Source organism: Marinitoga sp. 1138 (genome assembly GCF_013363265.1).
Classification (GTDB): Bacteria; Thermotogota; Thermotogae; order Petrotogales; family Petrotogaceae; genus Marinitoga; species Marinitoga piezophila.
This window is the reverse complement of sequence record NZ_LBFA01000017.1, coordinates 1-50162: the sequence shown is the minus strand read 5'-3', so window position 1 is coordinate 50162 and position 50162 is coordinate 1. Positions and strand designations below refer to the sequence as shown.

Annotated in this window: 40 protein-coding genes; 15 read left to right on the top strand and 25 right to left on the bottom strand. The window is 29.5% G+C overall.

Annotated features, from left to right (window positions below; genetic code table 11):
- The 13 genes from XO11_RS06345 to XO11_RS06285 form a co-directional block, all read right to left on the bottom strand.
- The coding region (locus XO11_RS06345; RefSeq protein ID WP_175418379.1) for an AAA-like domain-containing protein at positions 1-231 on the bottom strand (231 nt) is incomplete at its 3' end.
- Between the two features lie 549 nt (positions 232-780).
- Entirely contained in the window at positions 781-2331 is a 1551-nt protein-coding gene (locus XO11_RS06340) for a 5'-nucleotidase C-terminal domain-containing protein (RefSeq protein ID WP_014296780.1), read from the bottom strand.
- Positions 2332-2363: 32 nt separating this feature from the next.
- Positions 2364-3257 (bottom strand): DUF89 domain-containing protein, encoded by an 894-nt coding sequence (locus XO11_RS06335; protein WP_014296779.1) that lies wholly within the window; start codon positions 3255-3257, stop codon positions 2364-2366.
- Between the two features lie 96 nt (positions 3258-3353).
- On the bottom strand, positions 3354-4733 hold the full coding sequence (locus XO11_RS06330) for an RtcB family protein (protein WP_075780616.1): 1380 nt from the start codon (positions 4731-4733) through the stop codon (positions 3354-3356).
- A 78-nt stretch (positions 4734-4811) separates the two neighbouring features.
- Positions 4812-5240: a Fe-S cluster assembly sulfur transfer protein SufU gene (sufU, locus tag XO11_RS06325; RefSeq protein ID WP_075780615.1), complete on the bottom strand. Its 429-nt coding sequence runs from the start codon at positions 5238-5240 to the stop codon at positions 4812-4814.
- Positions 5237-6448: an aminotransferase class V-fold PLP-dependent enzyme gene (locus XO11_RS06320; RefSeq protein ID WP_175418378.1), complete on the bottom strand. Its 1212-nt coding sequence runs from the start codon at positions 6446-6448 to the stop codon at positions 5237-5239. Before XO11_RS06320 ends, sufU begins: the two co-directional genes overlap by 4 nt.
- Positions 6405-7628, bottom strand: a complete 1224-nt coding sequence (locus XO11_RS06315; protein WP_175418377.1) for a SufD family Fe-S cluster assembly protein — start codon at positions 7626-7628, stop codon at positions 6405-6407. The genes XO11_RS06320 and XO11_RS06315 overlap by 44 nt, the downstream gene beginning before the upstream one ends.
- 24 nt (positions 7629-7652) lie before the next feature.
- Complete coding sequence (gene sufB / locus XO11_RS06310) at positions 7653-9068, bottom strand: Fe-S cluster assembly protein SufB (protein WP_014296774.1); 1416 nt, start codon at positions 9066-9068, stop codon at positions 7653-7655.
- A 1-nt stretch (position 9069) separates the two neighbouring features.
- Positions 9070-9840: a Fe-S cluster assembly ATPase SufC gene (gene sufC / locus XO11_RS06305; RefSeq protein ID WP_075780612.1), complete on the bottom strand. Its 771-nt coding sequence runs from the start codon at positions 9838-9840 to the stop codon at positions 9070-9072.
- Positions 9841-9999: 159 nt separating this feature from the next.
- Positions 10000-10821 carry a carboxylating nicotinate-nucleotide diphosphorylase gene (gene nadC, locus XO11_RS06300; RefSeq protein ID WP_175418376.1) on the bottom strand — a complete coding sequence of 274 codons (822 nt, stop codon included), beginning with the start codon at positions 10819-10821 and terminating at the stop codon, positions 10000-10002.
- A gap of 4 nt (positions 10822-10825) precedes the next feature.
- On the bottom strand, positions 10826-11761 hold the full coding sequence (nadA, locus tag XO11_RS06295; RefSeq protein WP_014296771.1) for a quinolinate synthase NadA: 936 nt from the start codon (positions 11759-11761) through the stop codon (positions 10826-10828).
- Between the two features lie 2 nt (positions 11762-11763).
- Positions 11764-12519, bottom strand: a complete 756-nt coding sequence (nadX, locus tag XO11_RS06290) for an aspartate dehydrogenase (RefSeq protein WP_014296770.1) — start codon at positions 12517-12519, stop codon at positions 11764-11766.
- 99 nt (positions 12520-12618) lie between these two features.
- A complete protein-coding gene (locus XO11_RS06285; protein ID WP_175418375.1) occupies positions 12619-15138 on the bottom strand; it encodes a DNA polymerase domain-containing protein in 2520 nt (839 codons plus the stop codon).
- Positions 15139-15312: 174 nt separating this feature from the next.
- Here XO11_RS06285 and XO11_RS06280 point away from each other — a divergent pair, with 174 nt between their 5' ends.
- Together XO11_RS06280 and XO11_RS06275 are read left to right on the top strand one after the other, a co-directional pair.
- Entirely contained in the window at positions 15313-17346 is a 2034-nt protein-coding gene (locus XO11_RS06280; RefSeq protein ID WP_175418374.1) for a methyl-accepting chemotaxis protein, read from the top strand.
- Between the two features lie 141 nt (positions 17347-17487).
- The gene (locus tag XO11_RS06275; protein ID WP_175418373.1) at positions 17488-19518 is read left to right on the top strand and encodes a methyl-accepting chemotaxis protein; all 2031 of its coding nucleotides are present in this window, start codon (positions 17488-17490) and stop codon (positions 19516-19518) included.
- A 37-nt stretch (positions 19519-19555) separates the two neighbouring features.
- Here XO11_RS06275 and trmB read toward each other — a convergent pair whose 3' ends face one another.
- The 3 genes from trmB to XO11_RS06260 form a co-directional block, all read right to left on the bottom strand.
- Positions 19556-20503 (bottom strand): tRNA (guanosine(46)-N7)-methyltransferase TrmB, encoded by a 948-nt coding sequence (trmB, locus tag XO11_RS06270; RefSeq protein WP_175418372.1) that lies wholly within the window; start codon positions 20501-20503, stop codon positions 19556-19558.
- A 140-nt stretch (positions 20504-20643) separates the two neighbouring features.
- Positions 20644-22806 carry a metallophosphoesterase gene (locus XO11_RS06265; protein ID WP_014296765.1) on the bottom strand — a complete coding sequence of 721 codons (2163 nt, stop codon included), beginning with the start codon at positions 22804-22806 and terminating at the stop codon, positions 20644-20646.
- Positions 22807-23052: 246 nt separating this feature from the next.
- Positions 23053-24177 (bottom strand): MFS transporter, encoded by a 1125-nt coding sequence (locus tag XO11_RS06260; RefSeq protein WP_014296764.1) that lies wholly within the window; start codon positions 24175-24177, stop codon positions 23053-23055.
- 1306 nt (positions 24178-25483) lie between these two features.
- On the opposite strand from XO11_RS06260, the gene XO11_RS06255 reads away from it, so the two are divergent.
- From XO11_RS06255 to XO11_RS06225, 7 genes are all read left to right on the top strand, one after another.
- Positions 25484-26716 carry a hypothetical protein gene (locus XO11_RS06255; protein ID WP_014296763.1) on the top strand — a complete coding sequence of 411 codons (1233 nt, stop codon included), beginning with the start codon at positions 25484-25486 and terminating at the stop codon, positions 26714-26716.
- 70 nt (positions 26717-26786) lie between these two features.
- Positions 26787-28550, top strand: coding sequence for an HD-GYP domain-containing protein (locus XO11_RS10410; RefSeq protein WP_075780607.1), 1764 nt, complete (start codon positions 26787-26789; stop codon positions 28548-28550).
- Positions 28551-29145: 595 nt separating this feature from the next.
- Positions 29146-30225, top strand: a complete 1080-nt coding sequence (gene nagA / locus XO11_RS06245; RefSeq protein WP_175418371.1) for an N-acetylglucosamine-6-phosphate deacetylase — start codon at positions 29146-29148, stop codon at positions 30223-30225.
- Positions 30226-30341: 116 nt separating this feature from the next.
- The gene (locus tag XO11_RS06240) at positions 30342-30701 is read left to right on the top strand and encodes a GntR family transcriptional regulator (protein ID WP_014296760.1); all 360 of its coding nucleotides are present in this window, start codon (positions 30342-30344) and stop codon (positions 30699-30701) included.
- 20 nt (positions 30702-30721) lie between these two features.
- On the top strand, positions 30722-31492 hold the full coding sequence (locus XO11_RS06235) for an ABC transporter ATP-binding protein (RefSeq protein ID WP_075780604.1): 771 nt from the start codon (positions 30722-30724) through the stop codon (positions 31490-31492).
- Complete coding sequence (locus XO11_RS06230; protein WP_014296758.1) at positions 31492-32247, top strand: ABC transporter permease; 756 nt, start codon at positions 31492-31494, stop codon at positions 32245-32247. Before XO11_RS06235 ends, XO11_RS06230 begins: the two co-directional genes overlap by 1 nt.
- Before the next feature lie 16 nt (positions 32248-32263).
- Complete coding sequence (locus XO11_RS06225; RefSeq protein WP_014296757.1) at positions 32264-32578, top strand: heavy metal-binding domain-containing protein; 315 nt, start codon at positions 32264-32266, stop codon at positions 32576-32578.
- 23 nt (positions 32579-32601) lie between these two features.
- On the opposite strand, the gene XO11_RS06220 is transcribed toward XO11_RS06225, so the two are convergent.
- The 9 genes from XO11_RS06220 to ispD all read right to left on the bottom strand — a co-directional run bounded on the left by XO11_RS06220 (position 32602) and on the right by ispD (position 42702).
- Positions 32602-34185, bottom strand: coding sequence for a 4Fe-4S binding protein (locus XO11_RS06220; RefSeq protein ID WP_175418370.1), 1584 nt, complete (start codon positions 34183-34185; stop codon positions 32602-32604).
- Positions 34186-34346: 161 nt separating this feature from the next.
- Positions 34347-35516 (bottom strand): ATP-binding protein, encoded by a 1170-nt coding sequence (locus XO11_RS06215; protein ID WP_075780602.1) that lies wholly within the window; start codon positions 35514-35516, stop codon positions 34347-34349.
- 700 nt (positions 35517-36216) lie between these two features.
- Complete coding sequence (gene tmk, locus XO11_RS06210; protein ID WP_075780601.1) at positions 36217-36819, bottom strand: dTMP kinase; 603 nt, start codon at positions 36817-36819, stop codon at positions 36217-36219.
- A 25-nt stretch (positions 36820-36844) separates the two neighbouring features.
- Entirely contained in the window at positions 36845-37492 is a 648-nt protein-coding gene (locus XO11_RS06205) for a tRNA1(Val) (adenine(37)-N6)-methyltransferase (RefSeq protein ID WP_217671869.1), read from the bottom strand.
- A gap of 35 nt (positions 37493-37527) precedes the next feature.
- Positions 37528-39297, bottom strand: coding sequence for a hypothetical protein (locus XO11_RS06200; protein ID WP_175418369.1), 1770 nt, complete (start codon positions 39295-39297; stop codon positions 37528-37530).
- A gap of 5 nt (positions 39298-39302) precedes the next feature.
- Positions 39303-40163: a protease modulator HflC gene (hflC, locus tag XO11_RS06195; RefSeq protein WP_014296751.1), complete on the bottom strand. Its 861-nt coding sequence runs from the start codon at positions 40161-40163 to the stop codon at positions 39303-39305.
- Complete coding sequence (hflK, locus tag XO11_RS06190; protein WP_014296750.1) at positions 40160-41143, bottom strand: FtsH protease activity modulator HflK; 984 nt, start codon at positions 41141-41143, stop codon at positions 40160-40162. Before hflK ends, hflC begins: the two co-directional genes overlap by 4 nt.
- A gap of 16 nt (positions 41144-41159) precedes the next feature.
- Positions 41160-42014 carry a deoxyribonuclease IV gene (locus tag XO11_RS06185; protein ID WP_014296749.1) on the bottom strand — a complete coding sequence of 285 codons (855 nt, stop codon included), beginning with the start codon at positions 42012-42014 and terminating at the stop codon, positions 41160-41162.
- Positions 42007-42702, bottom strand: coding sequence for a 2-C-methyl-D-erythritol 4-phosphate cytidylyltransferase (ispD, locus tag XO11_RS06180; RefSeq protein ID WP_014296748.1), 696 nt, complete (start codon positions 42700-42702; stop codon positions 42007-42009). The genes XO11_RS06185 and ispD overlap by 8 nt, the downstream gene beginning before the upstream one ends.
- 119 nt (positions 42703-42821) lie before the next feature.
- Here ispD and XO11_RS06175 point away from each other — a divergent pair, with 119 nt between their 5' ends.
- The 6 genes from XO11_RS06175 to gatB are packed head-to-tail and all read left to right on the top strand — an operon-like array spanning position 42822 to position 49900.
- Positions 42822-43766 (top strand): ROK family protein, encoded by a 945-nt coding sequence (locus XO11_RS06175; RefSeq protein WP_014296747.1) that lies wholly within the window; start codon positions 42822-42824, stop codon positions 43764-43766.
- Positions 43767-43779: 13 nt separating this feature from the next.
- Complete coding sequence (locus XO11_RS06170; RefSeq protein ID WP_075780597.1) at positions 43780-44487, top strand: rhomboid family intramembrane serine protease; 708 nt, start codon at positions 43780-43782, stop codon at positions 44485-44487.
- A 6-nt stretch (positions 44488-44493) separates the two neighbouring features.
- Positions 44494-46011: an HD domain-containing protein gene (locus XO11_RS06165; RefSeq protein ID WP_075780596.1), complete on the top strand. Its 1518-nt coding sequence runs from the start codon at positions 44494-44496 to the stop codon at positions 46009-46011.
- A 29-nt stretch (positions 46012-46040) separates the two neighbouring features.
- Positions 46041-47096 carry an Rpn family recombination-promoting nuclease/putative transposase gene (locus XO11_RS06160; RefSeq protein ID WP_175418368.1) on the top strand — a complete coding sequence of 352 codons (1056 nt, stop codon included), beginning with the start codon at positions 46041-46043 and terminating at the stop codon, positions 47094-47096.
- 24 nt (positions 47097-47120) lie between these two features.
- Positions 47121-48467: an Asp-tRNA(Asn)/Glu-tRNA(Gln) amidotransferase subunit GatA gene (gene gatA / locus XO11_RS06155; protein WP_075780594.1), complete on the top strand. Its 1347-nt coding sequence runs from the start codon at positions 47121-47123 to the stop codon at positions 48465-48467.
- Positions 48464-49900, top strand: coding sequence for an Asp-tRNA(Asn)/Glu-tRNA(Gln) amidotransferase subunit GatB (gene gatB / locus XO11_RS06150; RefSeq protein WP_014296742.1), 1437 nt, complete (start codon positions 48464-48466; stop codon positions 49898-49900). The genes gatA and gatB overlap by 4 nt, the downstream gene beginning before the upstream one ends.
- Positions 49901-50162 lie beyond the last annotated feature (262 nt).

Here is a 50162-nt window from a genome sequence, read left to right as displayed (position 1 = left end):
CGTTTTCATATTTTTATAATCTTCAAAGGATAAAAAAATGGTTATATATTTATCCTTTATTTTCTCAACTATATCATTTAATAACGTGGTTTTTCCACTCTGTCTTGGTGCAGATACTGTAAAGTATCTCCAGTTTTCTATATGATTAAGCGCTTCTTCCGTTATATCCGGTCTTTCCACATAATAACATGTTTTCTTATCAACTGGTCCTGATGTACAAAACATCCTCATCACTTCCACCTCCTACTCTTCAATTATACCATATCAAAACAAAATGATGCTTTCGCCTTATTTTGTAAATAGTAAAATAGGGGCGAAGACTAAGATTTTCCCGAAGCGGTGATGACAGGATAGTTGAAAAAAATAAAAGCGAGTGAAGGCTCGCAGAGTGCCTGAGAAAATTGTGAGTGGAAGGGGGCAAAATCACACGGATGTGATTTTGAGTGAAGACGAACACGGACGTGAGTCTGCAACGACCCCTGAGAACGAACAATTTTCGAAGATCAGCACTCAAGTTGCCTGAAAGAGCTTTTATTTTTTCCAACACAAAAAATTTTCAAATGGAGCAAGGATCAGAAATTCTTGCCGTCTGAGTGAATATTATTTTTCTATTTTCAAAGATAAATTTCGAGGATTAGCAACCAAGTCGTTTGAGGAAGTTTTTATTTTTCTCAATCAACAACACAAAAGGACAAACACGGACGTGAGTCTGCAACGACCGTATATACTACTAAAAAAAATCCCTCTGGCATAAAACCAGAGGGATACAATTAAAACTTATTATTTTTCAACAACTACTCTTGGTGCATTATCATAATTTTCTATTGTTCCTAAGTGCTGAATGTATTCTTTTACAACATCAGCAAGAACAAATCCTGTATCGAATCCTTTTAATCCTTTTAACATCTTATAACCGTCTCCACCACCAGCAATGTAGTTATTAGCTGCTACTTTATATGTAGCTTTTAAGTCTATTGGTTTTCCATTTACCATAACATCAACAGGTTTCTTATCCTTAATCTTGTATGTCATACCACCAACGTGCAACCATGCACCTTTACCAGCTGGTATTGTTGCTGCGTATTCTAATACTTTCATTAAATCTGCACCTGTCATTTCAAATACATATGTTGTATTTCCAAATGGTAATACAGTTAAAATATCTCTATATGTAATTGGTCCTGGTTGAATTGAAGCTCTAATTCCTCCACCATTCTGCAATGCAACATCTGCACCTGTTTTCCAGATTAATGCATCTGTAATTAAGTGGCCAAGATTTGTATCTCCACTTCTTACATGTGCCCTTTCACCATCTAATAATATCTTTGTTTCTCCAACAACTTTATTTAATTCTTCTGCACCTAATGAATAATAGTAATCAGCAATCATTTTGATAAATGGATCTTCTGGAATTGGTTCTGTTACGTATTCATATTTTGAATGTCCATTTTCGTCTTTTCCTAAATATTTCTTTAAGTTAATAGGAATTGCTGCCCATTCGTAATCAACGATTTTTCCATTTTCTACCCATAAATCCAATCTTCCAAGATATTTACCCCATTCACCAGCCTGAACAACAATTGTTTTGTTGATATATGCTGCTTTATTCATTAATGTGTGTGAATGTCCGTCAATAATTATATCAATACCCTTAACATCTTTTGCTAATTGATCTGATGTTGTGTATTTTACACCAAGTGGTTGATCATCTTTACCATAACCAAGATGTCCTAATACAACAACAATATCAGCTTTTTTCTTTAATTCTGGTAAGTATTTCTTAACTGTTTCTTCTACATTTAAGAATTTTCCGCCATTTAAGTGAAGTGGTTCCAATACCTGTGTCTGTTCTGTTGTAACCCCTAATATAGCAACCTTAACTCCACCAACATTTTTAATGATATATGGTTTGAATAACTGTCTTCCGTCTTTTGTAACAAAGTTAGCTGAAAGGAATGGGAATCCAGCATATCTCTGTTGCATAAATGTTGTGCTTAAAGGATTATCAAATTCGTGATTACCTAAAGCCATTGCATCTACACCCATATAATGTAATGCAACAAAGTCCGGAATTGCATCTAATTGATCTGATTCTGGAACACCTGTGTTTACGTCACCAGCATGTAAGAATAATACATTATCATTAACTGCTCTTTCCTGATTTACCAATGTTGCAATTCTTGCAAAACCACCAATGTCAGGATTGTGATACTCACCATATGGCCATACATGTCCATGTGTGTCGTTAATGTGGAAAATAACAAGATGTGTTGGTGCTGCAAAGATAGCAATAGACAACAATGCAACCAACAATACTAAAAGCTTCTTCATCATAATACCCCCTTAATATAAGATTTTAGGATTTATTTTACAAAAAGATTCTTTCTTGAAAAGATTATATCCCCAACATCTACCTTTAATTCTCGAGCAACAACAGGACATTTTGCCATTAATGCAAAGTATATCTTTTCAGATTCTCCATTAAGACCTTCAAAATTCCCCTGACCCTTTGAGATAATAATATCAGCCTGTTTATACGCAATTAAAAATTCCTGATTAACATCGCTTAATAATGTACCTGGAATCTTGCTTCCACTTTCAATTACCTCTGATGCCACTTCTTCTAATCCAACTTCCTTTGCATCTTCTAAAGTAACGTCATTTATTACAGGAGCACTTCTTACAGCAGAAATAATATGTACTTCAGGAAATTCTTCCTTTATCATTTTTATAAACAACTTATCAAGAACAATTTCTCCTGCATTATCATGAATATATAATAATATTTTTGCCTCCTGAAGCGTTTCATAAAAAGAATCAAAATCATCCAGAGAAAAATTCTTTAGTTTTAAACTATTTTCAAGTTCCCATTCTAACTCTCCAAAGGAATTTTTTATTCCATAATCTATAACATTTCCAAGAACAGATAACTTTGCTGCATTTTTCAACGGCTCATCAGAATCCTTTAAAAACTTATACAATTCATCATAAGCCTCTAAAAATAATGCATTTGACGCCTGTTTTTCTTCTCTATAAAAGTCATGTGTCTTAGTTTCAGACTTTTCTCCAAGCTTCTCATAAATAACCCTTGCCAATTCTATAGGTCTTTTTCCATATTCTGAATATTTTAAAAGATCCGTAGAAACAGACTTCATCAAATCAAATTTTTCCTTTTCATCGAGATAATCAAAGTTCTTTCCTATAATTGTTTTTATCTGAGAAACTATACAATCTATACACTCAAACTTCGCATACATATTATTACCCCCGTTTCTTTTATTTCTTTATTTAAATTATAGAAATAAAAGTTTACAGTTTTAAAGATTTAAATTGAATATACCTTTTAAATTTGATTAACCCTTTACAACTCCAACGGGGGTTAACTTTGCAATCTTTCTGGATATTCCAATTTTTTCTATAATATCAACAACAGAATCTACATCTTTATACACTTCTGGTGCTTCCTCAACAATGGTATTTTTTGATTTTGAAATTATCTTTATCTTTTTTTCTTTCATTGAATTTAAAACATTTTTATAATTTAATCTTCTTTTAGCCTGTCTTCTACCTAAAACTCTCCCTGCTCCATGAGCAGATGAGCCAAATGCAATACTCATAGATTTCTCTGTACCCAGCAAAATATATGAAGAACTTCCCATGCTTCCAGGAATCAACACTATTTGGTCCGGAAACGCTCTTGTAGCACCCTTTCTGTGAACAATTAACTCTTTCTCTTCACCATCAACATTATGCTTTTCCAATTTTGCTATATTATGCGTAATATCATATAACAATTTAGATTCAACATCAAATAAATCCTTAAAAATATTTCTTATTTTATGTCCCATTATCTGTCTATTAACAAAAGCAAAATTGGCAGCAGCATTCATTGCAGAAAAATATTCCTGACCATATTTGCTTTTAAAAGGAGCATTTATTAACTGTTTATCTGGAATTTTTTTATTCCAATCTTTTAAATTATCTCTGAAAATTTTTATATAATCTGTTGCAACCTGATGTCCAAGACCTCTTGAACCTGAATGAATCATATATACAATTTGACCTTCAAAAAGACCGTATCTTTCAGCGTTTTCTTTCTCGAAAACCTTTTCAACAATCTGGATTTCAATAAAATGATTTCCAGATCCAAGAGTCCCTAATTCATCTGCTCCTCTTTTTATCGCTTCATCACTAACAAAATCCGCATCTGCGTACTTAATTTTACCGCTATCTTCAATATTATACAAATCTTCTGCCAAACCGTAATTATTATTTATTGCCCAATATACACCATTGTTCAGGATTTTCTTCATTTCCTTTACAGACAATTTAAAATTCGTTCTGGAGCCGACGCCAACAGGAATTTCATTATAAACTCTGGTTAGTATCTCATCTATATAATCTTTTATCTCTGAAAATTCGAGAGAGGTAGTCATTATTCTAACACCACAATTAATATCAAATCCAACTCCGCCAGGAGAAATAATACCACTATCAGCATCAAATGCTGCGACACCACCTATTGGAAAACCATAACCCCAATGTATATCTGGCATACCAAAAGAACCTTTCACAATCCCTGGTAATGTAGCAACATTAACCAATTGCATAATAGCTTCATGATATTCCTGGCTACGAATAGTTTGGGAATCGGTTAAAACATAAACAGGAACTTTCATATTTTTAAATTTTTCAACTTTCCACATATATTTATTTTCTCTTATAATATCCATTATTTTCCCTCCATGATAATTATAACATAGCATTTTATTTTTATAAACATTTTTAGAAAAAAATGGAGGAAGGTTATTTTAACCTTCCTCTATTTCTTCCAGCGCATTTTCAAGTGTATGCCAGGCAAGAGTAAAGCACTTAACCCTTACCGGAAATTTTGATATCTCAGAATAAACCACAAGATTACCAACCAATTCTTCATCAAAATCCTCCCCCTGTGCCATTTTTTCAACCTCTTCAAGGATTTTTTCAGCTTCATCTAAGCTTTTTCCGGTAATTGCTTCACACATTAAAGCAGCTGAAGATTGACTGACAATGCAACCATGTCCCTTAAATCTTGCCTCTTCTATTTTGCCATTTTTTACTTTTAAAAATAGCGTTATTTCATCACCACAGGATAAATTTTTTCCATCTTCAGAAATTGTTGCGTCATCAATTTCACCCTGAAATTGTGGATTTCTTGCATAATCAAGAATAATATCAGAATATAAATCCTCTAAACTCATCTCAACCACTCCCTGATATATTTTAATCCTTCTATTAACCTATCAACCTCTTCTTCTGTATTGTAAAAATAAAAGCTGGCTCTACACACAGATTTTGTTCCAAGCTGTTTTAATAAAGGCTGAGCACACAAATGACCACTTCTTACAGCTATACCAAACTTATCGCTTAAAATCTGTGCAACATCGTGTGGATGAATGTTATCCACGTTAAATGTAATAATTGATGTTTTATCTTCTGGACCATAAACAGTGACAAAATCCAATTCTTTAAATCGTTTATTAGCATACTCAGTTAATCTTTTATCATGTTCAATAATATTATCTATTCCAATTTTGTTTATATAATCAATAGCAGCCTTTAATCCAACAGCACCACCAACATTTGGTGTTCCAGCCTGAAACTTTTCTGGCAATTCAGCAAAATCTGTATTTTCAATACTAACCCAATTAATCATTTCTCCACCATAATGAAAAGGTGGTAATTTCTTTAAAAGTTTTTTCTTGCCATAGAATATTCCAATTCCCATAGGTCCAAGCATCTTATGCCCTGAAAATGAAAGAAAATCAACATCGAGTTTCTTTACATCAATTCCAAAATGTGGAACCAATTGAGCACCGTCAACATGAACTAAGATTTCTTTCTCATGAGCAAATTTTATAATTTCCTCAATAGGAATTACCTGACCTGTGACATTTGATAATCCCGTTATTGAAATTAGTTTTGTGTTTTCATTCACATTTCTTAAAAATTCATCAAGGTTAAAGATTCCATTTTCTGGATTATAATATTGAACAGTAAAATCAAATGTATATGCTAACTGTTGCCATGGAACAAAATTAGAATGATGTTCTATGGTAGTAATAAGCACCTCTTTATCTTTTAACCAACCGCTTTTACCTATGGAATATGCAAAAAGGTTTATAGACTCTGTTGTTCCCCTTGTGAAAATCACTTCGCTTGTTTTAGCATTAATAAACTTTGCTACAGCTTTTCTTGAACTTTCATACATATCTGTGGCTTCATTTGAAAGCAAATGCGCACCACGGTGCACATTTGCGTTATGATAATCATAAAAATCCTTTATGGCATTAGTAACTTCAACAGGTGTCAAAGTTGTTGCACCATTATCAAAATATACCAATTTTTTTCCATTAATCTCTCTCTCAAGAATTGGAAAACTCCTTATCAAATCTTCTCTCGATAACATCTCTTAACGCCCCCGCATATTTAGAATTTATTTCTTCAATAACCTCTATTGCCGGTTCAAAATTCCCAAAAGCAATTTCCTTTTTAGCAGCATTTTTGGAATATCCTCTTGTCATCATATAATAAAGCTTATCCTCTTCTATTGTTCCAACGCTTGCAGCATGTCCAGCATTAACTTCGTTTTCATCAACATATAATGAAGGAAAAGCCATTACTTTAGCCTTTTCAGATAAAACAAGATTAAAATCTTGCTCTTCAGCTTCAGCATTCTTTGCACCTTTTTTAATGTCAAGATTCCCTCTAAATATAACCCTTGAAGAATCCATCAAAACGCCACGTCCTACAATATGTCCAATAGTCTCTGGTGCATAATATCTTAAAAGATAAAACATATCTATTACTTCATCATCCTGCGTAAGATAATATGGATAAATATTAACCTTTCCATTTTCACTTGCTAATCGAGTTACAATATGTGGTGCAGTAACCTTTCCGCCGATGTTAATATCATAAACAGTTAATTGTGCATTTTTTCCTACATCAAAAAATATATTATCTGTTGAAATGTCGTTATCAAAAAGATTTATATTTATTACAGTTAATTTTGAATTTTCTTCCAGCTTTCCTCTTAACGTTTTAATCTTTGTACCCTTTCCCTTTGATTCTATAAATCTAATTAAAGTAGCTTCACTATTTTCATCAATATATATTACCTCAAGACCATATAATGGAGATTTATCAATAACCTCTTTTATCCAATAAACCTCATTATTCTGGTTTTTGTTAGTTTTTAAATAGAAGCCTGTGTTAAAAAACACGTCGCTCATTAACAAAAATTTTCTGTGTGAACCATCAAAATCCATATTATTTAAGATTTCAATACCTTTATTATCTATATCATTAATTGATTTAAGATTATCTGACATTAAAGAATTAAACTTTGCAACATATGGCAAAGGATTAAAACCTTCCAATTTACTCCTTTTCCACTTTGGAAATCCTAAAGTTTTATATTCTTCAAATCTTTTTCTTCTAAAACTTTTTAATTCATTACTTGTGTAAAATTTCTCAGCTTCTTCTATTTCAATTATACCATAATCATTATCTGATTTTATCTCAGGAACCTTCCATTCTGTAGCCAAAAAATCATTATGATTTAAAATAAGCGCTTTTTCGTACATTTAAAAATTCACCTCCACTGAAGCTTATCCTATAGAGGATTCAACTTCAAGATTAATTAATTTATTTAATTCCAATGCGTATTCAAGTGGCAATTCCTTTACTAACGGTTCAATAAACCCTCTTACAATCATGCTCTTTGCGTCCGCTTCGCTAAGACCTCTTGACATTAAATAATATATCTGTTCTTCACTGATTCTTCCAATTTTAGCTTCATGTCCAACATCAGCATCATCTGTAAACACCTCAATTAAAGGTACAGTATCACTCTTTGATTTATTGTCAAGCATTAAAGCATTACATTCAACAGAAGATTTAGCTCCTTTTGCACTTTCGGCAATCTTCACCCAACCTCTGTAAAATGCCCAACCGCCACCAATACTAATACTTCTTGCATTAACAACAGAACTTGTATATGGTGCAAGGTGAAATACCTTTGAACCAGTATCAAGATGTTGATTTGGTCCGGCATATGTTAATGTAATACTGCTATTCTTTGCGCCTTTACCTTTTAAGATAGTCATAGGATAAAGCATAGTTTTAAAACTTCCAAGAGAACCGGAAACCCATTCCATAGAACCATCTTCGTCAACAATAGCCCTCTTGGTGTTGAGATTATATGTATTCTTACTCCAATTTTGAATGGTGGAATATTTCATCTTTGCGCCTTTTTTTACGTATATTTCAACCATACCAGCATGTAAATTGGTTACACTATAAAATGGTGCAGAACAACCTTCAATAAATTCAACTTCTGACCCTTCATCTGCAATAATCAAAGTATGTTCAAGCTGACTCATTCCAGGATTATTCATTCTAAAATATGCCTGTAATGGCAAAGGAACCTTTACGCCTTTTGGAACGTATAAAAATGATCCACCACTCCATAATGCTCCATGTAAAGCTGCATATCTATGATTATATGAAGGCACGAGTTTCATAAAATATTCTTTTATTAAATCAGGATATTCCTTTACAGCAGTTTCCATATCAAGGAAGATAACCCCAAGTTCGTCTAATTCCTTTTGAATATGCTGATAAACAACCTCTGAATCATATTGTGCCCCAACTCCAGCTAAAGCCTTTCTTTCTGCTTCAGGAATTCCTAATTTTTCAAAAGTATCCTTAATTTCCTCAGGAACCTCTTCCCATGTTGCAGCCTTTTTGGCATCAGGTTTCATATATGCAACTATTTTACTTAAATCAAGATTTTTAATATCTACACCAAAATTCGGTTCATGGTAAGATTCGAAAATCTTAAAAGCTTCCAATCTATGTTCTAACATCCATTTAGGTTCATTCTTTGCTTCTGAAATCTCTCTAATAACCTTTTCATTTAACCCAGGAGGTGTTTTAAAAGCGTATTTAGCTTCATTTCTAAAATCGAACATCGATTGATTAACCATTATTTCATCATAGTTTATATCATTAATATCCTTCATATTACCACCCCTTTACAGTGTCAGCATCAACAAACTCATTTAAGATACTATAACCCTTTTCCTCAATTTCTTCAGCAAGTGATGCATCGCCTGTATGAACAATTCTTCCATTAACATATACATGAACAAAATCAGGATGCAAATATTTCAAAATTCTCTGATAATGTGTAATCATTAAAATACTCATATCCTCAGTCTTTAATTTATTAATAGCTTCAGCAACATCTCTTAATGCATCAACGTCTAATCCTGAATCTATTTCGTCAATAATTACGAGCTTAGGCTTTAAGAAAAACAATTGCAAAATTTCACTCTTTTTCTTTTCTCCACCGGAAAATCCAGAATTAACGTATCTTTCTAAAAATGATGGTGAAAGATTTATCTCTTCGCATAACTTATTCAATCTCTTGTTTAATTCAATAGGCGAAACCTTTTCATCAGGATGCATATGTCTGTATGCATTAATTAAAAATTGTCTCATTTTAACCCCCTCAATTTCCTGAGGGTGTTGAAAAGTCAGAAATATTCCTAACTTAGCCCTTTCATTTGTATCGAGGTTTAAAATATCCTTTCCTTCAAATAAAACTTCACCATCAGTTACTTCAAACTTTGGTGATCCCATAATAACATTTGAAAGTGTTGATTTACCAGAACCGTTTGGTCCCATTAATACATGTATTTCGCCAGGATTTATAGTTAAATTCACGCCTTTTAATATTTCTTTGTCATCTTCAATAACCTTAGCCTTTAAATTTCTGATAGATAATAACATTTTAATTCCTCCTTTTTTTGTCGTATTTTATTCTATTATCATTATACAAAATTAGACAAAAAAAGTCAAATTTAAAAATATAAATCATGTAAATAACTATTTAAAAAATTTTTTCTTTTACAATATATAAAAAAATAAAACGCCTGAAAATCAGGCGTTTTATTTCATTTCAAGAGAAAAATCTATATATTTTATTTCTGTGGTCAATTTTCCCATTGATATTATATCTATATTATCATCAACGTATTCCAGATAATTATCTTCACTTATTCCACCGGAAACTTCTATTATTATATGGGGATAATTTTCTTTTAATTTTCTTGCAGTTTCTTTGGCTTTTTCAGCAGAAAAATTATCAAGCATAATAATATCAACACCATTTTTTGCAGCAATAATAGCATCTTTTTCATTTTCAACTTCAATTTCCAATTTTTTTGTAAATGATTTATATTTCCTGGCTGTATTTATTGCATTTTCTACACCGCCATACATTTTTATATGATTATCCTTAAGCATTATACTTTCTGAAAGATTCCAGCGATGTGTATCGCCTCCACCATGTAATACAGCTAATTTTTCAAGATTTCCAAGACATGGAAAAACCTTTCTCGTTGCTGCTAATCTGGTTTTACCATCTATTTTACTTACAAGATTATGAGTCTTAGTTGCAATTGCGCTCATCATAGAAAGAATATTCAACATTGTTCTTTCAACAATAAGAACATTATATGCATTTCCTTTAATTTCACCAATAATTCCTTTATCAACCTTTTCACCATCATTAAACTTAAAATTATAATCGATATTATATTCTTCAAATAATCTTTTTATAATCTCAATTCCAGACAACACAACTTCTGAATTTTTTAAAATTATTATCCCTGAAGCTTCTTTATCTCTCAATTCATACGAAGCTATATCAAAAAAAGAATTATCCCTTTCAATCCAATCCTTTAACAACTCAATCTCATATTTAAACATATTATCACTCCATAATTTTAAACATATTTAAAATAGGAATCTTTGCTTTTTCCATTATTTCTTCAGGAAGTTCTATTTCGTGTTCTTCATTTAATAAAGAGAGATATACATTCTTCAAATTATTCTTTTTCATATTATTACATATAGCAAGTTCTTTTAATGGATAAAACTTTTTATCTTTAAATGTATTTTCTAATTTATGAATCATTCCAACTTCAGTACCAATGATAAATTCTTTAGCATCATCTGTTTCAGGAAATTTCATCATCTGTCCTGTGCTTCCAATATAATCACATAAATCTCTTGCTTCCTTTGGTGATTCTGGATGTATTATAATCTTTGCATCTGGATGTTCTTCTCTTACTTTTTTAACATCCTCTGCTGAAAATCTATTGTGAACATAACAGTATCCGGTATCTCCTGGAATTGGAATAACCTTTTTACCTGTTTTTTCTGCAACATATGATCCCAAATTCTTATCTGGTCCAAATAATACTATATCTGAATCTATTTTGCTAACTACATCAACAGCATTTGCTGAAGTACATGTATAATCTGCATATACCTTACATGCTGCAGTACTGTTTACATACAATACAACAGGAGCTTCTGGATATTTTTCTTTAAATTCCTTTATTATTTCCGGAGTTAATGAGTTTGCCATTGGACATGTAGAACCCTTTGTTGGTACTATTATTTTCTTTGAAGGATTTAAAATCTTTAATGTTTCTGCCATAAAATCTACACCAAGAAAGAGTATCTTATCGTTTTCAATTTCCGTTGCCAATCTGGCAAGCTGTAATGAATCACCTGTAATATCTGCTATATCCTGTAATTCTCCAATTTGATAATTATGAGCAAGAATTGTATAACCTTTCTCTTTCTTTAATTCTATAATCTTTTCAATAAAATCTCTTTCAATAGCTGTTTGATTTATCATCTTCATCCTCCTATTTTGATTTTTGAATTTATATTTTTTAATAATCCTGCTACAGATAACGGTGCTAAATAACTTGTTTTAGGATTTTCAGAAGGGAAATTTTCAAATGTAAACTCGTAATTTCCCGCTATTGAATTAATTTTTATATTATGAATATTTCTTTCTACTTTAGGATCAGCAATAATTCTAACCTTTACCTTATCAAAATCCCTTGCTGCAAGCGATAATGTCACAGCTACATTTACATTTTTAGGGAATCTCTTTATTGCTTCCGTTGAACTTCCTTCAAATATAACCTTTTCCTCATCAATTTCAAGTCCAAGGCTTTTTGGAGGTTTTCTTGTTGTTAATGTAATTGATTTTATCTTATCGTTTATTGCATTAATAAGGTCAATTCCCCCAATAGCTCCAGAAACAACGTAAACTCTACTATTTGATTTTTTCAACGCTTCCTGAAAATCATTCAAAAAATCTCTATCAGCAAAAGCACCTGTGCTTAAAATAATAAAATTCTTATTATTTTCAATAACAAACTTTCCATATTCCACAACAGCCTTTGTTGATGCAACTTCTATAACATAATCTATATCTAAATTCGCAATATCCTTTATATCTGCATAAGAAATATTATAAAATTCCTTTAATTTTTCAATTTGGGATTTATCAACATCATACACATAAACCTTATCCAATTCTTCTTTTAATTCTTCCAAAATAATCTTTGCCGAATTCCCGGCACCAATCAAGAAAATTTTCATTACAATCCCTCCATTTTGAAAATAAAATCACAATATATTTTAAGACTTTTATGTTTAGAAATTTTGTCGATTTTATATAAAAGTAATTATAAAAGTGTTTTAAAATAATTTTAATTGCTCGCTTTTATTATTAATCCCTTCCAATTTTTCAATTTCACTCTTTACTTCTTTTATAATTTCACGATATTCAGAAAACTGTTTCAACGTAGATAAAACCTGCTTATCAAAAAACGTATAATAATCTATCTCAAATTCATTTGCCTTTATGAGCTTAACAAATTGCGGCAAATGTTCCCTCTCTATACACGCAGAAACAAGTGCAACATCCTTAAACTTCTTATTAAAAATCCTTTCAACAATTCTATAATTTCTCCTATTATTATATTTTATGTGAAAATATAACAACTTATCGTTTAATGTATATTTGAACTTATATATCTCTTTCATTAATTGAATTGCACGAACATGATTTGGAATTGTCTTATACTTATCAAAATCTATCTTTGTAACAGTCTTTGAAATGGCAATTTCTTCAAGAGAAGTTTGTTTTATAACATTATAATATCGAATTAAATCCTCTTTTTTCAACACACCATCTAAAGCCCTAATAAACAAATCCTTTAATATATCCTTTATTTTTCTTGGGGTATCAACCCTTACAATTTCAACTCCATGTGTAATAATATTTTTATCAAAATCATATCCAAAATAACGTTTCTTAACTCCAAAAAATCTGACAACCTTAAATATTTTATCAACTTCCACCTTTAAAGAATTTCTATTTATTATCTCTTCAGTATTGGAATATTTAACAACAAACTCTTTAGCAATATTATCATTTATATATGTTGCTATATATTTTCCAATTTGAACAACATCTTTCTTTGATAATTCTTCATCACAATGTATCACATTAAATGAACTATCGGTATCAGAATATATAACCTCTGTTCTAAAAGATATCTTCTTTCCATTTATATCAACATCTTTAAACTCATGATTATTGAGTTTATTATTCATATATCTTAATGCACCACGAGCACCACCAGTTATAGAAGCGGCCACACGTTTATCATGCAAAGGAAACCTTTCAGTACCTATTACACCATACATGGAATTTAGCAGAATCTTATAATTACTCTGTTTAATATCATATTTTATATATTCAGGATTATCTGGAGGAGTAGATTTTTTTAATTGCTTAAATTTCAAACGTTCTTTTAAAAGATACCTAATTAAAGAAGGCAATACGCCTTCAATTTCAAGAGTATATTTTAACGGAATATAATCCTTTCCTTCATCCTGAATCATCAATCCAATATCAACATGTTTTCCGTTATAGTTAAAATCATATCTAAGAGTTTCTGGAGAAAGATTAAAAGTTTGAATTGCATTTGGATAAAGAGATGCATAATCAAGTACAATTACATTTTCATATTTTTTATCTGGTGGCTGTAAAACAATAGCTCCTTCAAAATCAACATTTTTTGAACTATATATATTATAATTTTCCTTAAATGATTTTTTCTCTGGCAATAAAAATTGTTGTAAGTAATGTTCTATTGATATAGAAGGTGCCAATAACATATTTATAGGTATTCTAATTACAGATTGTAACCCGCAAATCAAATTTAAAAGATTTAATTTATCTTCCAATTCAACCAATATCTCAACATCTCTAAAAATATATTCTACAAACTTTTCAAAATTTTTCTTATAATTCAAAAATCCCATGTATTCACTTTTTCCTTCAATATTATGAATTCTGGCAATCTCATCAAGCTTATATGATGGTGGTTTCTCAAAAATATACTTCTTGTATAACTCCATATAATCAAGCAAATTTACACCAGGAATAGAATTATTAAACCTATATCCAGAAGGTTGTTTCTTATATGAAGAATACGGCTTTAATCCATCAATAGCTGAAATGATTATGTGATATTTCTTTCCTCTATTTATAATATATGGAATATCATATCCATTTGAATACCATCCTGTAATAATATCAGGAACCTTTCTCTTCAAAAGATTATTAAACGTTTTTAATAACTCCTCTTCACTATCAACAAATCTTATTTTCTTATTAAACGTATCAACTTTTTCTCTACTAACAATAATGGAATAATATTCTTTTTCATATGAATCATAATATGTAATAGAAATTATCATTCCTTTAGCTAAAATAGATGATGGAACTGTATCTTCAGTAATATCCTCATCGCCTTCAACCTCTATATCCAGAAACCAGATACGTTTATCCTCTATTCTTTCAGAAATATCATAAGGAAAAATATTTATAATATCCCTTCCATATATACCTATTCCTTTTTCTTTTAATTTTTTCAAAAAATTATTATATCTATAATACGAAATATTATTCTCAAAATTTACCTTTACTAAAGGTTTATTGAAAATATCCTTCCAATCTTCCTCAACATTTTTTATATCTGAATTTTTAAAATTATTCTCCCTTAACAACTGCACAATTTCTTTCTTCAAATGTCTTTCAAACAAAAAGGTTAGCGATTTATTTAATTTAATCCATTTTGAAAATGGCCTTTCTTTATAGTAAAATTGTTTATTATTCGGATTTTGCCATATAGCGGAAACATTCATAATATCAACTCCAATACTATTTTCATCAACTCCTATAATATTTATTATACTTTATTAAGAACTTTTTATCAACTTTTATTAACCAAATGAAAAAATAGATGAAAAGAAAATATTATATAAATAATTCTTGATTTTACAAATGATTAAAATAAATCTTTAAAAGGGGGGTAATTTGTGAAAATAAAAACAAAAATGTTATTATTAATGGTTGTTGGTGGGGTGATAGTTGGCATTGTTGGAGCACTTGTATTTTATGAAATATGCGTTTTACAATGTAAATGGAATGATTATATTGAATCAGTAACCATACGGCAAAAATTGGTCTCTGATATAAAAGAGGAATTTGGATATGGTGGAGCTATACATTCATTTAAAAATTATATCTTAAGAGGTGAAGAAAAATATCTTTCATTATTTGAAAAAAAGAAGAATGAAATTATGGAAAATATTGAAAAATATGAAAAACTACCTGATATATCTTCAGATGAATTAAAATCTTTAAATGTGATAAAAAACACTTTACTAAAATACTATGAAAACATAAATCTTGTTAATTCTCTCAAAAGCAGAGGAAAATCAATAAATGAAATTGATACAATTATAAAAATAGACGATGAACCTGCTTTAAAAGCTTTTGACATACTTGATAAAATTATGGATAATTTAACAGAGGAAAAAACTAAAAAGTTTGAAGAAAATATTAAAAAACTAAAATACCTTGTAACTGCTGTTTCAATACTGGTAATTGCAATGATGGTTATAATTCAACTTTATCTGGTTAAAAGCATTAAACCGCTACATTTCGTAAAAGATAAATTAAAAGAACTCTCAAAAAGTGGTGGTGATCTGGTAACAAAATTAGAAGTAAAAACATATGATGAAGTTGGAGAAATATCGCGATTTTTTAATGATTTTACAGAAACATTTAGAAATTCATTATGTGGATTCTTTAACAGGTTTAGAAACAGTATCTCTAAATTCAATATAATAAACCATGAATTAAAAATATTTAAAGTAAATTTTGACGATATGGATAAATCGCTATTTAATACAAAAGAACTAATGGATAATATTACTTCATATATAGAGGAACAAAATATGAGCACTTTAGAAATCTCAAATAATATCCAAAAACTTGCAAACACATCTGTTGAACTCAGCAATATAGCTCACGAAATTAGTGAGGTTGCAGGTACAGGGAGAAAAAGTATTGGAATTGTAAATAAAACAATAAATAATATCTCTGATAATATGATACCAATAGTAGAAAAAGTAAAAAACGTCTCAAATAAAGCACAAATTATAAATGATGTTGTAGAAACAATTACAAGCATTTCAGAACAGACAAACCTTCTTGCATTAAATGCTGCAATTGAAGCTGCAAGAGCTGGAGAAGCTGGTAAAGGTTTCTCAATAGTAGCTGAAGAAATAAGAAAACTTGCTGAAGAAAGCAGAAGTGCTGCAGAAAGTATAAGAGAAAACCTTGGTGAAGTTATGCTTGGAGTTAAAGAAACCTCTGATATGGTTATTAACATGTCAGAAGATATAAAATCCGTAACCAAAATAAACGATAAAACATCTGATCAATTATATGAGCTTATAGATTCTGTAGAAAAAATTTCTATATCAGCTGATAATCTTGCAGCAAGTGTCCAGGAACAGGGTGCAGCTGTTGAAGAATTATCAGCTTCATCTCAAAGAATTACAGAACTAATAAATACCTTAAAAAATTACATGGAAAATATAGTTAAAGAAGAAAAATACATGAATACAAAAAACAAATATCTCTTTGATATAATAGAAAATGAAATTAAACAACTAACTAAAACTGTAGAAATCTTTTCCACCTTTAAAATGTTTAAAAAAGAAAATATTATTGCAGAACTGAAAAATGCAATAAAAAATCACGAAGAGTGGATATCAAAATTCGAAGATGCAATAAATAACAATACATATTTAATTGTAGAAGATGAATCTCAAAAATGTGAATTTGGTTTATTTATAAATGTAATTGGAAATAACATACCTGATGAAATAAACGATATATGGAAAGAAATTATAATCCTACATAACGAACTACACAATTATGCTAAAAAATACGAATATAAAAATCAGAATAAAAACGAAAAACTATTAAAAGAAGCCAGGATAACATTATCAAAAATGAATGAATCTATAAATACTGCTATAAGAAAATTAAAAAATTAATTTATATACTCCAGGAGATTTTATTTTATAAACTCCTGGAGTATTTTTTTTGAAATATTTTATTTATTTTATGATATAATTATTAATAGAAAGAATTTCAATAATAGAATCAATACAAAACATATTCAAAGGGGTGATCCTATGAAGATTAAAACAAAGATGATGTTATTATTAGTTCTGGCAGTAGTTGTATTCACTATTATTGGATCATTTGTTTTTCTTGAAACAAGTAGTCTGGAAGATAAATGGATAGATTATATTGACTCGGTCACAACAAGACAGAAAATATTATCAGATATTAAAGCACAATTTGGATATGGTGGAGGTATCCATATATTCAAAAACTATGTTCTTAGAGGATATGACAAATACATTTCCGCCTTTGAAGAAAAAGAAAAGGCAATATTAAAAGATTTTGCTGAATACGAAAAATTACATGATGTAAGTCAGGAAGAATTAAAAAACCTTGAAATTATAAAAAATACATTTATGCAATATAGTCAAAATCTACAATTAGCAATAAAACTCAAAAAAGAAGGAAAATCAATAAGTGAAATAGATAAAATAATAAAAATAGATGATGGTCCAGCATTAAAAGCTTTTGGAGAACTTGAAAAAATAATGGACAAATTAACCAGAGAAAAAACAGACGAATTTGAAGGAAATATAAGACGTCTTCAATATCTAATAACAGCTGTATCAATAGCCTTAATCATTACTGTACTTGTAACCTTTATGTATATATTATACATGATGGTACCATTATATTCTGTAAGAAACAAACTTGAGGAACTTTCTAAAAGCGGTGGTGATCTGGTAAGCAAACTTGAAGTAAAAACATCAGATGAAATTGGAGAAATATCTAAATTCTTTAATCATTTTATAGATTCATTTAGAACATCTCTTCAGGGATTTTTCAATAGATTTAGAAACAACATCACACAATTTAACACAATTAATCATGAATTAAAAATATTCAAAACCAACTTTGATGATATAGATGATGCATTAACAAGAACAAAAAGTTCTCTGGATAATATTACCTCATATGTAGAAGAACAAAATGCAAGTACATTAGAAATATCTGACAACATTCAAAATCTTGCAAACACAGCTGTAGAATTAAGTAATATAGCTCATGAGATAAGTGATGTGGCAGAAAGTGGAAGAAAAAGTCTTAACAATGTAAACGAAACTATAAACAACATTTCTGAAAGTATGGTTCCAATAGTTGATAAAGTAAAAGCAGTATCCGATAAAGCCCAGATTATAAATGAAGTTGTGGAAACAATTACAAGTATTTCTGAACAAACAAATCTTCTTGCACTAAATGCTGCAATTGAAGCTGCAAGGGCTGGCGAAGCAGGAAAAGGATTTGCTGTAGTTGCTGATGAAATAAGAAAACTTGCAGAAGAAAGTAGAAATGCTGCAGAAAGTATAAGAGAAAATCTTGGTGAAGTTATGACAGGTGTCACCGAAGCATCGGATATGGTAATTGAAATGTCTGAAAATATAAAATCTGTATCTGAAATGAATGACAAAACATCAAATGAACTATATGAATTAATTGATTCAGTGGAAAAAATCTCAAATTATGCTGACAATTTAGCCGCAAGTGCTCAACAGCAAGGAGCAGCCGTTCAGGAATTATCAGCCTCATCTCAAAATATCACCGAACTTGTTAATAATCTAAAAGAAGAAATGGATGAAATTGTTGAAGAAGAAAAATACATGAACGATAGAAATATGGATTTATTAAAAATCGTTGAAGAAGAAGCAAATCAACTTATAAATACTGTGGAAACATTCTCAACATTTAAAATGTTTACACATAAGGATCTTATTAATGAACTAAATGGTGCCAAAGAAGCTCACAGAAGATGGGTAAAAAGATTTGAAGAATCCGTTCATAACAACACATGGCTGGCAGCAGAAGATAATCCTCACAGATGTGGATTTGGTGTATTTGTAAAAGTATTATCTAAAAATGTACCTGAAGAAATAAATGATATATGGTCTGAAATCTTAAAATATCATGAACAATTACACAATTACGCTAAAAACTTTGAATATAAAAATAGAGACAAAAATGAAAAATTATTATCAAATGTAAAAGAAACATCTACAAAACTCGAATCATTAATAGATCAGGCTATAAATAAACTAAGTTAAAAAAAATAACCCCAACCCTTTTTGGTTGGGGTTATTTTTATATTTCCTCAATTAACTCAGCAATTTTATAAACAGAAAACTTAACAGCTGGTGTTCTATACGGGATAGTTACAGAATCCAGTTTAACAAGCCATGAATTGGTCTTTTTATAAATAGCAACATAATACTGTTGAATAAAATCATCATCTGAAGAAACAACCTTTAACAAATATCTATCATTTATCATATCTTCATAAACATTATTTACAACAAACGTTTTATTACCTTCTTGAAACTTTTTATCCTTTAAATCCTTTAATTTATCAATATCTATAGAATTTATATTCTTATGAGGCATTTCACTCACTCCTTCCAGAATTCTCAAAACCTTATAATCTTTCACTTTCTTAGCAATAAATAAATACTTATTTCTTCCTTCTTTATCCCATTTTAACTCATACTTCGTTTTTATTGGTCTATTAAAATTCTCTATTATTTCCTGTGCCTCAAAAAATTCTGATTTACTAAAATTATCATAAACCTCCTGTGCATACCAGTCAACATCTGTAGCAAGTTCAATAGTTCCACCTTTTCTTAATACATCAGCAAGGGTTAAAATAAATGATTCAATAAAAATTCTTCTTTCCTTATGTCTTTTCTTTGGCCATGGACATGGAAAATTCACAATAAGCTTTGAAATAGAACCAGACGGAAACAATTCTCTGATTAACAACCTTGCATCACCTTGAATAACCCTGGCATTATTAATATTATTCTTATAAAAATTAATTTGAGCCTTATATAAAGCTGTTAAAGAAGTTTCAAAGCCAACAAAATTAATATCTGGATTCTCTTTAGCAAGTGCTGCCATATACTCTCCACTTCCAAAACCTATTTCAACATATAATTTCTTCCTATTTCCAAAAATATCCTTCCAATTTACAGGATACTCATCAAAAGTCTGCGGTTTTAAAAAATATTTTAAAACTGCTATTTTATCATGCATATCAATTCCTCCCAATAATTAATCCTTAACGTATAAAACATTATACCATAACTGACTTAACATATATAAATTCTTCAAAATATATTAAATTATTCTTATAATAAAAAACCTCCGGAATAAATCCGGAGGCATTACTAAAATCAATATTTATTTAATACAAAGTGATCCAATATTACATTAACAGGGAAGAAACCGTCTTCTTTTTTCTTATCTGTTTGCTGTGCAACACCTTTTACAAGAACCTTAACCTGATTTCCATCAACAATAACTTCTACAAAATGATGAATTCCTGTTATATCCTTTGTTGTAAATGGATACTTTTCATTGTATGATCTTACTTTACTGTATAATGGAGCTCCTCCTCCACCAGTTACAATATATTCAATCTTATTATTTGTAAATCTTTCATACATATGATAATGACTGTTGAATACAATATCTACACCATATTTTTCAAATACAGGTTTCCAGTAGTCAATAGTTGGACTTACAGGGTCTTTACCATACTCTGTACAATTTGTCCAGAATGGTTCGTGGAAGAATACAAATTTCCATTTTGCATCTTTATGTTTTTCAAGATCGTTAATTAACCATTGTGTTTCTCTTTCCATTCCCTCTTTATCCTTCTGCATTAAAAGAATATCTGCATCAAGAACAACAAAATGTGCATTTCCATAATCAAACGAATAATACTGTTCATTATAATCTCCGCCACCCTGTGGGGTTACAAATGAACTGAAATAATATTTTGAATTATATTCATGGTTTCCAAGAACTGGATAGAATGGAGCTTTTGCAGCCATATTCTTAATTGCCCAGAAAAATCCATCCCAATCACTCATAATTCTTCCATCCATTACAAGGTCACCAACATGAATTACAAAATCTGGATTTTCTTCAGCAATTTTATCTGCAACCATTCTATGTCTCTTATTATATGTTCTTGTATCTGCATATACAACAAATTTGAACTTTTCTGGATGATCAGCAACTGTTCTAAATGTATAAGAATCTGTTGTAACTCCTTTTGCTGCTCCATCTTCTACAACAAGTGAATATGTATATTCTTCACCAGGTTTTAATCCTGTAATCTTGAAATGATGTAAATTAGATACTGTATTATCTTCTAAAATCTTTCCATTAATTAATATCTTTCCTTTTGCTGGAACTAAAGTTTTCCAGTTAATATATACGCTATCCTTTCCTAAATCTGAAAGATATGGTCCCCATAACACCTTATTTTCTTCTGCGTATTTACCAACAACAACATCGGCTTTTATTTCTTCTTCACCTTTAACAACAATTTCTGGTGCCTTTACTGTGTTTACACCCATAACATCAACTTTAGCTGTATATTTTCCAGGATTTGCCGGGAATTTATAATTACCGTTTTCATCTGTATAAGCTACAATATACAATATTCCTTTATCGTCAAAAATATTTACCTTTGAATTTGCTATTGGTTTTCCATTTGCAAATTCTGCTTTACCGCTCACCATTGTATAACCTTTACCTCTAATATCAAGAGATGTTTCCAATACTGAAGATAAATCCTTACCTACAACAAATATTCTCTGGAATGTAACCTTTTCTCCATTTTTAATAGCAACTGTTTTAATTTCTGGATCAGCAAAGATATAAGAAATATGAATATCTCTTAATTTTCCATTTTCATCTCTTTCTGTTGTAGTCACACCATAAGCAATTTTGTCACCCTGAGCACCGATAAAATCTGTATCAATTCTGCTTACCTTATAACCTAAACCAAAAGTAAATGGTCTTGCATAACCAAAGAATGTAGCATCACCAAGAATCATCTTATCAATATCTTTCCCGCTATTATTTACAAGAGTAGTTTTAATAATAAGATAATTTGTTCCCGGGAATAATGTATAAGTTGTTGTAATTGCTATACCTGGAATATCTGAATGATGTCCTGTTAATTTTAATACTGCAGCTCCACCATTAGATCCATTCTTTTCAATATATATATTTTCATAAATAGCCTGTTTTGGCCAACCAAAATATGTGTGCATTTCATCAAACTGATCTTCTCCGCCACAATAAATAGCATCTAATATGTTTCCACCAGACTTCATATAACCATGATAATTATCCAATTGACCTATTAAGAAAGCAACCTTCTCATTCTTTAAAATATAGTCTCCAACCTTACCATCCGCTGCTGGACCTGGTAATAATTGTGATTTGTCAGTTACTTTAAATGCTTTTGCATTTGCAAATGCAAATACAGAAATCAACAATGAAAATGCCAATAACAATACCAGTGATTTCTTAAACATACTCTAACTCCCCCTTTTTTAAAGATAATATATTGCGATAATATATTGCAAACGTTTTCTCGCAAATATTAATGATACTCCTTTTGTTAAAAAAAGTCAAATATTATCACATCCCGTATAAATCCATTTTAGAATATTATCTTGAAATATTGATTAATATTAAAACTACATATAAAAAACATATTAAAAAATAATTACAAAAAAAAGGGCGAAAATGAACAGCCCTTTTTTATGAGAAATTATATATTATATATTTTCAACTTCCTGAAAATTTTTAAAATTAATTAAAAACACACTTGAAGCTAATGCCAAAACTGCAAGAACCATAGTAAACATATTTATTCCACCCATTGAAAAGAAAATAGAAAGATATGGTCCAAAAAAGTTTCCACTTAATCTAAATGCAGAAAAAACTGCCATTCCCTTTTCTTCAAATCCAACAGAAAGAATTGAAGCATATTCGCTGCTCATTGTAATTGATAATCCAAGGAATATACCGGAAACTAAAACAAATATTAAAAATCCTACAAGTGAAAATGAATTTACAAACATTGCTATACTCAATGTTGCAAAAGTTCCAAGGGGAATCCATAGCTTTACACCATGAACCTTATGTTTAAACAAATTACCAAGCATCAATAACAAAGCAAATATAGAAGTATAAATTTTACCGTATAATGGATTATCTACAATGCCCTCAACAAATAAAGGCATAGTTACCTGGAATCCAACAACAATAGCTATAGTAATAATTCCAAAAAATGCTGCAAGGAAAATCCTTGGTGAAAACTTAGCAACCTGTTTCTTTGAATATTCTGAATGTATCTCAATAACAGGTAATTGCTTATAAATAATCAAAGTGAATATAAACAATAAAACACCTAAAGCAGTTAATGTGTGTTTTGGGATATAAATAAATCCAGAACCAATAACCAATGGCCCCATAACAGCACCAAAACTTGCCAAAAATTCTACCATACCAAAATACTTTGCTTTCTCCTGCTTTGAAAAATCACCTTTAGTTATAACTGTTAATGCATTTGCAAACAACGCAGAATCAGCAATTCCCTGAAAACCACGGAAAACGATTGCAAGAATTGGATAACTAAGAGATAATCCTGATAAATATAATGAAACACTCCAAATTACCATTGAAAACAAAAAGGTTTTACTTTCACCATGTTTTTCTAAAATCTTACCCCAAAATGAACCAAAAACTATAGATACAAGCGGTGTAATACCTATAAAAGTACTTGCCAACCATGCAGAACCAAACATCTCTGTTAATTGTGGAAATGATGATGCAATTCCAACCTGAACAAAAACCTGTAAAAATGGTAATGCAAGAATATATTTTAAATATCCTTTCAATCCAATCAACCTCCTTTTTTACCTTTGCCTTCAAGTTTATAATAAAAAATTTAAAATAACATGTGATACATTAAATGTGGATTAAAATAATGAAAATACTTCCAACCGTAAACCAAAAAATACCGATTATTAATTCATATGTAAACAAAAATCACTAATTGCAAAATAAAAAACGAAAAAATAGCTAGAATAATGTTCGCTCAAACAAGTAGAAATTTATAATCCTCAAAAATTCTCGTTCCCGCCGGCCGTTGCAGACTCACATCCATGTTCGTCCTTTTGTGTTGTAGATTGAGAAAAATAAAAACTCCCTCAAACGACTTGGTTGCTGATCCTCGAAAATCACTCATTCCCGGCTGTCGCTTAGATTCTGCATCCCTGCAGAAGCTGCGCTCAAAAAAACATCCTGTTTTTTTGACAGCCTCCATTCATGATTTTCTCGGGCAACCTGCGAGTTTTCGTTCGTTTTTATTTTTCTCAATCATAATTGTTTCTCTTCGGGAATTTTCAAGTTTTCGCTCACATTATTCTAGCTATTTTCTTAAATATAAATAAAAAGATGAAAGTAGAAAAATAATATGGACGAAGACTAAGAATTTCCCGCAGTGGAATGCAGAAAATTCGGGTTGGAGAAACAGGATGTTTCGAAAAGCGAAGCTTCCCCAGGGAAGGGGAATCTGAGCGTGCCCGAATTTTCAAATGGAGCAAGGATCAGAAATTCTTGCCGTCTGAGTGAATATTATTTTTCTACTTTCAAAAAAAATTTTCGAAGATTAGCACTCAAGTTGTCTGAAGGTGTTTTTATTTTTTTCAATCAACACCAAAAGGACGAATATGAACATAAATCTGCAACAATCATCAGATATGATATAATTAAATTAAATTTCCAACATAAATCTCCATTAAAAACTATTTTCGTTTATAATTCCCAACAAAGTTCAAAACATATAACTCGCTTAAAATATAAATTATAAAAGTTATCAACATAAAAAGTTGTTAACTCTAAATTTCGTTCATAACTTCTCAACCAATCTTCGTTCATAGAAAAAATTCACCAACATTAATATCAACAATCAACGTTCAAAGTTCAAAAATTATAAACCATCTAATAAAATTCAACATTTTTTATAGAACAAATATTCGCATGTACACTTATCAACATAAAAATTTTTTCATATCAACAAAAATCAAAAAAATTATGAACAGTATAAAATTCTTTTATAATAATAATTACAATAACATATCAACAATAAACATCACTACACCACCAGCATCTATATAAATAATATAAGAGAGGGATAAAAATATGAAAAAAATAATGTTGTTAATTCCAATACTATTAGTTCTATTAATAATAATAGACATATCAATAATAAAAAACTCTTCAAAAACAACCATTGAAGTAAAAACAAAAAAAACTCAAGAAAGTTCCATAATAAAAGATATTATGAATTCAAAAAACTACTCACAAATCTACACAAAACAAAACACATGGCATAAATTTCTGGAAAACAATAACAACTTAATAATAAAAGACATCTTCAAATATAAAGAATATGTATATATAACTGCAGAATCAAAAGAAATAAAGAAAAAAATACATATATATAAAATAGACAAATATGGAAATATAAAAAAACACATAGAAATTACAGAAAGTATATACACAGAAATAAACTCATTTATACTTGCAGATAGCATATTTATATTATCAGGATACAAAAACTTTAAACCATATATTTTAGAAGTAGATATCAATGGAAACATATTAAGATCAAAAACACTCAATTTCTCTGGAAAAATAAAAAAAATAAAAATAGATAACTTTGACAGTATTTATATTGTAGGATATAAAATAGATAACAATAAAAAAATAGGATTCATGTATGAAATAAACCCATCACTAGAATTACTAAATGAATTTAACATTACATGGTATAATGATGAAATACTAGAAGATATAGAAACGGATAAAAATTATATATATCTTCTTGGAAATACAAATTCAACTGCAAACAACAATTGGGATATATTCATCATAAAACTAAACAAATTAAATTATAGTGATTACTCAATAAAAAAATTTGGTTCTGAAAATTTGGAAGATTATGCTTATTCATTTACAAAGGACAATAAATACTTTTATATTGCAGGATATAGTTCTCCATTAGAAAACTACCCATGGAAAACATTAATAATAAAGACAGATAACAATCTACAAAAAATATGGAGAACAGATTATTTAATGAAAAAATCATCCAGGGGATTATCCATAACTCAAACACTGGATAAAATTGCAGTTACCGGATATGCACTTGAAAAAAATAATGATTTTGACGGATACTCACTTTTTATAGAAAAACAAACTGGAATAGTATTATTTGAAAACTATTATGGAACATTATTAGATGAAAGACTAACAAAGGTGTATAATTATAATGATGGACTGATATTCTCTGGATACCAAAAAAACGGTGAAATAATAAAAGGACTTATAATATATACAGATATCAACGGAAAATCTAACTTTATAAAATAAAATTCTAAGAAACTTTTAAGCTTGAAAACATATAATAAAAATGCATTTCATATCAAGTGAGGTGATTAAATTGAGAAAAAGAGATAAGCAAATAACGCTTTATCATCTTATAATCAAAAATATAATGACTATAGTAATAATTGGAATAGGTTCAGTAATAATGATATTCAGCATGATTAGCCTATATAATCTTGGACGTGTAGAAAAAGAATTTGAAGCAAATGCAGTACAAATTGTTAATATGGCATTCACCTCATTATCAAATGCATTATATGATTTTGATGTTCGATATTATAAAGGGTTGGAGAGATTTATAGAAGCCTTAAAAACTTCTGAAAACAAAGAAGAAACAATAAAAAACATATCAAAATACGCGTTTTTTAATAGTGATACCAGTATAGAGAAAATTGATTACAACAAATTAAATTCAAAAATCAAAGAAAAATTAGATAAACTTGAAAATTACAAATACTATTTTGAACTTGAATTAACCTCAGAAAAACTATTAAAAGATATTTATTTAAAAATAGATAATGAATATTATCTAATAAGAGCATCATATTCCGTAGATAAAATAAAAAATACATTAGATAATTTTCATGCTCTTGAGGAAAAATACAATTTCATAGATGAAATTGATATATGCACGCATAATTTTGAAAATCTTTCAAGCAAAGAAAACGATTTAACAGACAAAGATGTTGAATATCTGAAAAAAGCATTTGACACTGGAAAAGAAATAATAATAAAAAAAGGAAACAAACTGATTTTTTATTATACCTGGAGCTATGAAGATGAAAAATCAACATTCAAACCAATTGGAATAGTATTAAAATTAGATGTTGGGATGCTCAGAAATGCTTTAATATACAACATAACAATATTTATATTAGCTTTAATTATAATAATGTATTTAGTTGCAATAAAAGCAAGAAAAGTTTCAAAACAAATTTCAAGACCATTTGAGTTAATGGTAGATAATATGAAAAAATTCAGAGAAACAAAATACTTAGAATTTGATAGAATGTTTGAAAAATGTGAAATAAAAGAAATAAATGAATTAATGGATGAATATCAAAAAATGGCAGAAGACATAATGTCATCATTTGAAGAAATCAACGCAATGAACGAAGAACTAGAACATTCATACAAAGAAATAGAAAAAGTCAATAATGAATTAGAAGAATCATACTTAAACTTTAGTACTCAACTTTCAATAATCGCTGAAGGTTATGATGAAAATACCGGAAATCATGTTAATAGAGTTGGAGAGCTTTCGGCATTTATAGCTGAAAAAATGGGTTTAGATCATCATACAGTGTATCAAATGAAGTATTATGCGCCATTACACGATATTGGAAAATTAATGATCCCAAAAGACATATTAATGAAAAAAGGAAAATTAACAAATGAAGAATGGAAAATAATGGAAAAACACACAATTTACGGTGGATTATTAATAGGTGACGCACCTATGTTCAAACTTGCTAAAAACATTGCATTATATCATCACGAAAAATATGACGGAAGCGGTTATCCATTTGGATTAGAAGGGGATAAAATCCCAATTGAAGCTGCTATAGTTTCTGTTGTAGATGTATATGATGCATTAAGGTCAGAAAGGCCATATAAACCAGCATTTTCACACGAAAAGGCGTTAAAAATAATTCTTGAAGGAGACGATAGAACACAACCAACACATTTCCATCCAGAAGTATTGAAAATATTCAAAGAGTATTCCGAAGACCTGAGAAAATTATGGGAAGAAGTAGACAAACAAAGCTCCAAATTATATGAACTAATGAAAAATATACAGGAAGATGATATAAAATAAAATAGAAATAATAATATGAGCGAAGACTAAGAATTTCCCGAAACGGAGATTATAGGGCAATTGAAAAAATAAAGACAATATATGAAGAAAATAGTACGAATAATGTTCGCTCAAACGGTAGAAAATTCTAATCCTCAAAAATTCTCGTTCCCGCCGGCCGTTGCAGACTCACGTCCATGTTCGTCCTTTTGTGTTGTTGATTGAGAAAAATAAAAACTCCCTCAAACGACTTGGTTGCTGATCCTCGAAAATCACTCATTCCCGGCTGTCGCTTAGATTCTGCATCCCTGCAGAAGCTGCGCTCAAAAAAACATCCTGTTTTTTTGACAGCCTCCATTCATGATTTTCTCGGGCAACCTGCGAGTTTTCGTTCGTTTTTATTTTTCTCAATCATAATTGTTTCTCTTCGGGAATTTTCAAGTTTTCGCTCACATTATTCTAGCTATTTTCTTAAATATAAATGAAAAGATGAAAGTAGAAAAATAATATGAATGAAGACTAAGAATTTCCCGAATTTTCAAATGGAGCAAGGATTAGAATTTCTTGCTGTTTGAATGAATATTATTATTTCTATTTTCGAAAAGGAGAGACAAAGATGGAAATATCCAAATTACTCATCGTTGATCCTATTGATGGAGAATACACCGGAAAAATAATAATCAACAATGGAAAAATAGAAAAAATAATAAAAACAGAAGATTCATATTACGACTACATATTAATGCCCGGATTTATAGACAGTCATACTCATGGTTATGGCGGAATAGACACAATGACCGCAACAGAAAAAGATTTCAAACAATGGGCAGAAATGAACTTCAAACACGGAGTTACCACATTCTTTCCAACAACAGTTTCAGCATCTAAAGAGCAAATAAAAAACGTTATTAAAAACACACCAATAGAAAAATCAATAAAAGGAATACACCTTGAAGGACCATATATAAACATAAATAAAAAAGGAGCACAAAATCCTGAATACATTAGAAATCCAGAAAAAAATGAAATAAAAGAAATACTAAATGAAAAAATAAAATTAATAACAATGGCACCTGAAATAAAAGGATTTTATGACGTAATAAATATAATTCATAAAAATAACACAGTAATATCCCTTGGTCACACAGAAGCAGATTATCAAGAATTCAAAAAAGCGTATGAAAAAGGAATAAACAGAATAACTCACTTTCCAAATGCAATAAAAGGACTGCATCACCGTGAATTAGGTGGAGTTGGTGCAGGAATGCTTGAAGATTTTAAAATAGAAATGATAGTTGATGGAGTACACACATCACCGGATTTTGTTAAACTAATATATAAAATAAAAAATATTGATGATATTATACTAATAACAGACTCAATGAGCGCTGCGGGATTAAATGATGGAAAATATGATCTTGGCGGTCTTGAAGTTACAGTAAAAAATGGAAAAGCAACATTAAAAGACGGAACAATAGCAGGGAGTACATTAGTATTCGACAAAGCAGTTAAAAACTTCCAAAAATTTACCAATTGTACATTAACGGAACTTGCAAAAGTATCCTCATACAACACAGTACAAAACTTGAAACTTCAAAACTTAGGACGAATAAAAGAGGGCTACATCGCCAATCTTGTATTATTGGATAAAAATTTAAACCTCAAAAAAACAATATTTGAAGGGAATTACACCTAAAAAATTCGACAGGAAATCCTGTCGAATTTTTTATTTTTCTCGATTAACAAAACTTCATCAAATCATCATTGATTTTTAACCTACTATCATAGTATAATAGTACAGAGGTGATATAAATGTGGTTTTCCATAGACTTTCATTCGCACACTCCTGTTTACGAACAAATAAAAAACAAAATAAAAGAAAAAATCCTTACCAATGAACTCAAAAAAGATGAATTTATTCCTTCAATAAGAGTTCTTGCAAAAGAGCTTGGTGTAAATTTAAATACTGTATCAAGAGCATATAAAGAACTCGAATTTGAAGGAGTAATAAAATCAGTAAGAGGTTCAGGATATATAGTATTAGGAATTGATGAAAATCAGTTTATAGAAAAAAAATTAGAAAATTTTCAAAAAAGTGTTTTAGAATGTAAAAACGCAAAAATTCAAAAAGAAAAATTGATATCAATAATCAATAAGTTATATGATGATTGATAAAATCTGGAGGTGAATCCATGATATTAAAAGTTGATAACCTTGTAAAAAAATACGGAACTCTTACAGCAGTCAATAACGTTTCATTTGAAATTGAAAAAGGTGAAATCTTTGGACTTATTGGACCAAATGGTGCAGGAAAAACATCAATAATAAAATGTATTCTTGATTTAAGATGGCCAGATAGCGGAAAAATATATTTAAATGGAAAAGTTGCATATTTACCTGAAAAAAAGAATCTCTACAAATCATTAACAGTTAAAAAAATGATAGAAATCAACAACGAGCTTACAGAAAATTTTTCTATTGAAAAAGCATACGAATTGCTGGATAAATTTCAAATAGCTAAAAACACAAAAATCTCAAATCTATCCCATGGTATGCTTACTCAGGTGTATGTAATATTAACCTTTTCACAGGATGCTGATTTATATATTCTCGATGAACCAACATGGGGATTGGATCCATTAATGAGAAACACAGTACTTGAAATAATACGTGAAAGTTCATATCAGGAAAAAAGCATATTATATACCAGCCACATACTTTCTGAAGTTGAAAAAATTGCAGATAGAGTTGCAATAATGTCAAAAGGAAAGATTTTAGAATTGGATTATCTTGATAACATAAAAACAAAATATACAGCAATATCATTACCAAAAAATGAAAAAACAAAAGGATATTTATGGAAAAAATTGGAAAATGAAAATATCTGGATAGTAAAAAATCAAGATGGAGAACCTGTTACTATAGATGAAATCTTTGAAGCAGTGGTAAAGGGGGAATGGTAATGAAAAAAGAACTTTATGAAATGAAAACACGAACAATAATTTCAATAGTAATATTAATTTTATTATTTTTCAGCATAGCCCCTTTTCAAAAATTTTATGTTGATATGATAAAAGAAAATATGGCGGCAATAAAGCCATATGCAGAAAAATTTGGATTTTCAAATATATTGGATAACTTAAATGATTGGAATTATTATATGTATACGCAATGGTTCGGTAAAAACTTTGGTCAATTAATTCCAATTTTTGCAATTATTTTTGCCTTTCCGTTATTTTCCAGAGAATATGAAAATGGAACAATGGAATATTTATTGGTAAGAAAATCAAGAGATTATGTATTTATCACAAAAGTATATATCGGTTTGACAATGTTTATTATATGGATAACAATAGGAATAGTTCTACCAGCTGCATATTCATTAATTTCAGGGAAAGATTTGGCATATAGTCTATTATTCAAATATTTTATTCATATGTTTTTTGGTGGATTGTTCTGGTATGAAATAACAGTATTATTTTCTGTAATATTCAATGATCAGGTAAAACCAATATTAGTTTCAGTTGGGACATTGATTATCACCACAGCTGCAGGATTCATTAAACCTTTATCTTTCTTAAATACATATCCATATATATTAGGCTCAAAAATTATTTCAGAAGGAAAAATAGATTTATTATACACGCTTTCATTATTCTTAATAGGAGAAACGATAGTTAGTATAGCCTATTATCAATTTAGAAAAAAAGAAATTTAATAAGGAGGGGATTTCCATGATAGTAACTACATCTGAATTTGTTCCTGGAAGAGAAATAGAAGAAGTTTTAGGAATAGTTATAGGTAATGTTGTTCATTCAAAACATTTAGGAAGGGACATAGCAGCAGCATTTAAAACACTTGCAGGAGGAGAAATAAAAGGTTATACAGAAATGCTTACAGAAGCAAGAAATATAGCCTATAATCGTATGATAGACGAGGCAGAAAAATTAGGAGCAGATGCAGTAATTGGTTTGAGGTTTTCAAGTTCTGCAGTTATGGCTGGAGCAGCAGAAATGGTAGCTTATGGAACAGCTGTAAAATTAAAATAATAAAGAGGGCTTAAGCCCTCTTATTATTTTGTATGCGATTCAATATAATCCTTAATATCAGACATTGATAAATTGTATTTTTGAACAATATCCTTTAATTCCATTAAAGAACTTTCTTTTTCAGAAATTCCAAATTCTTTCAAAAATGCATTATAATCATCGATATTTTCTTTAATTTCCTTTAAAGTAGTTTTTCCTCTTATAATAAAATCTGAAGTATCATGTTCTTCTTTTTCAACAGTAGAATTACTAATATTTGCTTCTTGATTTTCTGAAACTTCACCAGGCAAATATCCACTAATTACATATGCAATAAATCCAGGTTTAGTCTTTTTTATAATATCCCTTACACTCATATTTTCAATACCTTCAATACTTTTTAATTCATCAAAATCATTTATAGTTTTTCCATATTCAGCAAGAAAATCAGAAACATTCATATCAATATACTCTACAAAACTTCTAATACCTTCCGGTGAAACTATTTCAAGTTCTTCATCAAATCCCATTAATTCAGATAAATCCTTTAACTTAGCAGTTGTTACAATGTTTCGAGGAATATTAAATGCTCTATACAACTCTTCTTTTGAAACAGGATAATTATCTATTATTTCCTGTAAAGTAGAAGAACCTCTTATATCATTTATCGAATTATATGTTCGTATTTTTTCTGTATTAAAATTACCTGAAACATTAGCTATTAAAATTACACCAAGAAATAAAGCAAGGGCTATAAATGCATAATTCCATAGACTTACAGTTTTTTTGCTTTCTTCTGGTTTAGTTAAAATAGGTCTAACCTGAAGAGTTAATTTACTTGAATCATTTACTGGACATGCTTCAACACATTTCATACATCTAATACATTGAGGACTGTTTATAGCATTCTTTTCTGAAACAACAATTCCTACAGGACATGCTCTATCACACAATTTACAATTTATACATGTATCCTTTTTCCTTTTAATAGTTAAAAAACTAAAAGAATTAAACAAACCATTTATAGCACCTAAAGGACATGCATATCTACAAAATGGTCTTTCTACAAATAGCGACAATCCTAAAACGAGCAATACAGAAATATATCCAGTAATTGCAATTTCATCTGTCCATATATTAAACAGATTATAATACGGATCATATGGTTCAAAAACTAACTTACTTGTTCGTGCTGTTTGAATAATAATAATTGCAAGAACAATATACTTTAAATATCTTAGAATTCTATCAACCTTTACAGGAACTCTATTATATTTATCTTTAAAAATCTTTTTTCCAAGTTTTCCAACCCATTCCTGAACAGAACCTAAAGGACATATCCAACCACAAAAATTTGCACCGGTAAATAGCAAAAGTGCAAACAATGCAAATAGCATAATAAACACCGATTGATGTAGTTTACTTACATAATTTCCAGTGGTAAAAAATGTATAAAGATTTACAACTCCACCATATGGACATAATGTATGCAAACTTGCAACACCAAATAACTCAACACCAGGATTATTTTCTACAATATAATGTCCAATACTCACATACAACACAAACGCAACAAAAATAATCTGTACCGCCAGTCGAAACTTTTGTAAAGAACTACTTTTCTTCATATCACTCACCCCCACAATGATCTTTTTCATTTTTTTGCAAATATATATTAACATATTAACCTTAGAAAAAACTTAGAAATAAAAAAAGAGATGGAAAATTCCATCTCTTTCAATTGTGACTGTGTGACAACTGTAGAATCCTTGTAGACAACTGTGACAAATTATAAATTTTCTACATAATATTTTACTTTTGCTGGTAAAGATAATATTCCATCATCATTTTCTAAAATTAATCCTTCATTTTTCCAGCGGGTAATATAAGTATATATTGTTTGCCGTTTTATATTTTTTTTCTGTAATTTTTTAACTAATGATGTTCTATCTATGTTTTCTTTAATAATTTCCTTTAAGATAATTTTTTGTATTTCGGTAAAGGATTTTGTTTTAGAAAAAGTTCGTAAAAAAATACTTTTTATAGTTTCTTTGGCAGTTGTTTCATCAATTTTCTTTTTATCTGTATTATATAAAGCAATTTGTTGAGCAATCCATAAAGCATCTCTTGGATTCCCATCACTAAAAGAAGCAATTTCTTCAAGAGCATTAATATGAAAATAATCAGGATAATCTTTAATACGTTTTAATATTAATTTTTTTATATCTTCTTTTGTAAGTGGATCCAGAAAAATCATATCTTTAAAAATATTTTCTAAATTTCCACTCTCATTCCATCGCATTCTATCATTAGAGTATTCCCTATAAATTGAAAAAGGTAAAGAAACAATTGTAATAACATTTTCTTTTAGAAGTATATTTTTCAAAGAATCAAGAATATTCAGAACTTCATCTTTTTTTTCTTTATCTAATTCATCTATTACAATTAAAATTTTTCCATATTCTCTTATCAATAATTCAAGTAATTTTTCAATATACTCCTTAATAGTATATATATTAAATCTTTTTTTATTTGACAATCCTTTTTCATACGTTGCACTTGCAAAAGCATTTATTCCCCCGCTATAATTTGAGTTAAAACTTTTTTCTGTTAAAATAAAATCTTTTGCTTCCAGTGCTATTTTTTCTATATTTTTATTTTTTAAAGATAATGATAATTTTGATAATTTATAAAGAAAATCAGCTATAATAACCTCTTTAGAATCTTTTTCAGTAATTAATATATTGAATTTTGTGGAATCTGCTGTTTCTATAAAATTCAAAACAGTAGTTTTTCCTACACCAGTTTCACCACATACTCCAAAAATTCCCATGGGTTGAAAATATGCAAGATTATTTAAATGTTTTAATTCTTTTTCCCTATCTACAAGCAAATCTTTATTGCTAATGGGGACATCAAATAGCGAAGAAATTATATATTTCAATTTATCATTATCCATAATCATCACCCCCTATAATTATTATAACATACAATTGTGACTGTGTGACAACTGTAGAATCCTTGTAGACGATTGTGACAATTCTTGTTAAGTGATTTAGAAAAATAATATGAGCGAAGACTAAGAATTTCCCGAAGCGGTGATGACAGGATAGTTGGAAAAAATAAAAGCGAGTGAAGGCTCGCAGAGTGTCCAAGGTAAAATTACAAACGATTGAAAAAATAAAAGTGAATGAATACTTGCAGAGCACCCGAAAAAAACTGCGAATGGAGAGGGTCAAAAAAACAGGATGTTTTTTTGAGCGCAGCTTCTGCAGGGATGCAGAATCTAAGCGACCCCGCGAATATGAGCAGTTTTTGAGGATTAGTGCTCAAGTCGTATGAATGAACTTTTATTTTTTCAATCTACAACAAAAAGGACGAACATGGATGTGAGTCTGTAGCGACCGGCGGGAACGAGAATTTTTGAGGATTAGAATTTTCTACCTGTTTGAGCGATTATTATTATTTCTATTTTCGAAAAAAGTTTTTGAGGATCAACGTTTGAGTCGTCTGAATAAGTTTTTATTTTTCACAATTATAAGAAATTTCACCTGCCTGAACGAATATTATTATTTCTTTTTGAAAACAAAAGAACTAACATGAACGTGAATCTCCACTAAAAAAAGACTTTCAGGAAAAATCCTGAAAGTCTTTTTTTTTTAGATATTTACATATTTATTGATTATTGCAATAAGCTCATTATATTCAACATCAAGCGTATTTTCACCGCTAATATACTCAATATTCCTCTCAGGGAACCACTCTTTTAACTTCAAAAACCCTTCTCTTGCCTTTTCAAAAAATTCTCTTCCTTCACTTTCAATTCTATCCTTATTTTTATTCTTCATCCTTTCAAAAGACGTTTCAACATTCACATCAACAACAATCGTCAAATCTGGCATTATTCCATCTAACGCATGTTTATTAATCTCAAAAACCTCTTTCCAACCAAGCTCTCTTGCATATCCCTGATAAACAATTGAAGAGTCAACAAATCTATCAAGAATAATAATCTTATCTTTATTAGGTTTTATAATTTCCTCTATCAATTGAGCACGACTGGCAGCAAATAATAAAGCTTCACTTACGTGACATATTTTATAATCACCCAGCAATAATTCCCTTATCTTCTCACCAAGTTCTGTTCCACCTGGTTCTCTATTCCAGATAACATCTTTATTCTTAATTTTAAAATATTCAACTAATTTTTTTGAAAGAGTAGATTTACCAGAACTTTCAATTCCTTCAAAAGTTATAAGCATATAATATATTTCCTCCTTTAGCACATTATAATCCAGAATTCTTAAAAAATACAGGTGGATGAATCTTTAGATTTTCGCCACCATTTTTTCGTAAAATTCCACCTATTAATTGACATTCACCGTTCTTTTTCCCATATCCTAAAAACATTTCCTGCAGTGAAAATTTATATTTCCAGGCAAGTTTCAAAAAACTTTCAAAATGAACAGGATGATAAACAAAAATCATTCTTTTCTTATTCTTTAATAAATAATTGGCTGCATAAAAAAACTTTTCAAGGTCGTTTATATCAAATGTTCTTGCAGTTTTTCTATCCTCATATGGGCTTATCAAAGATTTATCAGAATAATGTGGTGGATTTGTTATAACGCAATCTATTGATTCCCTTTTAAAGTATTTCTCTATATTTTTTATATCATCGTTAATAAAATCAACTCTATTTAAAAGATTATTTGATTTAATGTTTTCTAATGAACATTCAAAAGGTTCTTTTTGAATTTCAATTCCGGTAATTTTTATATCTTCATATATCTTTGCAAGAGCAATTGAAACATTACCAATTCCAGAACCAAGCTCAACTATATTTTTTTCATTTTTTAATAAATCTGAAATTTGAGCAAGAAAAGTGGAACCATGTGTTGGTAAATGATATTTTCCTGGTGAGCATAATTTCAAATTTCTAAAAATGTCTTCTATTATATCAAAATTTATCATTTTATCACCGTACTACCTTTATTTATAATATTTAAAATCTTTGAATTATCAATTACACTTCTTGAATAATTTTCAACATTCAAATCATTAATATTTGAATTTACAATTTTTGACCAGGAAAAATTCTTTTGAATCATTGTATTAATGCTCGAATTATCAATATATGCTTTACTAAGATTTTCTATTTCCACATTAGCAAAAACAGATTTAATACTTTCGAGCATATTTACATTATTCATAACTATATTTTTAAACGTACTTTCTTTTATAAAAATCTCCTCTGAATTGAATAAATTAATTTGGGTTTTATATCCTATAGTATTATACAAACAAATTCTAAAATCATTCGAAGAAATTAAATCTGAGTTTTCCAGAAATTCAGAATCTTCAAGATATATGAGCTTTGCATTTTTACCTATAATTTTAACCTTATCAAAAATAGTTTTAGAAGCAATAAAAATTCCACCATCAACTATTATTTCTCCATTACCGTTTATTAAGGATTTTCCAGGTCCCGGCATAATAAAGAAAACACCTTTTATAACTAATTTAGAATTAGAGACAAATTTTAAAATACTTCCAGACTCAACCATAACAACACTATCTTTACCTAAAACAGTTTCTCCACCAATTAAAAATTCTGAATTAATCTGTGGCAAATAAAGGTTTTCATTTGAAGATTCAAGAATATTTCTCACCAGATGAACAAAAGTTCCAGAAAAACGAATTGTAGGTTGTGAAGGAAAACTTAAAGTTCCAAATTTACTTTTTTTCCTGATCATTGCAACATTTGCTTTTTCAAGTCTGGCATATGCCGCCTTTGTTTCCACTTCTTTTTTCCAACCATATTCATAAGGTGTTTCCACAATATATGATTCAATATCAGTTTCATAATCCCAGCCAAATGTATCAACAGAATAATCAATTAACTTTGGGTTTCCTGAAGGCATAGATGGAATAGAATATTCCACTTCTATTTTTATTTTCTTTGTGGTGATATTATTTCCATTATCAATAACAAGCAATGTTCCATCGTCGGTAGTATCATCCAGTATTTCGCTCATTGTATATGTTGAATAAATACCATCTTTTGTTTTTAAAAATACCTTTAAATCCTCATCTTTTGTCCAATCATCAAAAAGTTTAATATTTGTATCTCCAAATACAGAAATTTTAAGTGTATCGTTTAGAATTTTAGGTGGTTTATCTTCACCGGTATTAATGGTTATTATCTTTTCTTTAGAAATATTTCCATATTTATCAACTGCGTAAAGTTCAAAATTTTTAGTTCCAATATCCTTTTTTAGAGGAATTTTTATATTTATATTAAAATTGTAAGTATTGCTTGCATCTTTTAAAATAAATCTTGAAAGATCAGTAGCTGGAGAAGCAGCGGTAACATTTAATTCTCCAGATTTCAAATAAACATTTAAAAATCCAATTTCTGGCGCTGTTGTATCATAATAAAATGTAAAAGTTCTTTCTGAAACCTTATTTTTATTTTTGTAAATTTCCATTCTTAATGTATGTTTTCCTTCTTTTAAATCTTTAAAATAATATTCGCTTCCATTTTTTTCATATTTAATTTCATTTTCTCCTTCGAAGAATTTTACTTCATAATCTAAACTTTGAGGAATTTGAATTTTAATAGGGAAAGAAGGTGACGCAATGTCACCTTCGATTGTAATATTTATTTTGCTTTGTTGATCACATGAAATGAATATAAACAATATTAAAAACAAAAAAGGTATTAACAATTTTTTCATCAATATTACTTCTCCTCATATAAGAACTTTAAAATAGGTGAATCTGGTGATAATAATAATATATTATTGTCCATAGAAGAATTATATATATCAGCTAATCTTCTTAATTCAAAGAATTCTGGACTTTGATTATATGCATCAGCATATATTGTAATTACACTTGCATCTGCAGTACCTTTTATAACCTCGGCATTTTTCTTAGCTTCGGAAATAATAATCTTAACTTTCTTATCAGCTTCAGCTTTTATAATTTCTGATTCTCTTTGACCTTCAGCCCTTATTTGGGCAGCAATACTATATCTTTCTGCCATCATTCTATTATATACAGCTTTTGAAATATCTGGTGGCAAATCAGTTCTTTTAACCCTAACATCTACAATTTCAATACCAAAATCCTTAAGGTTATGACTGCTTCTTTCAGTAATTTCTTTTAACATTTCTTCTCTTTTTTTAGATAAAACCTCTTCAAAAGTATATTTGGCAACTAAATCCCTGACATTTGAATATACAACATCATCAATTCTTGTCAAAGCAAGCTGTACAGAACGCATACTTTCCATAAATGTTTTTGGATCATTAATTCTCCAGATTGCGTATGTATCAACAACTATAGTCTTTTTATCTGCAGTTATTATTCTTTCTGGTTCAATATCATATAACATTAACCTTTTTTCAAATTTTACCACATTATCAACAAATGGTGTTTTAAAATTAATTCCCGGTTTCGTTACAACTTTTCGTATTTGACCAAATCTTAAAACTACTGCCTGTTGTTCCTGGTTAACAATGAACATAGAAGATAAAATCAACCAGCCAACTAAAATTAATAATACAATTATAATTATTTTATTTTTGGTGAGCTTCATTTTGTACCACCACCTATTTCTGGCAAATTAAGCAATTTTAAAGTTTCAGAACTATCAACAATAATCTTTTCCTTTGAATTTTTAAGCAAACCTTCAATAGCTTCAAAAATAATACGTTTCTTTGTAATATCCTTTGTCATCTCATATTCTTTTAGCATAGCCTTAAACCTTTTAGCTTCACCTGTAGCAAGCGCAACCTTTTCATATGCATAAGCTTCAGCTTCTCTCATAATCTTTTGAGCTTCACCCTGAGCTTTTGGAATAACGTCATTTGCATATCTATTTGCTTCATTTATGAATTTTTCCTTATCCTGTTTGGCGCTATTAACATCATCAAAAGCCTTTACAACTTCAGCTGGTGGACTGACTTCCTGAAGATAAACATTTTCAATTTTTATACCTGCACCATAGCTATCAAGAATTTTCTGTACCTTTGCTGCAGTTTCCATAGCAATTCTATCCCTTTCAGTGGTCAAAACATTATCAATTGGATTAATAGCAACCATTTCTCTTAAAACACTTTCTGTAGCAAATTTTACCATTTCAAATCCATTGAGTATCCTGAATTCAAATTTTACAGGATCAGCAATTCTGTATTGTACAACAGCTTCGAGATTTACAATATTTTCATCACCTGTAATCATTAATGATTCTTCATCTACAGGTTGATACTCAATCTTTCCACGATAATTTACAGTCCTAAAACCAATTTCAATCTTTTTCAAAGTTCTTACATCCACAATTCTATGTGTTTGAAATGGATATGGCAAATGCCAGTGAATCCCTGGCCCTGTACTTGAAGTATACTTACCAAAAGTAAGTACCAATCCCATTTCAGATGGTCCAACCTGATATACGCTTGTTCCTGCGTAGGCTAAAACCAATAAAATTACAACAGCCCAGATAATCTTTCTAAAAATATGCTTATTTTTTCTGGGCTTTTCTTCTTCAACATCAAAAATTTCAAAGTTTTCTGACATCCTTCCACTCCCCTCGTTATAGGTTTTCCAGAATTTTTCTAACAGTGATTATATCCTCAGCATGTTCCTGATCATCGCCAGGTGTTTCTAAATGCATAGGAATTTTTAAAATTTCCTCAAAAGAGAAAAACGTTTTAAATCCTTCTATACCAATTTCGCCTTTTCCAATAAATTCATGCCTATCCTTTCCAGCTCCTAAAGGAAATTTTGAATCATTTAAATGAATCATTTTTAGTTTATCTAAACCTAAATATTTTTCAATTTCATCTAACAAAGCTCTTACTCCGTCTTTATTTCGAATATCATAATTAGAATCAAAACCGTGGCATGTATCATAAGTCATACCAATTCTGTCTTTAAAAGATGTTCTATTAATAATTTCTCCCAATTGTTCTATCTTCCAACCAATATTTCCGCCTTTTTTTGCAACATTTTCTAAAAGTATATAAATATCAAGATCCTTTACTTCATTGAAAATTATATCTAAAGCCTTTGCAATTCTATCATAACCATATTCATCACCTTTACCAAGATGAGAACCAGGATGAACATTAAAATATTTAATTCCTAATTTTGCTGTAACCTTTATTTCTTCAATCATAAGATTAATAGATTTTTGCCAATTTTCATCCTTATGAGAAGCAAGATTGATTAAATATCCAGAATGAACCAAAACATCTTCAAATGCTATGTTATTTTTAATCATTTCATATTTAAATTTTTCAACATCTTTTTCATCAGGTTGTTTAACCTTCCATGTTCTTGGACTGTGTGAAAAAATTTGAAATGTATTTCCGCCAATATTTATTGTATCTTCTGGTACTTTTCTAAACCCTTTTGAAGTACTCATATGAGCTCCAATTTTAACCATTAATTATACCTTCTTTCAATAACCATTTTGCAAATTTAATATCAAATTCAGTTGTTATTTTTATGTTATATTCCTCACCAGGAATTATTCTTACAGTATTTCCAGCTTTGTGGAATATACTTGCATCATCAGTAAAAGCCTTTAATTCATTCTCAAAATTTGTATATGCCTTATATAATTTCTTAAAATCAAAAGTTTGAGGTGTTTGATGAATATATATTTCATTTCTATCGAGAATTTTTTCCACATTATTGTCTAACACATATGAAACAGAGTTTTTTTCAGGTAATCCCAAAACAGCAGAACCACATTTTTCAGCGATTCTAATACTTTCATTTATTTTTTCTGTACTTACAAATGGTCTTGCTGCATCATGTATAGAGACGATTTTAGCATCATATTCAAATTCATTGTATATAAACTTTAAAGCATTAAAAACAGATTCCTGCCTTGACTCGCCACCATTAATTATACTATAAATTTTGTTAATTTCATAACATTCTTTTTTTGTTTCTTCAAGAAAATCTTTATTTGCGACAACGATAATTTTGTCTATTAATTCTGAATATTCATATTTTTCTAATGCAATTCTTAACAAACTTTTACCTAAAATCTGGTAAAATTGTTTAGGAAAGGTTAAATTTGTTCGAGAACCTTTTCCTGCAGCGACAATAATGCCGATATTCATAAAATCACCTCTTATCGAATCAATTTTATCCACTTTATTATATAATTATACTATAATATTATTAATATACAATATCAGTAGAATTTTGAATCAAAAAATTTTGAAAGGGGAGAGAAAATATGTATATAGTTGGAGTGGATTTAGGGGGAACAGAAATAAAAACAGGACTTGTTTCAAAAGATAAAGGAATAATAAAAAAAGTTGCATTACCAACAGAAGCACATCTTGGACAGGAAAAGGTTGTTGAAAATATAGTTGAAACAATAAAAATGGTAAGTGAAGGTGTAGAAAATAAAATAGAGGCAATAGGAATTGGTTCACCAGGTTCAATTGATAGGGATCACGGAATAGTTAGATATTCACCAAATCTTCCGTTCAACAATTTTGAACTTGCACATCATATTTCTGAGAAAGTGAAAGTTCCAACATTCGTGGAAAATGATGCAAATGCATTTACTCTTGGTGAATGGTATTTTGGTTCTGCTCAGGGGATGAAACATTTTGTAGCATTAACTCTTGGTACAGGTATTGGTGGCGGTGTAGTTTCTCATGGAATATTAATAACAGGAAGAGATGGTATAGGAGCAGAATTGGGACATGTAATAGTTGATCCAGATGGACCATTATGTGGTTGTGGTTCAAGAGGATGTATAGAAGCAATAGCTTCAGCGAGAAATACTGCAAGATGGGCAAAAGAATTCTCTGTAAAAATACCTGAAAACAAAGTAGTTGAACTTGCCGGTGGAATAGATAAAATAGAATCAAAACATGTTTTTGAAGCATTAAAAAGTGGAGATTACGTAGCAAAATTGGTAGTTGAAAAAGTAACAGATGCTTTGGCAAGAGCAATTGCAAATTATGTTCACATATTCAATCCAGAATTAATAGTAATAGGTGGTGGAATGAGCAAAGCAGGAAATGCATTAATAAAACCAATAGAAGAAAAAATAAGTCTATATATAATGCCATCATTTAGAGGAACATTTAAAATATTACCTTCAGCATTAGTTGAAGATGCGGGGATTCTTGGTGCATCTGCAGCTGCAATGTATCATACAAGATAGAAAGGAGTAAAAAATGGATTATATAAAAAGGATTTTCAGATTTAAAGATGTAACACAAAAGATTTTTACATTCAATATTGTAGTATTTGTCTTAATGTTTGTATTTGGAGGAGGATTTGGCGCGTTTTCAAATTCATACACTTTAATAGTTGCTGGAGCACAATATGGAAAATTAATAACCATATATCATCAATACTTTAGATTTATAACAGCTTTATTTGTTCATGGTGGAATATTACATATATCCTTCAACCTATACGCATTATATTATCTTGGAAATATAGTAGAAAGAGTATATGGTCCATATAAGTTTCTAACAATATATCTTGCATCAGGAATAGGTGGAGGAATACTTACACAAATATTTATTCCAAATTCATTTTCTGTAGGTGCAAGTGGAGCGATTTTTGGTTTAATTGGGTTATTATTTGGCGCAGGATTTAGAGATGATACACCACCAATGCTTAAACCAATGACAGGAACAGCATTATTACCGGTAATTTTAATAAACCTTTTTCTTGGATTTACATCATCTGGAATAAACAATTTTGCGCATATTGGAGGATTGCTTGTAGGATTTACATTTGGTTGGTTAACATCGGTAAGAGATACATATACATCATATAAAATATGGAAAATAGCAGGGTATATAAGTCTTGCATTAATATTAATATCATTTGCATGGCTTATATTCTTTGATATACAATTAATATTGGGGTGATAAAAAATGGAAAAATTATATTTTAAAGTTTCAAGAGATCCAATATATTCAGAAATATTCTTATATCCACTTGAAATTGTAATAGCTGATACACCTTTAGTACAGAGATTAAGATATTTAAGTCAATTAGCAGGAGCTGAATATGTATATCCAAGCGCAACACATACAAGATTTTCTCACTCGTTAGGAGTAATGCATATAGCAGGATTATATGCAAATAAATTATTTGAAGATAATCACCAGAAAATAAGAATAATAAGACTTGCAGGTCTTGTACATGACCTTGGTCACGGACCATACAGTCATCAATTTGATGACGTAATTTACAAAAGAATGGGATTAGATGATGGTCATGATGAATACAGAAAAAAGATATTAAACACAAAATTAATAGAGCAGGCATATAATGTATATAAAAAGCTCAACGATTCAAGAACCAAAAAAGATTTTCTAAAAGACTTATCTTTAACTGTAAAAAGAGAAATTTTAGATAATGAAAAAGAAATAAAAGAAGCATTAAAAGAAGTAATGAATATGATAAACGAATTATTTGAAGCAGAAAATACAGGTGGAAGTCCAGAATTTAACATTGTTCAGGGACCTTTAGGAGCAGATAGACTGGATTTTGTTTTAAGAGATTCATATTATGCAGGAACAAGAGATTTTGGAACTGGAGACCTTGACAGAATAATAAGAAATGCATCAATAAAAACTTCAAATGGAAAAGAAAAATTGTGTTATAACATAAAAATAATAGACAACATCTACACAGTTCTTTTTGCAAGGTTTATGATGTACAAAAATGTATATTTCCATAAAACCTCAAGAGCAGCAGATCAAATGATACAGGAAATATTACGATTAGCTGATGATATACTTGATATAAAATCAAGAGTAGAAGACCTTGATAAATTTGTATCGCTCACAGACCAGAGGATAATAAATGAAATAGAAATGGTATATGAAGAATTATACGAAAAGAAAAACAATGAATTGTTCAGCATAAGCCCTGAATTAATGCAAAAATCAGATAAAGTTGCCAAAGCATATGAACTGGTAAAAAGATTAAAATCAAGGGATTTATGGAAGTTATTAATAGAAATTCCATTTTCAACAACAGGATTAGATCCTTCAGTAATAAGCGTAAGCGTTGCAGAAAATGTGCTAAAACAATTAAAAACCAATATAGAAAAAACAATAAAAACAGATATTCCAAAAGAAGACAAACAGGAATTATCGTATATACTCGATAACTTTGAAAATCTATTTATAATCGATACGCCATATAAATTATCATTAATGCATCCAAAAGAATTCCTTTCAAGCGATGTATCAATTCTTGATTATAACGGTGATATACTTAGATTTGATGAAGTATTCGAAAGATATCCTGCATACAAGTTTATGGAAAGCAATTTAATACAGATATCGAGAATATATTTAACAGAAGATAAAAGGGAAATATTAAGAAAATATGATTTAGTACCAAAAATTGGAGGTATTAACCTAACCACAAGGTGGTGAGATTAAGTTATAAAGTAAGGGGGATGCAAATGGGATATTATGATCAACTATTTAAGGAGATATTTTCCGATAAAGAGATGTTAGTTGAATTTATAAACCTATTTGTAAAAAAGCTAAAAAATTACGACATACAACCTGAAAACATAACAATAGAAAAAACAAAATTCACAGATTTAAAGTATGGAGATAGAGAAAGCGATTTATTATTTAAAATAAAATATGAAGAAAATGAATTATTTCTATATTTAATAATAGAACATCAATCAAGTGTAGATTATTTAATGCAATTTAGAATACTTGAATATATGGTAAGAATATGGAAAAAATATATAAACGAAAATAAAGAACAATCTAAAAGGAAAAGTTTCAAGTTACCGCCAATAATACCAGTAGTATTCTATAACGGAAAAAGACGATGGACAGCAGAAAATTGGTTTATGAGAAAAATAATTAACTGGGAAGAATTTAGCGTATATGTACCACAATTTAAATATGAAATAATAGATTTAAGTCAAATAGAAGAAAAAGACTTATTAAAAGCAAAAAATGCATTAAGTTTATTATTAGCTGTAGAAAAATTGGATAAAGAGGAAATATCAAAATCCTTAAAAGAAATAAAAGAAGTACTTGAAAAACTACCAGAAAATGAAAAAGAAAAGTTTGGTGAATACATAAACGGAATAATAAAAGTATTGGTAAAACGAGAAAAGATAATAGACACGGATATAGAATTTGAGGAAATTAAGGAGGTGAATTATATGTTTGAAAATTTTGTAAGAACTGTTGAGGAAGCAATAAAAGAAAGTAAAGAAAAAGCTAAAATAGAAGGTTTAGAAGAAGGTAGAAAAGAGGGATTACAGCAAGGATTACAACAAGGATTACAACAAGGATTGCAGCGTGGAAAAGAAGAAGAAAGAAGAGAAATAGCTAAAAAATTATTATTGAAAAAATTCGGTAATAAAACGGAACCAATATTACCAAAAATCGAAAAATCAGATTCTAAAACAATAGAAAATATAATAGAAAATATATTCGAGCTTGATCTAAAGGATATAGAAAAAATTATCCAGAAAAAGCTTAATTAAAAGAGATGTAAAAGGAGGATTTCGATGAAAGAATTTAAATATGATGCAGAAAAAGCAAAAAAAATAAATGAAAAAATAAATGCAGTGTTAGAGTTTACAGAAATAGAAGGCAACAAAGAAGGAAAATATCACAACACACCGTTTATGGTAAAAGACAATATACAAGTATTAGGAACAAAAATGACCTCAGCATCAAAAATACTTGAAAACTATAATTCAACATATACCGCAACAGCAATACAAAAACTCTTAAATGAAGGTTTCAAAATCGTTGGAAAAACAAATCTCGATGAATTTGCAATGGGGGGTTCAAATGAAAATTCAGCATTTGGACCTGTAAAAAATCCATGGGATCTTGAAAGAATTCCTGGAGGTTCAAGTGGAGGTTCTGCAGCAGTTGTTGCTGCGGGAATAGTACCATTTGCAATAGGATCAGACACAGGAGGTTCAGTAAGACAACCAGCATCATTCTGTGGAATTGTTGGATATAAACCAACCTATGGTGCAATATCAAGATATGGCCTTTCAGCATTTGCTTCATCTCTTGATCAAATTGGAGTACTTGCAACAAACGTAAAAGATGCAGCAACAGTAGTAGAAGTAATGTCAGGAAAAGATGAAAAAGATTCAACAACACTGGATATAAATTGGGATTTAACCTCAGAAATAGAAAAAGAACCTGAAAAAATAAAAATAGCAATACCAAAAGAAGTATTTGAAGTTGAAGGAATAGACCCAAAAGTACTTGAAAAATTCAAAGAAAACATAGAAAGATTAAAAGAAAATGGTATCGAAATAGAAGAAGTGGAAATTCCACATTTAAAATACACCGTTTCAATATATTACATAATAGCACCATCAGAAGCAAGTTCAAACCTTTCAAGATATGATGGAATGAGATTTGCATTAAGAGAAGAAAAAGAATCATTAAAAGACACATACATGGAAACAAGGGATAAAGGTTTTGGAATAGAAGTAAAAAGACGTATATTCATGGGTGCATTTACATTAAGCTCAGCATATTATGATGCATACTTCTCAAAAGCAGCAAAAATAAGAAAACTATTAAACGATGACTTTGAAAAAGTATTTGAAAAATACGATGCAGTATTAACCCCAACAACAACGATGCTACCACCAAAAATTGGAGAATTAAAATCCCCACTTGAATACTATTTAATGGATTTATTTACAATATCAGCAAACATGATAGGAGCACCTGCAATTAGCATTCCTTCAGGATTAATAGACAATTTACCATTTGGAATACATCTAATATCAAAACCATTAGAAGATGCCAAAATGCTAAAAATAGCAAATAAATTTGAAAAAATATTCGGCAGGCTTGAATTACCGGAGGTGCAATTATGAGCAAATACAAAACCACAATAGGACTTGAAATACACGTACAATTACTAACAAAAACAAAAGCATTCTGTTCATGTTCCGCCAATGCATTTGAAAGCGAACCAAACACAAACATATGTCCAGTATGTACAGGACAACCAGGTGCTCTTCCTGTATTTAACGAAGAAGCATTAAAATTAGGAATAAAAGCAGCAATAGCATTAAATGCAAAAATAAATGAATACTCAAGATTTGACAGAAAAAATTATTTCTATCCAGACCTTCCTAAAGGTTATCAGATTACACAATATTTCTATCCATTGGCAAACGATGGATACATAGAAATAGAAGGCAAAAAAATCAGAATAGAAAGAATGCATCTTGAAGAAGATTCAGGAAAAATGTTCCATGAAGGTGAAAAACTTGAATCAGCATCATACAGTCTCGTTGATTACAACAGAAGCGGAATTCCTCTTATAGAAATAGTAACAAAACCAGATATAGAATCTCCAAAAGAAGCAAGACTATTCATGGAAAAACTCAGAAATATATTGAGATATGCAGAAATCTCAACAGGAGACATGGAAAAAGGTGCTTTAAGATGTGACGCAAACATATCAATAACAAATACAGAAACAGGATTCCAGAGTAATCGTGTTGAAGTAAAAAATATCAACTCATTTAAATTTGTTGAAAAAGCGCTTGAATATGAAAGAGAAAGAATAATTCAGCATTTAGAAGAAGGAAAAAACGTACCAATGGAAACCAGAGGTTGGAACTTTGCAACACGTTCCACATTCTCAATGAGATCAAAAGAAGAAGAAGCAGATTACAGATACTTTCCTGAACCGGATATTCCACCTGTAATAGTTACAGAAAAAGATATCGAAGAAGTTAAAAAAACAATGCCAGAAATGATAGACGAAAAGAAAGAAAGATTTATAAAAGAATATACAATAAAAGAATACGATGCAGAAATTCTCGCATCAGACAAAGAACTTGCAGATTACTTTGAAAAATGTGCTAAACTCGTTAAAAATCCACAATTTGTAAGTAATTTCATAATCACAGACCTTCTAAGAGAAATGAACAAAAACAACATAGAATTAAAAGACATAAAAGTATCGCCAGAACACTTCAAAGAATTAGAAGAATTAATAGATAGCGGAAAAATATCAACCAAAATAGCAAAAGAAATATTCATAGACGTATTTGAAACAGGAAAATCACCAGCAGATATAGTAAAAGAAAAGGGACTTGAACAAATAGATGATGACGAAACATTAAAAGAAATAATCAAAAAAATCATCGAAAACAACCCAAAACAGGTTCAACAATACAAAAATGGAAAAACAAAATTATTAGGTTTCTTCGTTGGACAATTAATGAAAGAAACAAAAGGAAAAGCAAACCCACAAAAAGCAAATAAACTTGTAAAAGAAATGTTGGAAGAATAACTTTTAATCATCACCACAGCAAATGCTGTGGTGATTTTATTTTGGTAGTATAATAAAAAGTGTGTAAATAAAAAAATAGAAAAATAAAAAGAATGAATATGTGAAAAAAGGAAGCCCAGGAGTGTGGTGAAAGAGAAAGGGGATTTTGAAAAAAAGGTTACATGGGGGGATAGTAATGCCGAGAAAAAGAAAAGAGGAAAATGAACAGATTCTTGGTAATGTAGATAGGAATTTCATAAAACAATATATAAAAGAAAATGGA

What these genes read in the sequence shown, in the direction of transcription:
- gatB (WP_014296742.1), top strand. Translation starts at nt 48,464, where the DNA reads ATGAGCAAATACAAAACCACAATAGGACTTGAAATACACGTACAATTA.
- XO11_RS06330 (WP_075780616.1), bottom strand. Translation starts at nt 4,733, where the DNA reads ATGGATATTATAAGAGAAAATAAATATATGTGGAAAGTTGAAAAATTT.
- nadX (WP_014296770.1), bottom strand. Translation starts at nt 12,519, where the DNA reads ATGAAAATTTTCTTGATTGGTGCCGGGAATTCGGCAAAGATTATTTTG.
- XO11_RS06170 (WP_075780597.1), top strand. Translation starts at nt 43,780, where the DNA reads ATGGATTATATAAAAAGGATTTTCAGATTTAAAGATGTAACACAAAAG.
- XO11_RS06335 (WP_014296779.1), bottom strand. Translation starts at nt 3,257, where the DNA reads ATGTATGCGAAGTTTGAGTGTATAGATTGTATAGTTTCTCAGATAAAA.
- XO11_RS06185 (WP_014296749.1), bottom strand. Translation starts at nt 42,014, where the DNA reads ATGGTTAAAATTGGAGCTCATATGAGTACTTCAAAAGGGTTTAGAAAA.
- XO11_RS06275 (WP_175418373.1), top strand. Translation starts at nt 17,488, where the DNA reads ATGAAGATTAAAACAAAGATGATGTTATTATTAGTTCTGGCAGTAGTT.
- XO11_RS06315 (WP_175418377.1), bottom strand. Translation starts at nt 7,628, where the DNA reads ATGTACGAAAAAGCGCTTATTTTAAATCATAATGATTTTTTGGCTACA.
- XO11_RS06225 (WP_014296757.1), top strand. Translation starts at nt 32,264, where the DNA reads ATGATAGTAACTACATCTGAATTTGTTCCTGGAAGAGAAATAGAAGAA.
- XO11_RS06230 (WP_014296758.1), top strand. Translation starts at nt 31,492, where the DNA reads ATGAAAAAAGAACTTTATGAAATGAAAACACGAACAATAATTTCAATA.
- XO11_RS06235 (WP_075780604.1), top strand. Translation starts at nt 30,722, where the DNA reads ATGATATTAAAAGTTGATAACCTTGTAAAAAAATACGGAACTCTTACA.
- XO11_RS06215 (WP_075780602.1), bottom strand. Translation starts at nt 35,516, where the DNA reads ATGGATAATGATAAATTGAAATATATAATTTCTTCGCTATTTGATGTC.
- ispD (WP_014296748.1), bottom strand. Translation starts at nt 42,702, where the DNA reads ATGAATATCGGCATTATTGTCGCTGCAGGAAAAGGTTCTCGAACAAAT.
- hflC (WP_014296751.1), bottom strand. Translation starts at nt 40,163, where the DNA reads ATGAAGCTCACCAAAAATAAAATAATTATAATTGTATTATTAATTTTA.
- XO11_RS06160 (WP_175418368.1), top strand. Translation starts at nt 46,041, where the DNA reads ATGGGATATTATGATCAACTATTTAAGGAGATATTTTCCGATAAAGAG.
- XO11_RS06220 (WP_175418370.1), bottom strand. Translation starts at nt 34,185, where the DNA reads ATGAAGAAAAGTAGTTCTTTACAAAAGTTTCGACTGGCGGTACAGATT.
- XO11_RS06340 (WP_014296780.1), bottom strand. Translation starts at nt 2,331, where the DNA reads ATGAAGAAGCTTTTAGTATTGTTGGTTGCATTGTTGTCTATTGCTATC.
- nadC (WP_175418376.1), bottom strand. Translation starts at nt 10,821, where the DNA reads ATGTTTAAATATGAGATTGAGTTGTTAAAGGATTGGATTGAAAGGGAT.
- XO11_RS06200 (WP_175418369.1), bottom strand. Translation starts at nt 39,297, where the DNA reads ATGAAAAAATTGTTAATACCTTTTTTGTTTTTAATATTGTTTATATTC.
- nadA (WP_014296771.1), bottom strand. Translation starts at nt 11,761, where the DNA reads ATGATAAATCAAACAGCTATTGAAAGAGATTTTATTGAAAAGATTATA.
- sufU (WP_075780615.1), bottom strand. Translation starts at nt 5,240, where the DNA reads ATGAGTTTAGAGGATTTATATTCTGATATTATTCTTGATTATGCAAGA.
- XO11_RS06240 (WP_014296760.1), top strand. Translation starts at nt 30,342, where the DNA reads ATGTGGTTTTCCATAGACTTTCATTCGCACACTCCTGTTTACGAACAA.
- sufB (WP_014296774.1), bottom strand. Translation starts at nt 9,068, where the DNA reads ATGAAGGATATTAATGATATAAACTATGATGAAATAATGGTTAATCAA.
- tmk (WP_075780601.1), bottom strand. Translation starts at nt 36,819, where the DNA reads ATGCTTATAACTTTTGAAGGAATTGAAAGTTCTGGTAAATCTACTCTT.
- XO11_RS06175 (WP_014296747.1), top strand. Translation starts at nt 42,822, where the DNA reads ATGTATATAGTTGGAGTGGATTTAGGGGGAACAGAAATAAAAACAGGA.
- gatA (WP_075780594.1), top strand. Translation starts at nt 47,121, where the DNA reads ATGAAAGAATTTAAATATGATGCAGAAAAAGCAAAAAAAATAAATGAA.
- XO11_RS06285 (WP_175418375.1), bottom strand. Translation starts at nt 15,138, where the DNA reads ATGAATGTTTCCGCTATATGGCAAAATCCGAATAATAAACAATTTTAC.
- XO11_RS06255 (WP_014296763.1), top strand. Translation starts at nt 25,484, where the DNA reads ATGAAAAAAATAATGTTGTTAATTCCAATACTATTAGTTCTATTAATA.
- sufC (WP_075780612.1), bottom strand. Translation starts at nt 9,840, where the DNA reads ATGTTATTATCTATCAGAAATTTAAAGGCTAAGGTTATTGAAGATGAC.
- XO11_RS06265 (WP_014296765.1), bottom strand. Translation starts at nt 22,806, where the DNA reads ATGTTTAAGAAATCACTGGTATTGTTATTGGCATTTTCATTGTTGATT.
- trmB (WP_175418372.1), bottom strand. Translation starts at nt 20,503, where the DNA reads ATGCATGATAAAATAGCAGTTTTAAAATATTTTTTAAAACCGCAGACT.
- XO11_RS06320 (WP_175418378.1), bottom strand. Translation starts at nt 6,448, where the DNA reads ATGTTATCGAGAGAAGATTTGATAAGGAGTTTTCCAATTCTTGAGAGA.
- XO11_RS06165 (WP_075780596.1), top strand. Translation starts at nt 44,494, where the DNA reads ATGGAAAAATTATATTTTAAAGTTTCAAGAGATCCAATATATTCAGAA.
- nagA (WP_175418371.1), top strand. Translation starts at nt 29,146, where the DNA reads ATGGAAATATCCAAATTACTCATCGTTGATCCTATTGATGGAGAATAC.
- hflK (WP_014296750.1), bottom strand. Translation starts at nt 41,143, where the DNA reads ATGTCAGAAAACTTTGAAATTTTTGATGTTGAAGAAGAAAAGCCCAGA.